Consider the following 57,671-nt stretch of genomic DNA (forward strand, 5'->3'; position numbering starts at 1 on the left):
GCTCGCGCCTGTGCCTGCTGGAGGGCTTCGTCGGCCATGCCGAACAGTGCAACCTGCGCGTCCGCCGCTATGGCGGCCTCAACGTCCCCTACGGCGAACCCGCGCCCTACAGGGACGCGGCCGAGTAGCCCGCCGACCCGAAACCGTCGTGGCGGACCCCGGCCCGCCCGACTCCCGATTGTTCCCACGCACCAGTTGACAAGGATACCCCGATGACCCTGCCCCAGACCCCTTCCTTCCGCCTTGACGGCAAATCCGCGCTTGTCGCCGGGGCGTCCTCCGGCATCGGGCTGGGCTGCGCGGTGGCCCTTGGCCAGGCCGGGGCGGCCGTGACACTGGCCGCGCGGTCGGCGGACAAGCTGGCCGATGCGGTCGCACAGATGCAGGCCGCCGGCATGACCGCACAGGCACTGGCGCTGGATGTGGCGGATGTGGAGGCCACCACGCGTGCTGTGGCCGAAGCCGGCCCGTTCGACGTGCTGGTGAACTCGGCCGGTCTGGCGCGGCACGGCCCGGCGCTGGACACCACCGAAGCGGATTTCGATGCCGTTGCCGGTCTGAATATCAAGGGCGCCTATTTCCTGACCCGCGCCGTTGCCAAGGGGTTGATCGAGGCAGGGCGCCCCGGCAGCCTGATCAACATCTCCAGCCAGATGGCCTTCGTGGGCGGCATCGACCGGGCGGTCTATTGCGCCAGCAAACACGCGGTCGAGGGCTTCACCAAGGCCATGGCGCTGGAATGGGGCAAGCAGGGCATCCGGGTGAACACCATCTGCCCCACCTTCGTGCGCACAGCCTTGTCGCAAGCCACCTTCGACGATCCCGACCGTCTGGCCTGGGTCATGGAGAAGATTAAGCTGGACAGGGTCGGCGAGGTTTCCGACATGATGGGCGCGGTGGTCTACCTGGCCTCGGACGCCTCGGGTCTGATGACCGGCACGCATCTGTTGCTCGACGGCGGATGGACGGCAGATTGATGCACAATCCGCGGATCACATCGCTTGAAGTCGCGGAAAAGGCCGGGGTCAGCCAATCGGCTGTCAGCCGCGTCTTCACGCCGGGCGCCAGCGCCTCGAAAGAGATGCGGGACAAGGTGATGCGCGCGGCGGAGGAACTGGGGTATCGCCCCAACCGCGTGGCCCGCGCGATGATCACCGGGCGCAGCCGGATCATTGGCCTTGTGGTGGCCTATCTGGACAACCAGTTCTACCCCGAGGCGATCCAGAAACTGTCGGTCGCCCTGCAACAGCAGAACTATCACGCGCTGGTCTTCATGGCCGCCCCGACGGTTGGCGATGTGCAGCATGTGATGAAGGAAATCCTCGACTACCAGGTCGACGGGATCATCCTGGCCTCGGTATCCATGTCGTCGGACCTGGCGCAGCGCTGCACCGATCACGGCATCCCGGTGGTGCTGTTCAACCGCGATCAGGAAGACCCGCGCCTGTGTTCCGTGACCACCGACAACCACCTGGGCGGCAAGGTGCTGGCACATCATATGGTCGAGTGCGGCTATCGCCGGATCGGCTATCTGGCGGGCTTCGAGGGCGCCTCGACCCAGCAGCACCGCGAGACGGGCTTTCGCGAGGGGCTGGCCGAGGCCGGGCTGAAGATCTGCGCCCGCGAGGATGGCGGTTTCGTCTACGCCAAGGCCCGCGCCGCAGCACTTGAGATGTTTGCCGGCAGCGACCGTCCCGAGGCAGCTTTTGTCGCCAATGACCACATGGCCTTCGCGGTCATGGATGCGCTGCGGTTCAAGCTGGACCTGAAGATCCCCCAGGACGTGGGGATCGTGGGTTTCGACGATGTGCCCATGGCCGCCTGGCCCGCCTATGACCTCACCAGTTATCGCCAGCCCATCAACAAGATGGTCGCCCGCACCGTCGAGGCGATGATGACCCGCATCGAGGACGCCGAGATCGCGCCCGAGCGGATCACCATCGAAGGCGAACTCGTGGTGCGTTGCAGCACCCGAAAGACGACAGGATCCTAGCCCCCATGCATGGCTTCAACCCAAAGTGGCGCGACGTGCCGCATTTCATCAACGGTATCACCTACGAGATCTGGGAAGCCCGTCAGATCGGCAGCCTGCACAGCCGCTATGCGCCGGGGCTGATCGTGCGCTCGCCCGCCTCGGTGCTGACCGACAACACCAATGTCATTGCCGCGACCATGGCCACGCTGGCCGAATTTCCCGACCGGGAACTGCTGGGCGAGGATGTGATCTGGTGCGAGGATCCCGAGGGCCGAACCGAGACGTCGGAGGCCTTCCTGTCTTCGCACCGGCTGATCTGCACGGCCACCCACAGCCGCCCCGGCGCCTATGGGGCGCCGACAGGCAAGCGGCTGGCCTATCGCATTCTGGCCGATTGCGCGATCCGCGACGACGCGGTCTATGACGAATGGCTGGTGCGTGACCAGTCGGCCATTGTCCAGCAAATGGGCTTTGACCTGGTGGACTGGACCCGCGATCTGATCGCGCGCGAGGGCGGGCCCGAGAACTGCGTGGAACCCATGACCCCGGCCATTGACGTGCCCGGCCCCTACGACCGGCACGGCAATGACAACCCCTGGGGCCAGAAGCACGCCGATCTGCTGTCCGCGATCATGGCGGGCCACATGGACCGGATCCCTGCGGTTTATGACCGGGGCGCCGCGCTGCACTATCCCGGCCATGTCACCACGCAGGGCCGCAGCGAGGCCGACCAGTTCTGGATGGGTCTGCGCGCCGCCTTCCCGGATGCCGCCTTTTCCATCGACCATGTCATCGGGCGCGACGACCCGCTGATGCCGCCGCGCTCGGCGGTGCGCTGGTCGCTGCACGGCAAGCACTCCGGCTGGGGCCGTTTCGGGCGGCCAACCGGGGCCGAGGTCTATGTGATGGGCATCAGCCACGCCGAATGGGGGCCCTTCGGCGACGGCACCCCCAGCCTGCGCCGCGAATGGACCCTGATTGATGAAACCGCGATCTGGAAACAGATCCTGCTCAAGACCGGACAACACGCATGAAAGACTTTTCGAACCAGTTCAAGGACCTGCCCGACTACATCCTGAAGATCACCAAGGAGATCTGGGAAGATCGTGGCCTGTCGACCCTGCATCACTACTATGGCAAGGACATCCCGATGCGGTTTCCCTCGGGGCTGGTGCGCGGCAACGCGGGGGTGATCGACGGCACACTGGCCACCTTATGTGAATTCCCCGACCGGCAATTGTTGGGCGAGGACGTGATCTGGTCGCAGGACACGCAGGACACGGGCCGCTACCTGTCCTCGCACCGGCTGGTGACCATGGGCACGCACACCGGACACGGCGCCTTCGGGCCGCCCACCGGCAAGCGCTTCGAGATCCGCGTGATTGCCGATTGCGCCGCCAAGGCCGATGTCATCGACGACGAATGGCTGATCCGCGACGTGGGCGGGATTGCCCGGCAACTGGGCTGGGATCCGGTCGAATACGCCCGCTACCAGATCCAGACCGAGGGTGGCCCTGACAAATGCCAGCGCCCGTTCCATCCCGATCACGACGTGGACGGTCCCTACATGGGCCGGGGCAATGACAATGAATGGGGCCAGCGGCTGGCCAGCATCCTGACGCAGATGATGGACAAGGATTTCACCGTGATCCGCCGCGAATACGACCGTGCTGCGCGCACCGAACACTGGGGCGCGCGGGGCGGCTGGTCCTTTGACTTCGCCGAAACCGACTGGATGCGGCTGCGGTCGTCCTTCCCGACAGCCGCGTTCAAGATCCACCATGTCATCGGCCGCGAGGATCCCGGCACCCCCTATCGCGCCGCGGTGCGCTGGTCGCTGACCGGCAAGCACAGCGGTCACGGCTTCTTCGGCGCCCCCACCGGGGCCGAGGTGCATGTCATGGGCGCAACCCATGCGGAATGGGGCGAATGGGGCCTGCGCCGCGAGTTCACGATCCTCGACGAGGTCGCGATCTGGAAACAGATCCACCTGCACACCGGGAACGTGGAATGAGCCGTTTCGCCACGCTTCCGGACTATATTCAGGGCGTGACCTTCGAGATCTGGGAGGGGCGCCAGATCGCCTCTCTGCGCGAAAGCTACGGCACCGACATGGTGATGCGCTCGACCCAGGCGCTGATCCTCGGAACCGAGGGCGTCATCAAGGACACGCTGGCCGCGCAAGCGGCCTTTCCCGACCGGGAAATCCTTGGGGACGATGTGATCTGGTGCGGGAGCGAGGCAGAGGGCTATCTGTCCTCGCACCGCTCGGTCATCACCGGCACCCACACCGGCCACGGCGTTTTCGGCGCCCCCACGGGCAAGCGCGTCACCACCCGCTGCATCGCCGATTGCTTCGTTCAGGATGACGTCATCACCGACGAATGGCTGTGCTATGATGTCTCGTCGATGGTGCAACAGCTGGGCCACAGTCCCCGCGACTGGGCGGCGGAGCAAATCGCGCGTGAAGGTGGCCCCGACCAAGCCACGCGGCCCTTCACCCCGGATCAGGATCGCCCCGGCCCCTATGCGGGCACCGGCAACGGTCACGAACTGGGCGACCGTCTGGCCGACATCCTGAGCCGCATCATGGACTATGACGTCGCCACCGTCGGGCGGGACTACGACCGGGCGGTCAGCTTCTACCACGCCGGCGGCGTCACCGGCTGGGGCCGCCCCGCTGTTGAAGCCGAATGGATGCAACTGCGCGCGGCCTTTCCTGACGCCCGTTTCACCATCCATCACAAGACCGGCCGCAACGATCCCGGCGAACCCGACCGCGCCGCCATCCGTTGGAGCCTGGACGGCGCACACAGCGGTCATGGCCGCTTTGGCGCCCCGACCGGGGCGCAGGTGCACACCATGGGCTTTACCCATGCCGAATTCGGCCCCTGGGGACTGCGCCGGGAATGGAGCCTTTGGGATGAAACCGCGATCTGGAAACAGATCCTGCTGGCCGGAGCCTGACGCCATGCCCCGCCCCGCCCGCACGCTTTGTGCCCTGCACGGCTATCTGGCCAGCCGCCGTGCGCGACGGCTGAACAATCATCCGCCCGGCGCGGTGAACGTGTTCGCGGAATATTGTTCGACACGCCGGCGCTCGGACGATCCGGCACCCCAAGGAAACCCGACATGACATCTCAAGACATGACCTCGCGCATTGTTCGCTATGGCGAACTGCAACCCTGCAAGACCGCCTTCATCGATGCCCATACACCGGGCAGCGACCAGAAGGAGAACTTCACCATCATCGGCGGCGGCGTCTCGGAAAGCCCCGACCAGCATGTGCACATCAGCCTGCCGCACGGGTTCAATATCGGAGCGGCGGGTCAGCCGCCGCGCTGCCGCAACTCACTGCACGACCACCACACCGCCGAGGCGTTCTTCGTGCTGAAAGGCCGCTGGCGCTTTTTCTGGGGCCGCTGGGGCACTGCCGGTGAGGTGGTGCTGGAAGAAGGCGACATCTTCAACATTCCCACCGGCATCTTTCGCGGCTTCGAAAACATCGGCACCGACTATGGAATGATCATGGCGATCCTTGGCGGCGACGATGCCGGGGGCGGTGTCATGTGGGCGCCGCAGGTGATCGAGGATGCCGCCGACCACGGCCTTGTGCTGGGCGAGAACGGCAAGCTCTATGACACCAAGAAGGGCCAGCAACTGCCCGACGGCGTGAACCCGATGCCGCTGATGAGCGACGCGGAACTGACCAAGCGGCCCGAGCCCACCACCGCCGAGGTGCTGCCCAACCATGTCGCCCGCTACTGGGACCTGATGGCGCTGGCCGACAAGACCCCGGCGGTGGTGATCGGCGAAAACGGCGTTCTGCGCGACAAGCCCGGCTTCGAAGTGGGATTCATGACCCGCGACAGCGCCAGTGACGAGATGCACGCCCATGACAAGCCTTCGGTCCTGATGCCGATGCGCGGCCACTGGCGTGTGCGCTGGGACGGCAATGGCGATCACGCGGCGGGCGAAGCGGTTCTGGCACCCGGCGACACCATGTCGGTGCCCGAGAACCTGCGTCACAACGCGGTGCCCTCGATGACCGGCGAGGCCAGCCTGTACCATGTGGTCGCCACCGATGATCCGGCGGGCCACACCTGGCAAGGCTGACGTTTTGACAGACCTCGGGCGCGGATCATTCGCCGCGCCCGTTTCTTCTTCCAATCCTTTCGAAAGAGGCTCCCGATGGGCAAAATCCTCACCACTCATGTCGGCTCTTTGCCGCGCACGCAAACCGTCGTGGACTTCATCTTTGCCCGCGAACGCGGCACCCCCTACGACGCCGCCGAATTCGACGCGGCCATGACCCAGGCCGTGGATGACACGGTTGCCAAACAGGTCGCCGCCGGGATCGACATTGTCAGTGACGGCGAAACCTCGAAGATCAGCTATGCCACCTATGTCAAGGATCGCTACACCGGTTTTGACGGCGACAGCCCTCGCAATGCGCCCGCCGATCTGAAGAAATTTCCCAGCTTTCTGAAGCGTCTGGCCGACGACGGCGGAACTCCGCAATACGCCCGCCCGATGTGCGTGGGCGAGGTGAAGTCGAAGGGCCAGGGCGAGCTGGAAAAGGACATCGCCAACCTGAAGGCCGCGATGAACACGCACGGGGTGGATCGCGGTTTCATGAATGCCGCCTCTCCCGGCGTGATCTCGCTGTTCCTGCAGAACGATTTCTACAAGACGCGCGAGGCCTATCTGGCCGCACTCGCCGACGCGATGAAAGCGGAATACGAAACCATCGTCGCCAGCGGTCTGGACCTGCAACTGGATTGCCCCGACCTGGCGCTGTCGCGGCACATGCTGTTCAACGATCTGTCCGACGAGGAGTTCATCCGGATCGCCGCCAGCCATGTGGAGGCCCTGAACCACGCGCTGTCAGACATTCCCGCCGACAAGATCCGCATCCACATCTGCTGGGGCAACTACGAAGGCCCGCATGTCTGCGATATTCCGATGGCCAAGATGTTCGACACGCTGATGTCGGCCAAGGCGGATTACGTGCTGTTCGAAACCTCGAACCCGCGCCACGGACATGAATGGACTACCTTCCGCGATCGCAAGGCCGATATCCCCGACAGGAAGATCCTGGTGCCGGGCGTGGTGGATACGACCACCAATTTCGTCGAGCACCCCGAGCTTGTGGCCCAGCGGATCGCGCGGTTCACCGATATCGTCGGCGCGGACCGGGTGATTGCCGGATCTGATTGCGGCTTTGGCACTTTCGCGGGCTTCGGCGCGGTCGATCCCGAGATCGCCTATGCCAAGCTGGGCGCGCTGGCCGAAGGCGCGAGGCTGGCGAAATGATCGGCACGTTGACCCCTGACGGCGAAGGGGAAGCCCCGTGACCCCGCTTGTGCTGCTGCCCGGCATGATGTGCGACGCCCGCCTGTTCGGCCCGCAGATCGCGGCCTTTCAGGACGCGCGCCCGGTACATGTCCTGTCGATCACCGAAGCCGACACAATGCAGGAACTGGCCCGGCTGGTGCTGGACAACGCGCCAGACCGCTTTGCTCTGGGCGGGCTGTCCATGGGCGGCATCGTGGCGATGGAGGTGATCCGGCAGGCCCCCGAGCGGATTGCCGGGGCGGCGTTTCTGGACACCAATCCCAAGGCCGAGGTGCCCGAGGTGGCCGCGATGCGCGCACCGCAAATCGCCAAGGCACGGGCCGGGGAACTGCGCAGCGTCATGCGCGACGAGATGAAGCCGCGCTATCTGGCCGACGGGCCGGACAAGCAGGACATCCTGAACCTGTGCATGAAGATGGCAGAGGACCTGGGCCCCGAGGTGTTCATCCGCCAGTCCCGCGCCCTGGCCAGCCGCCCCGACCAGCAAGACACCCTGCGCGCCCTGAAGGTGCCGACCCTTGCCCTGTGCGGCACAGAGGACGCGCTCTGCCCGATCCACCGGCACGAGTTGATCCGCGACCTCGTCCCCGGCGCACGGCTGGAAATCATCCCGAACGCCGGGCATCTGCCCACCCTGGAACAACCCGACGCAACCAACGCGGCCCTGCGCCGCTGGCTGGAGGCCGTATGACACCTTCCCTTCTGACCCTTCTGAACTCTGTGGACACGCCCACGGTCTGCAACGCCATCGAGGTGGCGCAAGGCCAGCGCGGCTTCAACGCCTTCACACGGGGCACTGTTCTGGCCAGCGACCCGAACCGGGTCATGGTCGGATATGCGGTCACGGCGAAAATACGCGGGCTGACCCCTCCCACCGAAGCCCCGGAGGCAACCCGCGCCCGGCGGATGCAATACTACAGGAACATGGCCGAAGCGCCCAAACCCTCGGTCTGTGTGGTCGAGGACGAGGACGTCCCCAACGCCATCGGGGCCTTCTGGGGCGAAGTGAACACGGTGGTTCACAAGGGGTTCGGGATGGCCGGGGCACTGACCAACGGGGTAATGCGCGATCTGGGCGATATGGCCCCGGATTTCCCGGTGGTCGCAGGCTCGATCGGGCCAAGCCATGGATTCGTGCATGTGACCGCGCTGGATGTGCCGGTCACGGTCTTCGAGATGGTGGTGCGGCCGGGCGATCTGATCCACGCCGACCGCCACGGCGCCGTGGTGATCCCGCCCGAGGTGGTGGATCAACTGGAAGCAGCCATTGCCAGGATGCAGTCGAACGAACGGCTGGTTCTGGACCCGGCGCGCAGCGAGAACTTCGATTTCGCCGCTTTCGAGGCCGCCTGGACCGCCTTCGAAAAGGCCCGCACCTGATCGCGGTCAACTGCCCGCCGGCATATTTCCGAAACGGGATACCGGGAGCCTTATGCAGGGGCGCCCTTTCCGTTTAACCGGCCTGAAGCCGATCCAAGCGCAGTTGCGCGGCGCGGCGATGGCCGTCCAGACCTTCGCTGCGGCTTTGGCGCACGGCGGGCGGGGCCACGGCGCGCACGCCTTCCGGCTCCATCCACTGATGGGTGGCCACCTTCACATAGGCACCGACCCAAAGCCCGCCGGTATAGCGCCCGGCCGCCATGGTCGGCAGGGTGTGGTTGGTGCCGCAGCATTTGTCGGAATAGACCACGCTGGCCAGTTCGCCGATGAACAGCGAGCCGTAGTGGCGCAGCTTGCGTGCTGTGGCCTGCGGGTCGGCGGTGTGCACCTGCAGATGTTCTGCCGCGATGTGGTCGGAATAGGCCAGCATCGCCGCCTCATCCGCAGCCACGGCAATCTCGCCATAGTCCTGCCACGCGACGCTGGCAGTCGCCGCCGTTGCCAATTCGCCCAACTGACGGGTGACCTCGGCAATGACCCGGTCGGCCAAAGCGCCATCGGTGGTGATCAGCCCGACCCGCGTGCGCACGTCATGCTCGGCCTGCGCCAGCAGATCGGTGGCGATGGTCTCGGCATCGCCGGTGCTGTCGGCAAGGGTGTAGATCTCGGAAGGGCCGGCCAGCTGATCGATCCCGACGGGGCCGAAGACCTGCCGCTTGGCCTCATTCACGAAGGCGTTGCCGGGGCCAACGATCTTGTCGACGCGCGGCACGGTTTGGGTGCCATAGGCCATGGCCGCAATCGCCTGCGCCCCGCCGATGCGGAAGATCCGGTCGGCACCTGACAGGTGACACCCCGCCACCATAGCCTCATGCGCATTGGGCGGCAGGCAGGCGATGATTTCCTCCACTCCCGCAACGCGAGCCGGCACGATGGTCATGATCGGCGCGGACAGCAGCGGATAGCGCCCGCCGGGTACATAGCAGCCCACCCGTTCCAGCGGAATTATCCGGTGACCCAGATGCACTCCGGGCCGGATTTCAACCTCCAGCGGCAACATCGTGTCCCGTTGCGCCTCGGCAAAGGCGCGCACATTGGCGATGGCAAACTCGGTGTCCGCGCGGGTCTGGGGGTCGAGCGTCGCAACAGCCGCCTCGCGCTGCGCCATGCTGACTTCGAAGGAGTCCAGGTCGGAGTTGTCGAACTTCCTGGCATAGGCGCGCACGGCCGCGTCGCCATCTGATCGGACCGCAGTCAATACCCCGGCCACGGTCGCCACGATATCCTGTGCATCGGTCGCGGCATTACGCACTGGGGCCTTTCGATGCTGGATTCCGGGAAAGGAGATGTCGGTATCGGCCACGATCAGGAGTCCTTCTTTTGGGTTCTGGAAAATCTAGACGGGGCGCGATGACTTTGCAAACGTATTTGTTAACGGCGGAATTGCAGCGCCATTGTCCTTATATACACTAATATTTAAATCACGATAAGCGTTTTGCATTCGCTTTCAATTTAGTCGAACTTGATCCTGCAGAACAACACACTTCCGTGCCCGACTCACCACGACCTGCACAAGAAGAGACGCCGAGATTCCGGTAGTGCATCATCGGGTCCAGCCGCGTGCCAGCCATCAAGACTGGGGATAGAAGGCGCGAACAACCGGTCTCCGCCCGGGCGTTTCTCCCTGCCAGACATGCTGACACTTTGGTTCCGAACACCGCCTTGCCCGTTTTGGTAGAACAAAAAACCCGCATCTCCGGGTTCCAACTCTTTCCCCCAGAGGCTAAGAACACCGAAGGCAGGCCGATCCATGGCCGCCGCAGGCCGGATGGACGGAACAACGATTTTCACGGGAGGGTGCCTGCCGCACGGCAAAACAGTGTCGCGTTCGGTATTGGCAGCAGGTGGTACTTGCGGATCTGTGCGGCAGACGCACCGGCCCACTTCCCCCAGCTTTGAGGAACGTGACACATGAACACCCTTGATCTGAACGGACGCCGGGCCGTCATTACCGGAGGCGCGCGCGGCATGGGCTTTGGCATCGCCGAGAAGATCCTTGCCAGCGGCGGCGCAGTGGATCTGTGGGACATCAATCCTGCGCTTCTGGAAACCGCCCGGCAATCGCTGTCCTCGTTCGGGCCGGTGTCTGCCCGCACGGTCGATGTCTCGGATTACGCCAGTGTCGAGGCCGGCGCAAAAGCCGCCAGCACGGCAATGGGTGGCATCGACATTCTTGTGAATGCCGCCGGGATCGCCGGGGTCAACACGCCGCTGGCGGACTATCCTTTGGACACATGGAACGCGGTCCTGAACGTGAACCTGAACGGCACCTTCCATACTTGCCGCGCCGTGGTGCCCTACATGGCGCAGAACGATTATGGCCGGATCGTCAACATCGCGTCGATGGCGGGCAAGGACGGCAACCCGAATGCCAGCGCCTATTCGGTGTCAAAGGCCGGTGTCATCGGCCTGACCAAGTCGCTGGGCAAAGAACTGGCCAGGACCGGGATCCGCGTCAATGTGGTCTGCCCCGCAGTGATCGAGACCGAGATGCTGGCCGATGTGACCGAGGAACAGATCGGCTATATGCTGGCCAAGATCCCGATGGGGCGCATGGGCAGCGTGGCCGAGATCGCGGCCATGGTCAGCTGGATGTGCAGCGCGGAATGCTCCTATTCGACCGGGGCCGTCTTCGACCTGTCCGGCGGGCGCGCCACCTATTGAGAAACATCTACTGTCCCGAGGCCCGGTGGCGCCTTGGGACAGTCCCCCCAATTTTTTGCGATGCGCCAATCTGACAGGTGCAGACGAATGGCCGTTGCATCGACTCGACGCCTTCCAGATGCTGCGCGCACATGTTCAGATTTATTCATTCCGCCGACCTCCACATCGATTCCCCGCTCAAGAGCCTTGCCCTGAAGGACGAGGAACTTGCCCTGCGTGTCGGATCGGCCACCCGTCAGGCCCTGCAAGTCATCGTGGACACGTGCATCACGCAGAAAGCCCACGCCCTGCTGATCAGCGGCGACCTGTTCGATGGCGATATCAAGAGCATGAAGACCGCAGCCTTCGTCACCGGCCAGTTCGAACGTCTGAACAGCGCCGGCATTCGCGTCTTCCTGATCCGCGGCAACCATGACGCCGAAAGCACGCCGTCGCGCGAGATCCAGATGCCGCCCAACGTGACCCTGTTCTCGGGCCACGGCGGCGTCGTCGAGATCCCCGAACACGGTGTGGCCATCCACGGCGTCAGCTTCAGCCAGCCCTCGGCCCCGGACAGCCTTCTGCCCCGGTTGAGGGCGCCGGTGGCGGGGCTGTTCAACATCGGGCTGCTGCACACCAGCCTCGCCGGGGCGGCGGGGCATGACACCTACGCGCCCTGCAGCCTGCGCGAGTTGACCGGGCATGGCTTCGACTACTGGGCCTTGGGTCATATTCATCGCCGCAAGATCTACGCAGAACACCCGTTCATCGTCATGCCCGGCATGCCGCAGGGCCGCGATATCGGCGAAGCCGGGCCCAAAAGCGCAACGCTGGTCACGGTCGAGGATGGCCATGCCACGCTGGAAGAGATCCCCACCTCGGTCGTGATCTTCGAGGCGGTGGCCTGTGATCTGGGCCAGATCGACGATTGGCGCGACGCACAGGGCGCGGTTCTGGACCGATTGCGCGACAGGGCCGGGCAGTGCGGCGCGGCTTTTCTGGTGGCGCGCGTGACCCTGACCGGCACCACCGACCTGGCATGGAAGATTCGCCGGGATCAGGATCAGTTTCAGTTTCAATTGTCCGAGGCCCTTGTCGGGATCGGAGGGATTGCCATCGAGAAGCTGGAAGTTGCGCTGTCCGCGCACCCCCGCTCCGCGCCGGATGGCATTGCCGGGGCCGAGCTGGCAGGCCTCATGCAGGAGTTGATCGCAACCCCGGCCTTCGAGGAACGCGCCGTGGAACTTGTGCGCGCCCTGGCCAGCGAATTGCCCCCCGACATCCGCGACGCCCTTGGTGCAATCGAGGATGAACTGACCGCCCTGGCCAAGACCCTGACCGCCGAGGGGGTCGAGGATATTGCCGCCCGCCTCGCAGCCCCGCAGGGCGGAGACACAACGTGATGCGGCTTCGGCGCCTCGATCTGACCCGCTTTGGCCGCTTCACGGATTTTTCCATCGACTTTGGCGTGCACAGCCCGGACCGGTCCGACCTGCATGTGATCTATGGCCCCAACGAGGCCGGCAAGACGACCGCCTTCGAAGGCTACCTGGATCTGCTCTACGGGATGCCGACGCGCAGCCCCTATAATTTCCACCACGATTATGACCGGATGCGGGTCGGGGGCGTGCTGGAGATCGACGGAAGCCCGGTCGGTCTGACCCGGATCAAGCGACAGAAAAACAGCCTTCTGGATGCAAACGACCAACCCGTGGGGGAAACCGTCCTCGCGGGCGCGCTGGCGGGCATCACCCGCGAACAATACCGCGCCATGTTCTCGCTGGACGACGACACCATCGAGGCAGGCGGCAATGACATCCTTGCCAGCGGCGGCAACCTTGGCGAGCTTCTGTTCTCGGCGGCGGCGGGTCTGTCGGACATGACCCGAACTCTGGAACGCCTGCGAACCGGGGCCGAGGCGTTTCACAAACCGAAAGGCCGCAAGACACAGCTGGCCCTCGGCAAGCACGTCCTTGCCGATCTGCAAAAGCAAATCCGGGACAACGACCTGACGGCCAGCCGCTATCACCGCCTGAAGAAAGACCTTGAGACCGCCCGGCAGAACGACGCCGACGCCCGCGCCGCCCGGAAGGCGATCCAGTCCGACCTGTCGCACGCCCGCGCCATCGCGGACGGCCTGCCGCTTCTGGTGCGCCTCCGGCAGGCCGAGGACGACCTGGCGCCTTTCGCCGCCTATCCGACCGTGCCGGACCAATGGGTGAAAGAGGCCAACAGCCTGAAGGAGGCCGAGGCCACGGCGCGCACCCGGCAATCCGAGGCGCGGCAGTCCATCGACCAGATGACACGGGATGCAGAGGCGGCAGAGCTTGATCCGCAGGTTCTGGCCCAACGCGACCGGATCGATCAGGTGATGGACAGACCCTGGGCGCGGGCCGTGGACGCCGAGGACGATCTGCCCAAACGGCGTGAAACACGCCTTGAGCTTGAGGCCGACATCCGCGCCCTGCACCGCGATCTGGATTGGCCGTCGGACACCGCCCCGCCGGGCGAGGCCGCGCTGGCTGCCAAGGAAGCCCTCGCCCGCGCCGTCGAGGCCGCACACCGCACGCTGGACGATCGCCGGCGGGAATGCGACGCGGCCGCCGAAACGCTCGCCCGCGTGGTGGAAGAGACACCGGCAGAGGACGACGCAGACCCGACCGATCTGCGGGCGACCCTGACCGCCTTGACCCCAGACCTTCTTGCCGAGCGCAAGGACCGGGCTGATGACGCGCTTGCCACCATCGAGACGGAGCTCGCGCACGACTGTGCCGGCCTTCTGCCCTGGCGCGGGACGCCCGAAACCCTGCCGGACCTTCTGGTGTCTGACGCGCAGCTTGCGCGGCGTCTGGAGACCTGGCGCCTGTGCCTGCAAACCCTTGAAAGGGCGCAGGACAAGCGCGCCAGCGCAAAGCTGGATCTGGAAAAATTGACGGCCCGGTTTGACGAACTTTCGCGGGCTTGCGGCGGCGTAACCGATGCCGAGGCAGATGCCGCGCGGCAGCAGCGTGATACCCTGTGGCAAACACATGAGACCACCCTGTCGCACGCCACGGCGCAGGCCTTCCATCGCCAGATGCTGGTACACGACACCCTGCAGGACGCACGTCTTGGCATGGCGCAGGACCGCGCCCGGATTCGTGACGCGAAGGTGGCCGTGTCCGAGGCAAGGGCGGTCTGGTCCGAGGCAGACACCACCTGTCAGACGGCCATCGCGGCCCGCGACGCCTTGTTGGCGGAGTTTCGGGCCCTGCTCGCAGGTTTCGGCTTGCCGGAAGACTTCAATCCGCTGGACCTGCAGGACTGGCACGCCCGGTTGCGCCGTGCGCACGACACATCCGAAAAGCGCGCGCGGGCGCAAGACGCGCTTGCGGCTAGCAAGGCGGTGGCCGCTGAAGCTGCGGGATGCTTGCGGGAGGTGCTCGGCCTGCCGCACAGAGACAGGACACCGCTGGCGCGGCTTGCGGACCTGGCCACGGACGAGGGGGATCGGCGGGCCAAAATTGCCGCGCAAAATGCCGCGTCGCGCAAGTCCCTGCAGGCCGCGCAACACGCCCATCAGAAGCGCGTCGCCGCGCTGAAAGAGGCCGAAGTCGCCTTTGATGCGGCGACCCTGGATTGGGAAGCTGCCGGCAAGGACTTGCCCGTCCCGCTGCGCAGGCCATCGGGTTTTCTCGACGCACTGCCCCGCTTGCGAAAGCTCCTGCAGACCGTTGCCAGTCGCGACGGGCTGCAGGAGCGTATTCTGGCCATGGAGCAGGACTTTGACGACTTTCGCCTTTCGGTCGACCGTCTGGCCCGCGATCTGGGCGAAACGGTACAGGACAATCCGCTCGCCACCGCATCGGCCCTGAAACGGCGTCTTGATACGGCCAAGGCTGCCGCGTCCGCGCAAGACGCTCGGTTGGAGCAGATCGCCCGGCACCAGCGGACGGAAGCTACAACCTCCGCGAAACTGCGCGACGTGGACGCTGCATTGCGAAAGATGGCGCAGGGCTTCCCCGACGCCGAAGCCCTCCAGACCGCCGCTGACCTTGTCGATGCCGTGTCGAAGGCGCGCGAGGCCGAGACCCTGCGCGGCAGGATCACGGCCCAGAAGAACGACATTGCCGCACGGCTGGGCTGCAAGGATTTCCCGGCCGCCGCCGCCCTGCTGGAGGCCCATGACCTGCCCGGGATCAGCACCCAATGCGCCACCCTTGAACGGGATCTGGCAGCGGCTGACCGGGAGGTGGATCTGGCCATCGGAAACCTGCGTATTGCGGAAAAAGAGTTGCAGGCCCTCGGCGGCGACGATGCGGTGGCCCGCCTGTCGGAACAGGCGACGACCCTGGCGCTCGACCTTGCCGAAAAGGCCCGCCGCTACCTTCGGGTGCAGATCGGCCTTGCAGCCGCGGAACTGGCGCTTGGCCAGTATCGCGACGCCCATCGCAGCGGCATGCTGGCGGCAACGGCCGAGGCTTTCAGAACCCTCACCTCGGGAAGTTACGAGGACCTGAAGACCCAGACCGATGGCGACAAGGAAATCCTGTTGGCCCTGCGCGCCGAGGACAAGCGGTCGGTGGCCGCCGCCGAGATGTCGAAGGGTACGCGGTTTCAACTTTACCTTGCGCTGCGACTGGCCGGGTATCGCGAATATGCCGCCAAGGGGATCGCGCTGCCGTTTCTGGCCGATGACATCATGGAAACCTTCGACAACACCCGCACCTCGGCAGCGATCAGCCTGCTGCGGGAAATGGGGCGTCACGGTCAGGCGCTTTATTTCACCCATCACGAACACGTGGTGGATCTGGCTCGTGACATCTGCGGCGACGATCTGAGGATCCATGACATCTCGCGCCAATGACGCGTCCGGTGCCACCCTGTGCCGAACCGCAGGGCTTCCGACGTAAACTCTTGCGGGGCCTGAAGAAACCATACCACCATCATTGCCTTGCCGACGTGCCCGGTGCTAGCCTCTGGCCAACGCAAACTGGCGGGGAGGCCAAACAGCACATGCCCGGACTTACAAAGTCACTGTGGGTGTCGATTGCTCTTCTGGGACTGGCAAGCGCCGTTGCGGCCGAAGGCGACAAGACGCGTCGCGCCGAACGGCTTGACCCGCTGGTTCTGGATGCCGCCACCGGGTTTTCCATCACCAGCTACGAGATCGAAACCGGGGTGTATTACCGCTGGCGCATTCAGGCTGACGGGCTGGAGGAATACAAACTGCTGGCCCCGGGCCTGTTCCGCGAAAGCTGGATCGACCAGGTGGTGATCGAGGACAAGGAGGTCAAACCCTTCGGACTTCACGCCGTTGAATTCGACGACGAGGGCGAGATCGACATCTGGTTCATCCCCCAGCGGCCGGGCGAATACCCGTTCTACGTCGAGGGTCTGGATACCCAGGGGTTCCGCGGAGTTTTCGTCGTCAGATGATCCGGCCTGTTTCGCTGTCGCTTGTCATTCTGGCCACCGCTGCGGCGGTTCAGGCGCAACCTGCCAAGCCGGTCTGCGCGGCGCTGGATGTTCGCATCGCGCAATCGCCCGCCCATCTGGAAGGCCGGATCCTGAACGAGGCGCTGTTCGAAGCCGCCGCCCTGAACTGCCCCGAGATTGCCTCGCGGCTGCTGGAGATGGGCGCCTCGGTCGAAGCCCGCAACCGCTTTGGCGGGACGCCCCTGAACGTGGCGGCGGCACGCGGCGCGCGCGAGATCGTGGCCAGCCTGCTGGATCATGGCGCGGTTCTGGACCATGCCAACCTTGGCGGCACTACCCCGCTGCTGGCCGCTGTGCAGGCCAGCCGCCGCCGCATGGTGACCGACCTGATCGCCGCCGGGGCAAATGTGAACGTGGCCAACCGCGAGGGCATCACCCCGGTCATGGCCGCCGCTTTCGAGGGCGACAGCCGGATGCTGGGCGCCCTGCTGGAGGCGGGCGGAGATCCCGATGTGCAGGATCGCCACGGCAAGGGCGCGCTGGTCTATGCTGCCGGGCGGGCCTTTCCCGCCATCGTCGGGCAGCTTCTGGCTGCAGGCGCTGATGCGGATCAGGTCTGGGGGTTCGATCTGACCGCGCTGATGTGGGCGGCGGGCCATGCCAATGACGCCCCGGCGGCGGACGGGATCGAGGTGGCGCGGCAGTTGCTGGACGCCGGCGCCCTGCTGTACCGTCAGGATGACCGGGGCCGCACGGCGCTGATGATCGCAGCCGAACGCGGGCATCTGATGATGGTGGACTACCTGTTGCAGGCGGGCGCCAATCCCGGCCTTCAGGACAAGACGGGCGCCCGCGCCGCGGATCTGGCCGCAAATGACCAGATCCGCGCGCTTCTACAACCCTGAGGCTACTGCACCGCGATGGTCGTGAAATAGCGGGCCAACGCATCGATCGTGGGATCGTCGAGCTGCTTCATGGTGCTGTTCAGATCGGGCGCGTTCATACGCACGTCGTTCTTGAAGTCATGCATGGTCTGCACAAGATAGGCCGGCTGCTGGCCCGCGATGCGGGGAATGCGGCTGTCACCCTGCCACTTGCCGTGACACGCGCTGCACTGACCGCCAGTGATGCCCTTTTCGGCCAGTTGATAGTCGCCGTCCTCGATCTGAGCGGGGATGGCGGGCCAGGGTTTCTCGGCGAAATAGGCCGCCAGTTCCTTGGCCTGATCCCGCGTGTATTCGGCGGCGATGCCGGTCATCAGGTCATGCTCGCGGCGTCCGGCGGCATAGTCGCGCAACTGGGTGTAGATGTAGAAATACTCCTGCCCCCAGATGATGGGGTACTCCGGTTCAATCGGAATGCCATCCTCGCCGTGACAACTGCTGCACAGCGCGACCTCGTCTTCCAGGACGAAGTCTTCCATCGCCACTGCGGCGGGGGGGGATGCCAGGACGGCAAGGGATATTGCCAACGTGGCAAAGGGCAATCTCATGTTTTGGTCTCCATGCAAACAAGGGGCGGACTGGTCAGCCCGCCCCTTTCGTCAGTTTTCTGCAGCCTCAGTCGGCCAGCGTGAAGGCGATGATGTTGTTGCCCCGCTTGAAGTTGAGCTGTGCGTTGCCGCCGGCGGCGACGACGATGTACTGCTGGCCTTCCACCGTATAGCTGGACGGAGGCGCGTTGACCCCGGCCCCGGCCTGGAAGCGCCACAGCTCGCCGCCGTTGGAACTGTCATAGGCCTTGAACAGACCGTTGCCCTCGCCGGTAAAGACCAGGCCGCCCGCGGTGGCAAGAATGCCGCCGATCATCGGTTCGGCGGTTCTGACCTGCCACGCGATGCCGCCGGTGTCATAGTCCACGGCGGTGACATTGCCCCACTGCTCTTCATCCGGGATCACGTCGAACGAACCGCCCAGCCACAGCTTGCCCTCGGGATAGGGGGTCGAGCGCACGGTGTAGGTCATCGGCTGATGCAGGTTGATCGCATAGCTCAGGCGCAGGTTCGGATCGATCGCCATCGGCGACCATTCCACGCCGCCATTGGCACCCGGCAGCATCCGCGCGCCTTCGGCCGTGGGCAGAGTCCACATGTCTTCCTGCGGAACCATCGCTTCCGAGAACCGGATCAACGAGCAGTCCTCGGCGTCGTGGACATAGACATGCCCGGTCTTGCCGGCGTGCAGGATCCCCTTCACGTCGTTGCCTTCGGCATCCGCGACGGTGGTGATGATCGGCGGGGACACCGCGTCCAGATCCCAGACGTCATGGGCGATGTACTGCAGGTGGCAGATGTATTCGCCGGTATCCAGATCCACCGCGACAAGGCTGTCGGTGTACAAGTTGTCGCCCGGACGCAGGCTGCCGTCGAGGTCGGGCGACGGGTTGCCGACCACGAAATAGATCCGACGTGTCTCAAGATCGACCGCCGGATTCTGCCAGACGCCACCACCAAGGGTTTCGTAGGGGTCGCCCATTTTCGCAAGCGCGGCCTTCTCGGCATCGATGTCGCGATGCATGTCGCGGCCGGTGGCGTCATGGGTGGCCCAGACGCCCACCGAGTCCTCGGGGATGGTGTGGAAGGTCCAGATCAACTCGCCGGTTTCGGTATCGAAGGCCTTGACGAAGCCACGGATGCCGTATTCGCCGCCGTTGGTGCCGATCAGCACCATGTTGTCGACAACGCTGGGTGCCATGGTTTCGGAATAGCCCAGTTCCGCCTCGGCGATCTGGGTTTCCCAAAGCTGTTTGCCGGTCTTGGCGTCAAGCGCCACCAGCTTGGCATCCAGTGTGCCCATGAACAGTTTGTCACCCGACACCGCCACGCCGCGGTTGTTGGGGCCGCAGCAATAGGTGGTGACCGGACCCATGGCATGCTTGTGATGCCAGATCTGTTTGCCGGTCCGCGCGTCCAGTGCATAGACATGGTTGAACGCCGTGGTGACATACATGATGCCGTTCACCACGATCGGCGAGGTTTCCATCGTGTCGACAATCTCGGTCTGGAAGATCCAGGCCGGGCGCAGGTTCTTGACATTGCCGGTGTTGATCTGGCTGGCCGGATAATATCGGGTCTGTGCATAGTTGCCGTTGGTGTGCAGGAAGTTGTTCCCGTCCCCCGCAGCGCGCGTCAGCATGTTTTGCGTGACCGACTGCAAGTCGCCATAAAGCGTACTTGACGAGGTCTCCTCCTGGGCGCTGGCCGCCCCTGTCAAACATGATGCCGCGACACAAAATGCGGCAGTTGTCATCCCTCTGATCATACTGTTTCCTCCCAGGTTATCATTGTGGATTTTTATTATTGTTTGCCCTAACGTACTCCAACCCCGGTAAAAAAAACAGTCCAGTGTCATGTGTCGAAGTTTCCCCTTATCTGTCATGTTAGTTAGCGCAATCATGGCCCTTTCGGTGACCCGAAACGCCACCGCCGAAACCGGGAATGCCATTGTGCCCAACGAACGGGGCGATTCGCTGTCCATCCTGTCCCCGGATCTCGAGGTCATTCAGACCATCGAAACCTGCGCCCGGCCGCGCGGCATCCATTTCAATGCGGATCGGAGTTCGTTTTTTGTGGGCTGCGCCGATGACGACATGATCGCCATCTACGACACCGCCACGCTGGAACTCGTCGGTCGCATTCGCGGCGTGTCGGCGCCCGAGACCTTCGATCTGCATCCCGACGGACGGCGGCTGATCGTGTCGAACGAGGAAGACGCCGCGGCTTCTGTCTATGACGTGGAAACCGGCGAGTTTCTGACCGATTATCTGACCGGCGAAGAGCCCGAAGGCGTGCAGGTGACCTCGGACGGGCGGCTTGTGTTCGTCGCCTCGGAAGCCGCCAACCTGGTGCATGTGATCGACCTTGAGGCCGACGCGGTGATCGCCGACATCCTGGTCGACACCCGCCCGCGCCGCTTTGCCCTGACCCCGGACGAGGCCGAGCTTTGGGTTTCGGCGGAACTGGCGGGCATCGTCAACATCATCGATGTCGGAACCCTGAAACTGGTCGGAGACATCCCCTTCCTGCCCACCGGGTTCCGGCCCGAGCAGGTGACCCCGGTCGATCTGGTCATCACCGCCGACGGGCAGCGCGCCTATGTGGCGCTTGGCCGGGCCAATCATGTGGCGGTTGTCGACGTCCCGACGCGCAAGGTCATCGACTATGTTCTGGTCGGCAGCCGTGCCTGGGGGCTGGCGCTGACCGTCGACGAAAAGCGGCTGTTCGTGGCCAACGGCCTGTCCGACGATGTCACCGTGATCGACACCGAAAGCCTGAAACCCATCGCCTCGATCCCGGTGGGCCGCGTGCCCTATGACATCCTGATCGATGATCGCTAGGGTTTTCGCCTGCCTGATGCTGCTGACCTGCCCCGCCGTGGCGCAGGATGTGGCGGCCATCGCCTATCTTGGGCTTGAGGACGATCCGTATTACGAACCGCAACCGGTCTATACCGGGCTGTCCCTGCGCGACCGCGAACGCCCGCTGGATGGCGCGCGGCTGGGCGTGCGGGACTCGCGGGTTCTGGGCCGGGCGCTTGGCGTGAAATTCGAGTTGATCGAGGTTCTGGCCACGCCGGAGGGCTTTACGGACGTACTGTCGGATCTCAAGGCAACCCAGCCGCTGGCCATCCTTATCGATCTGCCCGCCAAACTGATGGCACAGGCCGTGGCCGAAACCGGGTCCGATGACCTGCTGATCAACATCCGCGATGGATCTGACCGCTGGCGCGGGCCGGATTGCGCGCCGCATCTGCTGCACACCGCACCGTCGGATGCCATGCGCAGCGACGCGCTGGCCCAATACTTGCGGTCGCGCGGCTGGGACGACGTGCTGCTGGTTCATGGCCCGACCGAGGCCGACATCGCACAAGCCGCCACCGCCCGGACATCTGCTGCAAAGTTCGGCCTGAAGATCGTGGACCAGCGCGCCTTCGAACTGACCAACGATCCCCGCCGCCGCAACAAGAGCAACATCGCCCTGCTCACCGGCGGCGCCCGCTACGACACGGTCTGGCTGATCGACGACCAGGGCGATTTCGGCCGCTACCTGCCCTATGCCACCTACGCCCCGCGCCCGGTGATCGGGTCCGAGGGACTGGGCCCGCACGCCTGGCACTGGACCTTCGAACGCTACGGAGCCCCGCAGCTCAACCAGCGGTTCCGGCGGGTGGCGGATCGCGACATGAGCTCCGACGACTGGGCCGCCTGGGTGGCCACCAAGGTCATCGCGGAAGCGGTGGTCGGGGCCGGTACAGCCGATCGCGGCGCCGTCCATCGGGCGCTGCGGGCTCCGGAACTGTCGGTGGACCTTTACAAGGGCGTGCGCGGCAACTTCCGCGACTGGGACGGCCAATTGCGTCAGCCGATCCTGCTGGCAACCCAGAACGCGGTGATCGCGGTCGCCCCCATCGACGGCTTCGAACACCAGTTCGACACGCTGGACACGCTGGGGCCGGACAGGGATGACAGCACATGCAAGCGGTGACCGCCCTGCCGTCCCCTGACGGCACCGGCCCCAACTCCGCCACGGGCCTGGTCCGCATACGGCCATGGGCCGAGCAAACCGGCTGTCGCGCCTCAGACCGGGGGCGCTGTCGGTGAAATGGGCCGGGGATCGTTCCGGCGCCCTGCCGGTCACGGCCATCTCCATCGCGGCCATGGTGGCTGGCTGGTGGGTCCTGGCGCTGCTCAATGGCGATCCCTCCGTGCTGCCCGGACCCGGCGTCGTGCTGCCCCTGGCCTGGCACGAGCTGACCCAGGGCGACCTGATCTATCATCTGGCGGTCACCCTGCGCCGGGTGGCATTGGCGTTCCTGATCGCCATGTCGGTCGGCGGCGCCATCGGCCTGCTGATGGGCAGCAGCCGGGGCATCGACCGCTGGCTCGACCCCTGGCTGATTGCCTTTCTGAACCTGCCTGCTCTGGTCACCATCGTGCTGTGCTATCTCTGGATCGGGCTGAACGAGGCCGCGGCGGTCACCGCGGTGGCCATCAACAAGATCCCCACCGTGGTCATCACCATCCGCGAGGGCACCCGCGCGCTGGACCGCCAGTTGACCGATGTCGCCACCGTCTTCCGGATGAGCCGCCGGGCAAGGTTGCGCCATGTCATCGCGCCGCAACTGGGCCCCTATATCGCCTCGGCCGGGCGGTCTGGGATCTCGCTGATCTGGAAGATCGTGCTGGTGGTCGAGTTTCTGGGACGCAGCGACGGCATCGGCTTCAAGCTGCACCTCTATTTCCAACTTTTCCGGGTTGATATGGTACTGGCCTATGCGCTCAGCTTCGTCATCGTCATGCTTCTGATCGAGGCGCTGATCCTGCGGCCGTGGGAGGCGCGCGCGACGCGCTGGCGGCGTCCATGATTTCCGTTGCCATCGAAAACAAGCGCATAGGCGAAACACAGGTGCTGGGCCCCATCGCCCTTGAGATCGCCGCCGGCGAGACCCTGGCCGTCGTCGGGCCCTCGGGCGTCGGCAAGACAACCCTGCTGCGGATCCTGGCCGGGCTGGACCGCGATTTTACCGGGCGGGTGGACGCGCCAGCGCGCCGCGCGATGGTGTTTCAGGAACCTGCGCTGCTGCCCTGGCGCAGCGCACTTGACAACCTGACACTGGTGGCCGGGGTGAACACGGCCACTGCCCGCGCGGCCCTGGGCGAGGTCGGACTGGGCGGACTTGCGGACCGCTTCCCGGGCCAGATGTCGCTGGGCCAGCAGCGGCGCCTGTCGCTGGCGCGGGCGTTCGCGGCGGCCCCGGAGGTCTTGCTTATGGATGAGCCCTTCGTCTCGTTGGATGCCGCGTTGGTGGACGAGATGCTGGCGCTGACCGAACGCCTGCTGGCTGCCCGCACAATCGCCACAGTCTTTGTCACTCATTCCATGGCCGAGGCCACGCGGTTGGCCACCCGGATCGTTCGCCTCAAGGGACACCCTGCCATGCTGGACCCGTCGCCGGCCTGACAGTCCCGCGCAGTCTCGGCCCGGTGGCGTCCCGGCAAAGCCGACAGGCCGGCACCGAAGGCACATCGAAGAGTTGAACGATTGCCAAAGACCTGCTTTTCATTTCCGCGCTGCACCATACCCTGTGCAAAAGTGCCCTTTGGAGATGTTCCACAAATGCCCCCTGTTGATCCTGTCCCCGTGCAACGGCGTCTTGCGCGCCTTCGACCTGCGGCGGCCATCGCTATTGTCACCCTGCTTGCCGCTGTTGGCCTTGCGGGTCCCACCTGGGCGCAGATCGATCCCTCGGGCATGCTGGCCGAGAACCTGAATGTGACCGGCCGGGGCTGGGCGCAATTGACCGAATGGCGCGAGATGGGCCAGTTTCTGCTTGCGCTGCTGGAAGTCACCGTGATGACCGCCGCCGTCGCCTACCATCCCGCCAACCGTGCTGAAGGCCGCAAGGGCGCCGCATTTCAACTTACCGGAACGCTGTTCGTCTATGCCCTGATCGGCATGGTTGTCGGATTCCTTGTCATGCACCACGGCGCCATCATCGGCTTCGTGATCTTCGGCATCGGCGGACTGCTGCGGTTCCGCACCGATGTGGACACCATGTCGGACACCATGCGCCTGATCCTTGTGACGCTGATCGGGCTCTGTGTCGGGCTGGATCTGCCGGTCATGGCCGTCATCACCACCGCCAGTGCCTGGGCGATCATGTATCTTTTCGGCGGCGTACCCCGACATGTGATCGAGATCAAGTTCGCCGACAAGCACAACATCCCGCAGGCCCGCGCCGATCTGGCAACGGGGCTCGAAGCTTCGGGCTACCGGATCTCGGACATACGCAAATCCAAGGCCAAGCACACGTTCGCCTTCGTCGTGGTGGGGGCCAAAGGCGCGTCCCAGGACAGGCTGGTTCACGCAATGATGGATCTGGAATCCGCGAAACCCGGTCTGATATCTGACTGGCACCTCGCGTGACGCGGCCCGCATCATGAGGGGCCATCGCCGATGGGCCGTTCTGGGTGCCCTGTGCGCGGCAGGGATCGCGGGCCATGCCGGGGCCGATTGCGGCACGCCCTCGGTGCGGTTTCTGGACAGCGAAAAGATCGCCAGGACCGGCAAGGGCTATGCCGAACCCTCGGGCCTGTCGTTGGCTGGCGACGGGGAGGGGCTTCTGAGCGTCAGCGACGATACGGCGGCGATCTTCCGTCTGCGGCCGGATGGCGGTTTCGGGACACGCCATGACATCGCGCTGGCCAAGCCCGACCTTGAGGGCGTCGCCTGGGACATGGTCCGCAATCGCATCCTGACCGTGAACGAGGGTGCGGCCGAAATCCTCGTGACCGACCCGCACTCCTGGGTCAGCAAAGCGTTTCCGCTGTCAAAGATGCAGGGCTATCCGGCGGTCGAACAAGTTTTTGCCACCTCTGACCCCAATGACCTTCTGGAAGGCATCGCCGTCGATCCGGCCCGCGACCTGATCTTCGTGCTGAAGGAGAAGCGGCCCAGACTGCTTCTTGAGATATCCCCCGACCTGACAGAGATTTTGCGCGCCACGGAACTGACCCCGGCGCTTGGCTTTGTCGATGACGATCAGGGCGACTGGCCGCTGGATGTCTCGGGTGTTAGCGTGGACGGGCCGACGGGTTGCCTGTGGATCGTCAGCGACCGGGGCCAGCGGCTGTTTCTGTTCGATCCCGCCGGCGACAGCCCGGCCCGCAGTTTTGCGCTTGGCTGGCTGAAAGACAAGAAACCGCAGCCCCTGCCCCATGCCGAGGGCATTGCACATGACCCGGCCACCGATCGCCTGATGATCGTGAACGACGACGGCAAGGCCTCGCGTCTGTTTACCTTCGAGGTACTCAGGGGCGGTGCCCCCGACTAGGTCGGACAAGCACAGCCAGAAAACCGGTGGACGGATGCGCCCCGGTGGTTAGTCTGGACACCAGCGAAAACAGCATTGCGCGCCCATGGCGCGAGAGGATCGAGATGAGTTCAGACACCCGACGCAAACCCGTATTCGGCCTTGCGCTGGTCGCAAGCCTGTTGCTTGGGGCCCCCGCCATGGCCTCGGATTACACCGCGCGCAACGGCGGGCCGAGCAGCAAGCAGATGCTGGAACGCTCTAGCGGCCCGGCCGACGGGCTGGCCTTCTTCCGCCCGGTCATGTCCGGTGTGCTTTACCGGGCCGGGTTCCACGGCGGCGACAAGGCCCGCACCGGCCTGAATTCCGCGCAACGCGATGCGCTGTGCGAGGCCGGGTTCTCGGGCGCGCGCTATATCGATTTCGGCAAGAACACCACCTATGGCACCACCCAGTGCGGCGGCCAGAGCATGGTCTATGAAGGGGGCCGATCGACCCGAACCGCCGACCTCATGCAGCAGATCCACGCCTCGATCAAAAACCCGGCGTCCGGCCCGGTCCTGGTGCACTGCATGTGGGGGGTGCATTCCTCGGGCGCGGTGTCGGCCATGGCGCTGGTGCAGTTCTGCGGCTGGAGCGAGGAGCGTGCCAAGAAATACTGGGACGAAGCGCGCAACGGCGCCGGCTGCTCGGGCGGGTGTTCGCAATGGATCGACGCGCATTTCGCAAAGTTCAAGGTGGATCCGTCGCTGAAGATCTCCAGCGCCGAACAGGCCGCCATTTGCCCCAAATAGGACGTCACCTGATGCATAGAAACCTGATCCCCGGCCTTGCCGGCCTGGTTCTGATGGCCGGGGCGGCGCAGGCCTCGGACGCGGTGGTGGGCGAAGCTACGACCTTTACCAGCCCCAACGGTGTGAGCGAACATTGCGTGCGGATCGCGCCGATCCCCGGCGGCACTTACAGCAAGCATGATGCCAAGGAAGAAGCCGACTATTGCGCCATCGACTTCTATGCCGCCGACGTCGCCCTTTGCCCCAAGACCTGGAGCACCAGCCCCGGCATGATGGTCTATGACGTCAGCGAAGGCGCCTATGCCGGAAATCGTGCGGAATTCGAGCGTAATGCCTGCAAGGAAGGAAAATCGGCCAAGGATCTGGCCGCCGACGATCTGGCCAAGTTCAAATCGACCATGAACGCCAAGGGCACCAGTGGCACCTTCGCGCCGTCCTCGCTGCTGTATTACCATTTCTCCCGCTACTTCGACGCGACGGTGATCGTGCCGGTGGCGGTCTGGCGCAGCATGGACGCGAAGATGCACCAGACCGAGGTCGCCGATCCGGGCCTCGCGCTGTCGGGCAGCCGGTCCAGCGGGCGGATGAACCACGCTGGCTGGCAGGTCTTCGCCGCCGCCGATCGCAACCCGTCCAGCTACAGCCCGACAGACGAGTTGTTCACCGCCGACCGCAGTCAGATCTACGGTGTGCTGCTGTCCAGCCCCGGCCATCGCTATGGATCCGAGATCAACGGCACCCGCAAGTCCGGCTGGGGCAAGGGCCAGAACGAGGATTTCCAGCAGACCCCCGCATTCCTCGCCCTGCGTTCGGATCTGCCCCTGGACGAGGCCATCGCGCACGGTCTGCACGAAGGCCGCAAAGATCGCCAGATCGCCCGTGATCTGGGCGATGACGGGACCCCGCAGCAGATGGTTTACTGGATGACCGAGTTGAGCGAGATCGTTCTGCTGGACTTTGTCTTCAGCCAGCAGGATCGCGTCGGCAACATCGACTTCACACCGTATTACTACTGGACCGAGGCGGGAGAGGTTCAAACCGAGAAGGCCAAGCATCACGAAGCCGGCGACGGCGACGTGCCCGCCGACGCCCTGCTGCTGCGCCGTACCAACCTGAACGACAACGACGCGGGCGGGCGGGTGCAATACGCCAATTTCGCCAAATCCACACAGATGCTGGAAAAGCTGCGCCATTTCGGGCCGGACACCTATCGCAAGCTGATCGCGCTGGACGCCGATCTTCAGGCACAGGGGCCGCTGTATCAATGGGTGGCCACCTCGGTCGGGCTGGACGCCGGACAGGTATCGCAGATCGTGAAGAACACCACGCTGGCGGCGGGCATCCTGCGGAAAAGCTGTACCGAGGGGAAGCTCACCTTCGATCTGGATCCGGAAACCTATTTCCTGACCGGCACCGCAGAAGCAGTCCCGGTGCCCTGCGATGGGGGGTAAACTTCTTGGCGCGGCCCTGCTGTTTCTGACCCTGCTGGCCAGTCCGGCGGCGGCGTTGCGGGTGGTGGTGATCTCCGATCTCAACGGCTCCTATGGCTCGACCACCTATTCCAGCCGGGTGCCCGCTGCTGTTCAACAGATCATTGCCCTGAACCCCGATCTGGTCATTGCCACCGGCGACATGGTCGCCGGTCAACGCTCGCCAGCCCTGAGCACCGATCAGGTGCGCGCCATGTGGGCAGGGTTCCACCGTGTGGTCAGCGATCCGCTGGCACAGGCGGGCATCCCTCTGGCGGTCACTCCCGGCAATCACGACGCCTCGGCCTACGGCGGGTTCGAGGCTGAACGGCGGATTTATGGCGAGCAATGGCGCGCCCGCAAACCCAAGCTGCGCTATCTCGACGATGCGGATTACCCGTTCTTCTACGCCTTCGAGATGGAGGGCGTGCGCTTCGTCTCGCTGGATGCCACCACCCTCGGCCCCTTGCGCGGCGATCAGATGGCGCGACTGTCCAAGGTCGTGGACGGGAAGGAACCTGCCGTCACCTTCAGCCACCTGCCCCTGTGGCCCTTCGCCCAGAAGCGCGAGCGCGAGATCATCGGCGATCCAATGCTGGAGGCGCTATATAACAAGCTGGGCGTCGATCTGCACCTGTCGGGCCACCATCACGCCTATTATCCGGGCTGGAAGGACGGCGTGGCCTATATCTCGCAGGCTTGTCTGGGTGGTGGCGCGCGGGTGTTGATCGGCGACAGCGCTCGCAGCACGCCCAGCTTCACGGTGCTGGAGATCGGCCGAAAGGAGTTGCGCTCGGTTACGGCCTACACCGGCGCGGGGTTTCAGACACCGCTGAACCCGGCCAGCCTGCCTGCGCAGATCGTCTCGCCTCAGGCCACCCTCAAGCGTCTTGACCTTGTGAAGTGACGGGGACCGCGCATTGGTCCGAATGGCCCGGCGTCTTGAACGGACGCCGCATGACCCTGGACATGAAAAGGACGCCTACGTGACAAACCACCGTGCAACATCGACCCAACCCGACACAGCCTTTGACGCGATCCAGGTCGGCAACGGCGCGCTGACGGCCCGCATTCTGCCCTATGGCGCGACACTTCAGGATCTGAGGCTTGAGGGCACGCCCCATGCGCTTGTGCTGGGCCACCCGACGGCCCGGGACTATGTGGACAGCACCGCCTATTTCGGCGCTGTCGTGGGGCGCTGTGCGAACCGGATTGCCAACGGTCGCTACGACCTGGAAGGCAAGACCTGTCACACACCGCGCAATTTCCTGGATCGTCACACGCTGCACGGCGGCGGCAACAGCATCGAACGCATGGTGTGGCAGGTGGTATCCCGCACCGAGACCGAAGTGTCGCTGCACCTGCACCTGCCCGATGGTCACGAAGGCTTTGGCGGCAATCTCGATCTGCGCCTGACCTACCGCATCCTGCCGCCCGCCGTGCTGAGTTTCGAGCTGACCGCCACCACCGACAGCGCGTCCCTGTGCAACATCGCGCCGCATTGGTATTTCAACCTCGACGGTACGGGCCCAATTTGCGATCACAGGCTGTCCGTCGTGGCCCGGCACTACCTGCCCGTCGATCAGGAGTTGATCCCGACCGGAGAGATCGCCCCGGTCGCAGGTACACCGTTCGATTTCCAGACCGCGCGCGCCGTCGGCGATGTCCTGTACGATCACAACTTCTGCCTGTCGGACGGCCCCCAGCCCTGTCGTGAGGTGGCCCGTCTGACCGGGCCGATGTCGGGCATCACCCTTACCCTGTCGACGACCGAGCCGGGACTGCAGGTGTATTCCGGCGCCTATCTGGATGAAACGGAACGGTCGACCCTCAATGGCCAGCCCTATACGCCTTTCACCGGCATCGCGCTGGAACCGCAGGGGTGGCCGGATGCCCCCAACCAACCTGGATTTCCCTCGGTCGTGCTGAGGCAGGGAGAGACCTATCGGCACGTGTCCACCTTTGCCTTCAGCCGCGCGGACGGCTGATCCGACCCGCCCAGCACCTGCTTGCCGCTAGTTCCCGGACCCCGGTTCCCGCAGGACCCGAATGCCGATCACGTCGTTGCGCAGCACGATCCTGTCGCCGAAATATTCGTCAGGCCGAAAGTACTTGCGTACCGGTGTGTCCCATCCGCCGCCACGAAAGATCGCGTTCGAGCAATCGCCGCGCAGGCAGGAATTGGTCCAGTTCCAGACATTGCCCACCGCATCGTGCAGCCCCCAGCCATTGGCCGGAAACGCGGTCACGGGCGCGGTGTTGACATAGCCGTCATCGCAGTCGTGAAGTCGACGCTCGTCCTCTGGAAAGCCCGTCTTGAAAGTCGTATCCGCAGTGTTGGCATAGTCGCAAATCGCGCCATAGTCATCGCCCCACCAGAACTCTGTCGTGGTCCCGGCTGCCGCGGCCCGCGCGGATTCCTCTAGCGTCGGCAGGCGGTAAAAATGACCCGTGCGCTCGGTCAGCCAGTCGGTATAGGCCACCGCATCATTCCAGCTGACACACACCACCGGATGATCGTCCTCTTGAGGATAGCCGGGGTTGGTCCAGTCGGATGTCTCGCTCCAGCCCCGCCGGGCACCGCGCCGCAGCGAACACCCGTTTCCGGAATGGCCGGTCTCCGTCGCGAAAACCGCGTATTCGCCGCGTGTCACGGGATATTTCCCGATCAGGGTGCCGTCCGGCAGTTCCACCAGTTCGGGACATTCGGCACAATCCCTGACCTCCTGCGCGGCCAGTCCCGCCGGTAGTGTCGCCAGTGCCACCACCGCCAGCCTGATCACCGGATGCCTCATGTCAGAACTCCCCCTCTCGGACGACGCGCATTCCATAGTGGTTGTAAGGCGCATCCGCCCGGTTCCAGATTTCCGCATCCATGCGCAGCGCAGCCGGTGAGCTCGACCAGCCGCCGCCGATCAGGTAGCGCTCCTCGCAATCGTCCGTGGCGCAGTCGCTGGTCCAGATCCAGACGTTGCCCACCGCATCGGCAACATTGTAGCGGTTCTTGTCATAGGTTCCGACAGGCACCGTCCCGGTTCCGGCATCCGCCCCGCCGCAGCCGTCGCAATTGGCACGGCCAACGCCCACCGACTGCCCCCACCAGTAATTCCCCGTACTGCCGCCAAGGGCCGCATAGCGAACCTCGGCGCGCGTGGGCAGGCGATAGCTTTGCCCGGTCAGATCGCTCAGCCACACCGCATAGCCCGCGGCATCCAGATACGAGACGCAGACAACTGGGTGCATGTCGGTCTGTTCGATATGGGCAAAGGACCAGTTGCATCCCCATCCCGTGCGCTTGTACGCCGTCGCCTCTGCATAGGCGCGGAATTGGCCGCGCGTGACCGGCGTCTGGCTGATCATCAGTCCGTCGGGCAGCACCACCATCACCGGGCAGTGGTCACAGTCCTGCACAAGCCGTTCCTTTGGTGCGGGCAGCAGCAGCCCCTGCGCATGGGCCGAAACCGCAAGCGCAGCCCCCGCCAACCAGACGATGAGACAGACCCGGTTCATAGCGTTTCCAGAAGGTCCCCGGCGCCGGGGATGTCCTGGTCCACGGCCTGTTGCAGCAAGGTCCGGGCGCGCTCGGAATCCGCGTCGCCGCCACGACCGTCGCGATAGAGGATCGCCAGATTGGCTTGGGCGTAGCCGTTGCCCTTGCGGGCCGCGCGTTCCAGCCACTTGCGCGCCAGCGTCTCGTTCTTCGGCAGCCCCATGCCTTCGGCCATCATGATGCCGGCGGCGGTTTCGGCATGGTCATCGCCGATCTGCGCGGCTTTCAGCACCACATCCACGCGCTGCCACGGGGTCAGCACCCCGGTCTGTTCGGCCCCGACGGATGCCTGATAGGCGCGCGCGGCACGGCGCGTCTGCGACGTCATCACCCCGGCGGGATCGTCGATGGGATAGCCGAGTGCGATCAGCCCGTACTGGACAAATTCCAGCGGCAGTTCATCCGCCTTGTTCAAGGCGTCCAGCCGCAGACGCGCATGGGTGGCCATCGGCTGCCCGCCAAGCAGGAATTCCTGGACCTCTTCGGCACGCTCCAGCGCGCTCAGCCGGGCCTTTGCCAGATCGCGGTAGGCACCGCCCGGAAACAGGTCGAGGTAGAGCTGGAATTCCGCCGGCAGCACGCTGGCCCGGATCGATTCCCAGAACAATGTGTCGGTGTCGGCGTCATCGCGCGGACGCCCCCCCACAAAATCGAGGGTCCGGTACGCGTTCCGGGCCAGGTCGGAATAGTCGCTGTCGGGAAAGTTGGCCAGATAGCGCTCCAGCCCGACCGAACTCGACGTCAGGACCGCTTGCAAGAACAGGCTCTGTTCGTCGAACGCCCACTCGTCACCGGTCTCCGGATCCTGGCCCATATGAACGGGCCGGATGGCTCGCCCGTCAGACGACTTGGGAATGCCGTATTCCATGCCGACGAACTGACCGCCCTGCATTGCCAGGGTTTCCTGCTTGCGGTTGGTGGACACGAAGAAGAACTCGCCATCATTGGCGCCCATGTCCCAGACCTGCGGAGTGATCGGGCGGCGCCAACCGGCGGCATCGGCCAGTTGCTTCACTCGTTTCTTGACGTAGTCCTCGATCTCGTTGACCGTCACCAACCCATCCCTGTCGAATCGGCCGCTCTCGGTATCGGCGCTTCCGCGAATGGCTTCCAGAACGGCATAGGTGAATACGCTGCCCGCAATCCGTTCGGTGGCAATGGTTTCCTGTTCGTAGGTTCCGGCGGTGATGATGTGCCGGCTGGGCCGCGCCATCTGCGCGAGGGTGATGTCACGCGTGCTGCTTTTACTGACAGTTCCGGCAAAGCCACTGAAACAACTGTCCAGCAGGTACAGCACCTGCTTGGCCTTGATGTGAGAATCCCAATCCGTCAGGTTTTTCATGCTGATCATCTGGCTCAGCTGGCTGGGCTTCGCTGCGGCCACGGGAAGATAACCCAATCGCCCCCCCAGCCTGTCCAATTGGGTGTGGCCATGACCGGACCAGTAGAACACCATCCGGTCCTCTGGACCGACACGTTGGCGAAAATCATCCACCATCAACTGGTTCACACGTTGCGGGGTGACGTCCTCTTCGGTCAGCAGATGCACATAGTCGAAGCCCGCCTCATCCAGCAGGAAATCCTTCATGCGGATCGGATCGGATGCGGTCGGTAGCGTCGAGAAATGCTCGAACCGGCTGATCCCGATCACAAGGGCATAGCTGCGGCGGAACCCCAACTCGTTGCCTTGCACGAAATACTGAAGCTGCCGGCCCCAGTCGTCAAATCCGCCGGGTTTCTCGAAGGACTGGTCAAGGGCCAGGGCGCCTGACCCCACGCACAGTGCAGCCCCTGTGAGGAAAGCCCGCATCTGCGCCCGGGGACAGGTCATGACTTGCGTGCGTCCAGCACCTTTCCGATCAGCCCCACGACAGATGTCAGCAATCCGACGACGGAGGTTGCAAGCCCGACCAGCGCCAGGGTTTCGCCCGAGCCGCTTTGCGGCGTCACACCGGCGGGTACGCGGTAGGCGAAATAGAGATACGCGCCCACGAGCGTCACAAGAATTGCAAGGATGATGACCGTCGTTCGCTTCAGCATTGCATAGCCTCGAGGTCGAAAACACGTTAACACTATAGGCATAAATCGGCATTTTCGTCAATTTCCGCACGAGCTGCGCCGACGGTTCGCAGGGTCGGAAATGGTTTCAAGGCAGAACGCGGGGTGGATCGACGATGGGTCCGGGCGATACGGCATTGGTCACGGGCGCGCACGGTCTGGTGGGCAGCGCCGTGGTCCGCCGTCTGGCCCGGGCCGGGCTTCAGGTCACGGGCATCGACAATGACGCGCGCGCGCAGTTCTTCGGGACAGCCGCCAGCACGCGGGCCGAGGGCGAGGCGCTGTGCCGGGACCTGCCCGGCTACACGGCCCTCGACATCGACCTGAGGGACAGGCAGGCCCTTTCCCGGCTCTTTCAGGATCGCGGCCGGAATTTCGCGCTCGTCGTGCATACCGCCGCGCAGCCCTCGCACGACTGGTCCGCCCTCGATCCGGTGCAGGATTTTGCCATCAACGCCGTGGCAACACTGGATCTGCTGGAGCAGGTCCGCCGCCACGCCCCGGCAGCACATTTCGTGCTGCTGAGTTCCAACAAGGTCTACGGCGACCGTCCCAACCGGCTGCCGCTGGAACAACGGGGGCAGCGGCTGGTGCTGCCGGAAGACCATCCCTATGCCGCCACCGGTATCGACGAGAGCATGTCGATCGATCAAAGCCGCCATTCCGTGTTCGGCGTATCCAAGACCGCCGCCGACCTGCTGACCCAGGAATACGCGCTGCGCTTCGGGCTGGATGCGACCGTGTTCCGCGCCGGGTGCCTGACCGGGGTCGCGCATCGGGGGACCGCCTTGCACGGGTTTCTCAACCATCTGGTACGGACGGTGCTGGCCGGGGACACCTATACGGTCTGCGGCTATGGCGGCTGTCAGGTCCGCGACAACCTGCTGGCCGGGGATGTGGCGGACGCCATTTGGCTGGCCGCAGCGCGGCCGGGACTGGGCGTCTATAATCTTGGCGGGGGGCCGTCGGCTTCGGTGTCCGTTCTGGAGGCGCTTGAGATGGCCAGCGAATTATCCGGCCGACCGGCGCGACTGGAGATCGACCCCGCGGCCCGCTACGGCGACCACAAATGGTGGATTTCGGACACCGGGCGCTTCCGCGCGGCCTTTCCCCAATGGGCCCCGTCGCGGGATGCGCGCGCCCTGATTGCGGAACTGGTGGACGGCCTAGGCCCCCGCTGACCCGGTCCTAAGCCCCGGCGGCCCCGCGGGGCGCGCCACGAATTCCCGCGGATCCATGGCCAGCGCGGCCTCCATCCGTTCACGCGCGGCGCCGTAGATATCGTAGTCCAGCGCCGCCTGCTCGCGGAACCGGCGCACCGCCTCGGGAGAGGGCTGAAGGGTGCGCGGTGTCCGGTTGAGCCAGGGCAAATCCCTGGGCGCGGGCTTACCGAAGGCCGCCGCGAGCCATTTCAGGCAGGGCCCCATATGTTCCAGCGTGCCGATGAACCAATAGCGTTCCAACGCCCGCCGCCAGTCGGCGTCTATCGACAACAGGTGATACGCTAGCGGGTGCAACGGCGCGCGGCTCAGGTGCTCGTCAATGGGCAGCGGTGTGAAGCCGGGATCGTGTTCCGCCCGGTGACGGCACTCGAAGAAATAGGACGACAGCGCCGTTTCCAGCGGATCCCGGACGAAGGTGATGATCCGGACATTCGGGTCTGACAGCAGCGCAGGATAGCGTGACCGCAAGCGCTGGCCGGCGGGGTTGAAATGGCTCCAAAGCAGGTGTCGCGGCCCGAGGTGCGCCAGATCGACGGGCGGGCCAGGCGGCTCTTCTGCCCAAGGGTCCCGCTCGTCGATGACCACCTCGAACCAGTCCGAGAAGACCTTGCGGCAGGTTGTGCCGCCGGCCTTGGCCATGTGGTGGAACACATACCGGGGGGGCGTGCGGGGGGGCGGCACGCCGGGCAGACCGGCAATGGTGGCGGCAAGGGCTGCGCCGTAGCTCTCGGACGCCATCGCGCAGGGCGGCTCGATGGCCGCACGCGTGTCTTGCAGGGCCTGCGCCGACCCGGCAAGCTCTACCGCCCGCGTGCAATATTCGGCCGGCGTGTCCGCAACGTGGCACCCCAATCCCCAGGCCCGGACCCAGGCAGCGCCCTGCCGTCCGGCCTGGGTGTCCTTCCGGTCCAGGCTGATGACCGGGGTGCCCGCTTGCAGGGCTTCGACCACCGTGGTCGCGCCGGAATAGGGAAAACTGTCCAGAAACAGATCGGCGCCTGCCAGCAGGTCGGGGATTTGCGCGGCGGCAACCGGTGGTTCGATCCGCACACGCTCCACCGGGATCAATTGATCCGCACAGGCTGCCCGAACACGGGCCACGAAACCCGCCCGCGATCTGCCAAGCCGCCAGTTCGCGGCGAAAGGATACAGAACCAGAACCGCATCCGGCACGGCGGCCAGGATTTTCAGCCAGTGCCCCAGCAGATCGCGTGAGATCTTGTCGGTATGCGCCGTGCTCATGAGGATCACGGCGGCCTCGGGCAGGCCCAGCCGCGCCCGCAGCAGGGCACTGGCCCGGGTGGGGTCGGGCGCATCCCCTGCCCCGGCGAACCGCTGCACCGGATGATCGGCCAGAACCAGCCGTTCGGTATACTGCCCGGCAAGGTCGGAATGGGCGGTTTCCCTGTCGCCGAGCATCACGTCGAAGCTGTGCAATCCGGTGGTGGCCGGCGACACGGCCGTCGTGGCGACCTGCAGCGGCGCGAGGCGATGGGCGCAGATCGCGGCAAGATTGTCGGGTCCGCTGAAATGCGAGGCCAGCCAGAAGACATGCGGCTGCGCGGACCGTATCGTCGCCACGGCGGCCATGGTCTCGGGCCAGTCCAGCGGGACGATCCGAAACCGGGGCGGCAAGGGATGCGGATCTTCCTCGCGTTCCAGCGTATAGACGGTGATCTCGAAATCCTCGGGCGGCAGGGTGCCGAGCATTCCGGCCAGAATGCGGGTTTCCGGCACATCGGCCTGCTGTCGCAGCAGCGCAGCGATGCGGATGCTCGGGCCTGCCGCCGGGGTTTCCGGTAAGGTGATCCGGCGATCGCGGCTCAGGTGCAAGGCTTCCAGCGCCCGGCCCAAGGCATGGTTGACAGGCCGCATGTCACGACCCGCGAACAGAAGCGGCAGCGGGCGCAGACACCGCAGCAGGCATTCGGCCAACTGGTCGCGGGGACTGCCGGGCGGCTGGGTGGAAAAGCACGCGGCCATCCAGCTCGCCATGGCCAGCACATGGCGCTCATAGGCGCGCAGATCTGCCTCCGTTTCCACCCTGTGCCAATCGGCGGTCAGGTATCGGGCGACCGCATCGGGCCGCGACAGAAGCGGGTTGGTGAGGCTTTCGAGGAAGGAACTGGCCTCCAGCGCCTGCCACGGCGGTGTTTGCAGGATGGCCCGCGCAAACTGGCGCGGCAGTTCCTCTGCGCCGCCCTCGACAAGGACCGGGGTCGCGCCGGAGATGGCGGTCGCGTCACGCGCCGCGCCAATGGTCAGCAGGTCCGCAAGCACCTGCGGGCGCGACACCACCGCGCCGCAGCCCACGCTGGAATGCAGGGCCCGGTCGATCCGGTCCACAACCCCGGGATCACAGACGGGGTCCGGCGACCGTCGCAACGCCGATGCCGTATCCGCGATCAGGGTGAACGGGGTTTCATGCCTGTGCGCCGTCTGCGCATCCGGCAAACTGGTCTGCACGGCGTTCAGGGTCAGCGACAGGATGCGCAGCCGGGTGCGTTCCGGCCGCTCCAACGGGCCGGTGGCGGCATGGATAGCCATATCAAGGCGGCGCCAACCCCAGGACACCGCGTCGCCCAGCGGCACCCGCAGCACACCGGTTTCAGAGATCGTCACGCCCGCAACCACGGCCTCGCCCAGGGTCACCGCAAGACGCGGCTGAAGCCTTTCGCCGGCCTGCGGCATCAGCAGCAGAATCTCCAACTCCGGCGCCGGACCAATGTCCGGCGGCAGCGATACCGCGATCATTCCGGTGAAATCCGCAAGCTCCACCGCGCGCGCGGTGTCCCAGCCATCCATGAAAACGCCCCCGTCACCGGCCAGATCGGCGGCATCGTAGATCACGCCGGGCGCAAGCAGGCGCGGCCACGGCGGTGCTTCGAAGGGGCGCCGTATGGCATTCAGGTGAACCTCCGGCGGATCTCCCGGTGCATGCGGCGCCAGCCGCAGGGTGAGGTTGAGGGGATCCTGCCGGTCCGTTTCGGCCGGAGGCACCTGCACCAGCACCCGGGCCGACGGGGTGACCTTGGCCTTTGTGACAAGCCCGCCTTCCGTCGTGGCCGTCAGCAGCCCTGCCGGTTGATCCGGCCCAAGACACAGCTCAAGCGCTGTGCCACGCCGCGGATCGGGGCGGGCCACTCGCAGGATCAGCGCGCCATCTGGGGCCTTGCCCATGCCCTGCAAACACCCTGTGACGTCAAGCGCCGCCCCGCTGGACAGCAGTGGCAGGCAGATATCCGAGGCCAGCGGCGCGCAGGTCACGGCATGAACGGACAGCAGGGCGCCGGGTTTCAGGGGGGCGGCCAGCCGGGACCACCCTCTGGTTGCCGCAGACCATGCGGAGACCCGCAGGCTGGCAATGTTGTCAATCCCGAACTGCGCGGACCCCAGAACCGCCGTCAGCGTCCCGCTGTCGTCGATGCGCCCGCGCACGAGGCGCTTGTCACCCGCCGAAACCTCGACATCCACCGGCACGCCGCCAAGCGCCCGCATGTCAAACCAGATGCGCAGACCATCGACGGGCGCTTCGGCTGGCAGGACCGAGATGTCACCGGCGCGACGCTGCAAGACCATGCCGTCGTCGCTGCGGGTCCAGTCGAACCGGTTGAACCCGCTCCGCGCGTGCAGATGATCCGCGGGACGGGTCTGCGGATCGACCGGCACCAGCCAGCGGCTTTGATACAGGGCCTTGCGGGCCGCCAGAAAGCGGTCTCCCTGGATCCATTCCCCAAGATCGCGGACAAGGGCCACCTGCCCGGACAGCCCCCCGGCACGCCCGCCGGTCAGGCGGAGCGCGACCTGTGACAGGGTCGCGGCCACGACAACACGCAGCGGCAGCCCGCGCCCGTGCAAGCGCCGCGCAATCCGTGCGATCCGATTGAGCGGCATCCGCGGATCGCCGCCTTGCCTCGCGTCGAGCGCAAGGCCAAGCGCGGCCCGGCGCAATTCAAATGGCTCTGCCGGAGAGGCCCCGACACCCTCCTCCGCAGCCTCCAGACTATCGGCCACGGCGAGGCAGGCATCGACCGCATCATGCGCGGCGCGGTCCAGAACCGCCTGCTGGGGCTCGGCGGAACGGTAGTAACCATTGCCGCCGTGCACCCTGTAGCGGGCAAGCGGTATGTCCAGTTGACGGATCGGTCCCAGGACCGCCGCAAGACGCAGCAGAACCGCATCGGCACTGATGCGCCAGCGGTCTTCGGGAAGCGGGAAAAAGGGCCTGAGGCGCGCGCCGTTGAACGCATTTCCGGATGTCGGAACGAAGGGAAACTGCCCGCAAGACAGCAATTCGGGACGCATGTCCCCCGACGGCGGCCGCAACGGATAGGCGCCGATCACCGCGCCGGTCTCGTCGATCATGTTCATGCGGTACCCGAGGGCGGCCAGGTCCGGGCTCCAGCTTGCCCGGATCAGCGCGCAGGCGTCTGGCTCAAGCTCGTCGTCGGCATCCAGAAACACGACGATCTTGCCGCTGGATCTGGCCAGCCCGGCGTTGAAGGCCGACGCCTGACCGCCGTTGGCTTGCCGGATGGCGATCAGCCGGTCGCCATACCTGTCAAGGACATCGCCGCTGGCATCGCGCGAGCCGTCATCCACAACGATCAGCTCGTCAACCGGCTGGCTTTGGGCCAGGACGGACTCGATCGCCGCGCCCAGATAGGCTCCGTAGTTGAAATTGGTGATGACCACGCTCAGGCTTGGGTCGTCGGCCATCGGTCGGCAGGTCATGCGCCGGGTCTACGACCCGCTGCGCCCGTTGGATCCGTCACTGGACTCGCCGACCTTCGTCAGCCCGAACATGTTCTGCACCCAGTAATCAAGTCGCCGCTGCACGCTGCTTGACAGCCCGAGAACACTGCTGCGCGGGACGTTGGCAAGGGTTGCGGCGGGCATGGCGTTCAGCAGATCCGCGGATTGCGAACTTCCCTTGTAGGCTTCGATGAAGCCGGTCACGTCTGCGGCAGATTTCGACTGAAGTGCCTTTTGATAGGCCGCGTCCTGGGCACTGGAAGTTGCCTCCCCGGACCCGGTCGGGACCATGTCGCATCCGACAGGAATGATCACCACGCTGGCGCCGAGAAGCGCTGCGGCCCCGATTTTCCGAATGTTGTGATTGTCCGCCATGTCAACGGCCTCCCAGTTGATCCTACGTCAACTTGGGCCTGAGGTCAATCTGAGGGCGCCCTGATGTCGGCAAACCCGCACGGAAAACGACCACCCGACGTGCGCCGTTTTCAGACGAGGAATCAGGGTCATTCACATCTTTTCAGTGCATTATACGCCGCTCTTCATCCACGGACTGGCGTGTCGGGAGGACTGCGCGAAATGCGGGCTGATCCCTGTCATTCCCAGTCGTATTCCTCGACCAGAACAGGCTGCATCGAATAGCTGACCACAACCGGCGCCTGACCATCGACATAGCCCACGTCCTGAACCGAGCTTTGGGCAATCATGGTCCCGGTGATCCACACCGGCGTGTACAGGCCGTCGACCGCGATGCCCTCGGGATACATCACATGCACGATCTGGTTGCCTGGAGGCGGAGGCGTGTGGATGCAGGCGCCCACGGTCGGCACCAGAAGAAACTCCACCGCCTTGCGATCCTTGTATTCCAGCGGCAGGACATAACCCGGAAGGCGGACGGTGGTGCCGATCAGGTCGTCGTTCACGGCCGTGGCGGCGGCCTCGCGGTAATCCATGATCTTGATGCGCGCCGCGAACAGGGCGTCCACGTCCAGCCCCTCGGCGGTGAGTTGTTCGCGCAATTCGGCTGCCCCGGCGCGCGCCTCGGCGTTCTCGCTGTCGGCTTCCAGGTCCGCCTCAAACCACAGGATCTGGCGCAGCGTATCCATCTGGTCGTAGGACAGGTTTTCGAACGGGTTGTCGATCTCCGGCGCGGGTGGCGCCAGCACCTCCCACGTAATTTCGCGAGGGTCAGATGCCTGCGCCAGCGCCGGAAGCGCACAGAACATCAGCAACATGGCAAAGCGTCGGATCATGGTCATTGAAGTTTCCTTTTGCAGTGTCATAACCGCACCGACAGCCCGTCGGCCAGCGTCATTCGGTAAACCCGAACCGCCGGGACGAGCGAGGCGAACAGTCCGGCGCAGAAGATGATCGCAAGCGTGGCCAGCTCGCGCGCACCGAAGACATTCCATCCCAAGTGCAACCCAAAGCGGGCGGTCAGGATCGGGTCGGTCACGAATGTTCCAATGGTGAGCAGGACGAGACCGAGGATCAGCCCCGAAGCGGACAGCACGGCGGCTTCGGTGACGATCAGCCCGAAGATGCGGGCGGGCGTGGCCCCGACCGAGCGCAGGATGGCAAATTCGCGGCGCCGGGTGTCAAGGGTCGCTGACAGCATGACCACCATGCCGATCATTCCCGATATGGCCACCGCCCAGGCCATCAGCCGCATGGCGCGTTCCGCCGTTCCGGTAATCCCCCAAAGCTCGGCCAGTGCGACCGCCGGGATGACCGCGCTCAGGGCCTCGGAGGGACGATCATTGATCGCGCGCTGCAGGCCAAGCACATTCATCCGGTTCGCCAGCCCGATATAGATGGCGTTCAGACGGTCGGGTTCATGGTGATGCGCGGCCTCTGTGTCGTCGTGGCCCGAATGGTCATCCGCGTGACCCTCGGCGTCATGGTCGGCATGATTGTCGCCGTCGGCATGGTCATCGTGTGCGTCATGTTCGTTGTGGTCTTCGTGGGCCTCATGCTCGTCATGCGCGTCGTGGTCGTCGTGGCCATCTTGCGCCTCGTGGTCATCATCGGCCTTTTCAGCGACCGCCATCCGGTCGAAAGGGTCCGCCGGAACCTCGGTGTCCGCGTGCAGCGTGTCGAACCCTTCAAGCGTGACGAACACCATCCGGTCGACAGCAGTGCCCGTTGGTGCCAGCACACCCGAGATTGTAAAGGGTGCTTCGTCGTGCAGGTCGAACGAGACCTCGCCCGCCCCGTGCGCATTGATGATCACCGTACCGGGCGCGTAGCCGAACCGACCAGCCACCTCGGCCCCGACCACTGCGGCATCGGGCTTGTCCCCGGTAAAGAACGCGCCCGCCGACAGGGTCAGCGGCTGTCCTCCGGAATGACGGAAATGGTCGAAATAGGTCGCCTGGGTGCCGATCACAGGATAGCCGCGATGGTTGTCGCCCATCTGGATCGGCACCGCCCAGGTCACTTCGGGCCGGTCTTCCAGCCATTCGAAGGTTTCCCAGCCCATGCCGGTCCCGGTGCTGCCCACACCAAACACCGTGGCCATCAGGATCTGGACCGAATTGCCGCGCGGGGCCACGATCAGGTCGATCCCCGAGGCGGAGTTGGAAAAACTGTCGCGTGCGCCTTCCCTCAGACGCTCGACCCCCAGGATCAGGGCGACGCTGAGGCCGATGGCGAACACGGTCAGCGCCGCGACGAAGCGACGGTTCCACAGACTGCGCAGACTGAACCGCAACATCACACCCCCAACCTGTTCAGATCGCGGAAATCCACGCTGCGATCAAAATGCTGTTCAAGGCCGCGATCATGGCTGACGAAGACCAGCGCGGTCCCGGACCGGGCACATTCGCGCACCAGAAGATCCACGAAAATCACCTTGGCGGCCTCGTCCAGAGAGGACGTCGGCTCATCCGCAAGGATCAGGTCCGGCGCACCGATCAGCGCACGTGCGGCGGCGACCCGTTGCTGCTGGCCCACGCTCAGGCTGCTGGCGGGCTTTGAGGCCACCACCGGGCCATCAAGACCCAGTTCGTCCAGCAAGGTTTGCGCCGCCGTTGCGGGCGCGCCGCCCGCGCGGTCGTGGCGCCGTTGCGAAAAGGTGCAGGGCAGAAGGACGTTTTCAAGCGCGCTGAGCCAGGGAACCAGGTTGAACACCTGGAAGATCATTCCCAGGTGATCGACCCGAAACCGGTCCCGCGCGCCACCGCGCAGACGGCCCATGTCCTGGCTGCCCACACGCACCGCGTCTTCGGGCAGGTCCACCACCCCGGCAATCGCCGAGATCAGCGTGGACTTGCCGCAACCGCTGGGCCCGTGCAGGAAAAGCGTCTCGCCCGCCTTCAGGTGCAGCGACCCGATTGCCAGTGTGTTCGACGGCGCGCCCGGCCACCGGTATTCAAGATTGTCGATCTGCAAGGCTGTCATGGCGGGGGTCTGTCCCATGCTTAAAATCGTTACCGTCCCAAAATTCAGGGCTGGCCTAGGTGAAGCATCAATCCCGCCGGTCTTCCAGCAGGTTTCCATCACAATCGCGTCGGAGGCGAGGGCCGGGCCGGGTTTGCGAAGGCGCGGGCCGCAGGTGCTGTGCCGTCCTGCCCACTATTTGCGCATCGCGCTTTCGTCTTGCCCCGGCGGAGCCATGCGCCCGCCTCAGGCCCCCAGTTTCTGCTCACCTGCCAACCAGGTTTCGCTGACCTTGATCTTCTCGATGGACAGGGGGCTGACCTGTGTCGGATCGTCCTCAAGGATCGCAAGGTCGGCGTATTTGCCAACCTCCAGGCTGCCGCAGATGTCGTCGATCCGGCTTTGGTAGGCGGCATCGATGGTCACGCCGCGCAAGGCCAGATCCGGCGAAACGCGCTCGTCTGCGAAGAACACGTCGCCGCCATCGGCCATGATCCGAGTCACCGCATCCTGCACCATGCGCAGCGGACCGAGCGGCGTGACGTTGTAATCGGAGTGGAATGATACCGGCAGCCCCGCGGCAATGGCCGAGGCGACCGGATCGTAGAACTTGGCGCGCTCCGGCCCGAGGATCTCGTCGCGGAACGCCTTGCCCCACCAGCGCACATGGCCGATCAGGAATGACGGCGAGACCCCGAGCGCAACCATCCGGTCGATATGCTCGGGTCGCAGAACGCTGGCATGCTGGATCGTGTGGCGACGGTCCGGATCCGGGGATTGCGCCCGGACGTCTTCATAGACGTCCAGCGTCACGTCGATGGCCGCATCGCCATTGGCATGGATCGCCACATCCCAGCCGGCGTTATGGGCGTCGCGAACCACGGCAAAAAGTTCTTCTTGCGTGTAGTTCAGCGCGCCGCGCGTGTCCTTGCCCAGGTAGTTGTCGCGCTGGAACCCGGAATAGCCCTGGTTCGAGCCATCCGACCAGGCCTTGATCTTGTTGAACCGCAGCATGTCGTCGCCCTGGTTCGGGGTGATGCCCATTTCATCCCAAATACCCATCTGGGTCGATTGCAGGGCACCGCGATAGCGCAGCGGCGGGGCGTCCGCCATGATGGCGTTCAGGATGTCGATGTCGCCCCTGCCCCCGGTCAGCAAGCCGATGCTCATGTCCTGCATCGCCGTCACGCCGTTGGCGGACGCCTTGTCGAACAGCGCCCGGACACGGGCCGCGTTTTCCTCTGCCGTCGGCTGGGGGATTGCGGCCAGAAGCGGCACGAAGGCCGGCGGCTCTTCCAGACGTCCGGTCAGGTTGCCATCCGCGTCGCGCACGATGCGTGACGTGGGCGGGTTCGGCGTGTCGCGGGTCATGCCGACAGCCTGAAAGCCCAGGGTGTTGGTATAGGCCACATGGCCGTTGCTTTCGAGCAGCAGGAAAGGGTTGTCCGGCGACAGCGCATCCAATTCGGCCAGGGTCGGGACCCGTGCCCCCTTGATCAGGACCGGATCGAAATTGGCGCCATAGACCCATTCACCGGGCGGTGTCTCGGCCACAGAGGCGCGCAGCTTGTCCAATACGTCGTCAAATGTGTCATTAGTGAAGATGCCGCAATCGACGAAGCTGTCGACCTGCACCGAGGCGCTGTGCATATGCGGGTCGATGAAGCCTGGCGTCATCGTGCGCCCGTCGAGGTCCACCAGTCGGGTATTCGACCCGCGCAGCCCCTCAAGCTCCGCCGCATCACCCACCGCAACGATCCGCCCGCCCCGCACCGCCAAGGCCGTCGCCTGCGGGCCGGCCTGGTTCATTGTGATGATGGTGCCGCCGGAAAAAAGCACATCCGCGCTCTCCTGCGCCCAGGCCGGTCGGGTGAAGACCGCGGGCGCGAAGCACGTGGCCCCGGCAGCGGCTGTTTTGGACAGGAAGGCACGGCGGTTGAGCGATGTCTGAAATTTCAACTCAGAGGCTCCTTTTTCGGGTCGGTGTCGGTCGCGGCGCATGGGTCAGGTCACGCCAGATAGCCGACAAGTTCATGACAGGTCGTCATGCCACCATTGAACATTTGCGAAGGTCGGTCCACAGGGACCAACCTCGTTCTCTGCAAGACCGGCGCGTACCCCGGCCACAGTTGCATGGTTGGTCAAAAGGTCGTCCGCAATGTCGATCGGTACCAGGGCACGCACGCGGCTTGAGGATTCGAAGGGGCAATGTTCGGTGAATAACTTGAAGGCCGAGAAGCCCGGTCGCCTGCCCCTCGGTGTTATCCGTCGATCGTCACAGGCAAGTTGCCCGCATCAAGCCCGACGTCTCCGTAGCGCGCGGTCCATCCGCATCCGGCTTCACCCTCCGGCATGGTCGACGAAAACTTTTTCCCGTCGGAATGATGATCACGCGCGACTGAAGATTGGGATGGCTCTGGATCTGTAAACGCCTTGCCCCCTGACTTTGGGGCGAGGAGGCCAACATTGGACCAAGTAACGACAGCGACGCTTTCAAGCGTGATGCCCTGCCCCACATTTCGGCGCACGTGTCGCCAACACGTACGGCTTCATTCGGGCGCATCGCGAGGAATTCGGCGTCCGGGTCATATGCCGTTTGATGCGGGTCCAATTCTCTGGCTTGCACCCGTCGCTCAAGAAGCCGTCAAGCCACCGAGCACAGGAGGATGCGTGCCAGACCGAACTGATCCGGCAGGCCTGGTCGAACAATGGCATGGTCCATGACGACCGCAAGCTGACAGACGATCTGCGCGCTCTGGGCGCGGAAATTACGGAGACCCCGCAGCCAACCCGCCGTCATGGCCGAGAACAGACTGGAGCCGCGCTTCCTTGCCTCGCAGCCCGATCAGCTTCGGGGGCTGACATCGCCTACATCAAGACCATGAGGGTCGGCTGTACCTGGGTGTCGTCAACGACCTGTTTTCACGCCGCGTGGTTGGCTGGTCGCACAATCCCGCATCACCAGGGACCGCGCCCTGCAGGTCCTGCTGATGGCTGTCTGGCGACGCAAGCCCAAGTGACGGGTCAGGGTGCACGCCGCTCAGGGATCTCGATTTGCCCGCCGGGATTGGCAGATGTTTCTCCCTCAGCACGACCTGAGACCCCGCATGGGCAGGCGTGGGACGTGTGACGACGGAACCGTCGCCGCGAGCTTCTTCCAGCTCCTGAAACGGGTACGCATCCGAGGTCGAACCGACCGGCGAAACGCCCGGCCGGAGGTGTTCGCCGACATCGAAAGCTTCCACACTCCGATGCGCAAGGACGTGAACAACGGTATGCCCTCGCCCGTTAAGTTCGAAATCAGAAAGCAGAAACTGATCCCGGTGGGTGTCTGGGAAACGAGGGGCGCCTCAGACAATCATCCTGTAGAAACCAGAGCCGGTCATGCACCGACAATAAAACCGGACCAGTCACATCAGCCTTCCATTGGCCACAAGCCCCGAGCGTCCATCACGCATTCGATGGACACCCGGCAGACTGCATTGGTTCCCTTGGGAATGATTGCTCAAAAGGCGGGTCCCTGAAGGGATGTGGGTCGATGCGACCCCAATTCTTCGGCGATGGATCCTGTGGTTACAGGGTACAGCATGACATGACGCATCAGGTCCCACGACAGGCCGGCAGAACGGTTGCCCGGAAGCAGCGCCATGACGCGCGCCAGCGGGCAATAACCGGTCAGCACGAGAACGAAGGTTCCAATCATCTGGATCCAGACCAGCAATCCCATTGCCGGAATGAAGCTGAGCGCCATCACGCAGAGATAGACGATCCGCACCTGCGACCGAAACCGCTTTGGCGTCCTGTCATCCAGGAGGGCCGTCAACGCAAGGCAGGCGGCGATTGCGATGGCGGTTTCGTGCGCGCCTTGCAACCCGGCAAGATCGGCCGCAAGAAGCGCGGCGATCGCCGCCAGGCACCACCACACAGGGTCCTGCAACTGAATGGCCGCGAGCACACGTCGGCGGTGCGATGGCCTGGCCATTTGGGTGTCCGTCTTCATATCAGTGTCCTCCATTTGGGGATTAAGTCGCATCGACCGCTTCTGCGGTCGCGCGAACAGTCAACCGCGAGTCCACGGCATGGGCATCGCGAAGCGCAAGGAACCATGGATCGCGTTCCAGCGCGCGGTTCACCACGTCGGCGATACGCTCCGGGTCATCCTTGCTTTGAATGTTGACGATCACTCTCGTGTGCCGGGGGCCGGCGGGGTTCGATCCAAGGCCCATCAGAGCGGTGTCATCGAAGTCCGTCTCGACGGTGACGGTCACGGTTTCGAAAACAAGGCGCTCCCGGACGGCCAGCATCTTTATACCGATGCCGACGCAGCCGACGATGGCGCTTCGGGCATAGAACCCCGGAGAGGGCCCCGAGGCATCGCCGCCCATCGCGGGGCCGAGATCGGTGGTGGCGGAAAACCGACCCTGCTGAATGTTGCAGGCAAGCCCCGCGCGGATCGTGCCAATGGTGGCGTAGGTGCGCTGGCAGGCGGCCGGGTCTGCCTTCATCCGGGCAATGACTCCGGACTGGGAGGCTCGGATACGGTCGTCGTGCGCGTGGTGATCAAGAGACATGTCCCTGGTTCCTTTCAGGCGGCGTTGGTGTGGCGGGTGCGGTCGATCCTGTCGGCAATGTGGCCGGCGTCTTCGCTTACGCCGCCGATGAGCGCGGAGTTCCGGCGGCGCAGAAACGGCAGGCCGAGCACGTGAAGCCCCGGTGCGACGGCGCCGTTGTCGTGAAGGAGACGCCCCTTTCGGTCGAAGACCGGCATCTCGATCCACCGGTAATCCGGGCGGTAGCCGGTCGCCCAGAGCACGGTGGCGATCCTGCCCGCGCGCAGGTCGAGCGACAGGCACGGCATGGCCGGAACCCTCGTCGGGTCGAACCGTACGGGCGCGGGCAGCCCCGCCGGGCCGGTGGTCTCGGCCCAGGCGTCGACGGCGTCAAGCAGACGGTTCATCTTGAGATCAGACAGCGCGCAATGATTGGCGAGGGCGCCGGAAAACCTAGCCACGCCGTCCTGCACTGTGGCCAGACGGCCCGTAATCTCGATCCCCAGCGCCTGAAGCGCATTGAGATCGGCGAATTGCGGATCTGCCCTGCCGGCGAGTTGAAGCGAGGGCAGTCGTCGTACACGGTCCATGTCGTCGACCTCGGAGATCCGGGTCGCGTTGAGGCCGATCACCTCCATCCACCACTGGATATCGCGGCCACGATAATGACGCGGCATGCGGATGTGTTCGCCGGTCGACAGGATGACATCGTGGCCTGCCCTGCGCAGTTCGGCTGCCAGTTGCACGCCTGTCGCCGATCCTCCCACCACGAGCACGCCACCGGGGGGCAATTGGGCGGGGGTCTTGTAGTCGATGGGCGTGAACTGCGTGATGTGCGCCGGCAGGGCATGGGCGAAACCGGGGACCGAGGCGATGTTGCAGGCCCCCGTGGCCACCACGACGTGCTCTGCCTGCCAACTGCCCTTGTCCGTCACGACGCGGTAACCGCCGCCCTCTGCGGTCAGGGCGGTGACGCGCACGCCGGTTTCGACGGGTGCATGTGACAGGCTTGCGTAGTTTTCGAGGAAGCCGATGACATCGGGCATGGCCATGAAGCCATCGGGATCCGGGCCGTCATAGCCATGGCCCGGCAGGCGGTTCTGCCAGTTCGGGGTCAACAGGCGCAGGCTGTCCCAACGTTCGCTTTTCCAGGAATTGGCAACCTCTCCGCGCTCCAGCACGACATGGGGGATCGCGCGTTGGGCCAGGCAATGGCTCATGGCCAAGCCTGCCTGGCCGGCGCCGATGACAAGGGTGTGGATGCGCAGCATGGGGCGGGTCCTTTCAGGAAGACCGGAGCGCCCGCCCGCCGGCTGGGAGGAAACCGGCGGGCATGGCGGAGCCGTCACGCGACGGAAACAGCAACACTGGTGGGGTTCGTCAGGATGTCGAACACGGCCGAGCGCCGTTGCGACTGCGCCACCAGGGCGGCGATCTCGTCCCGCGATGCCGCGGCGTCGATCTCGAAAGACACGCGGATGGCGGAGAAGCCGTTGCGCAGGTCCGGATCCATGCCGAGAATGCCGCGCACGTCGACGTCGCCTTCGACACTTGCACGCACGGAGCGCAGCTGGAGGCCGCGATGCTGCGCGACCGAGGCAACGCCGCCGGTCAGGCAGCTTGCCAGGGCGGCCAGCACGATCTCGGGCGGGGTCGGAGCACGGTCGCCGGCATTGAAGACCTCGGGGTGATCGGATTCGATCTTGAAGGTCTGCTTGCGCGTATGCTCCTGTCCCAGCCCGAAATAGCCGTTCAGGCTGTTCGTGCTGTAGGTACCCTCGATCCACGAGCAATCGCTGCGGAAAGTGAATTGTGCGGCTTGAGGTGCCTCGGCAAAGGCGACGCGGGCGCCAATCAGGGCTTCGGTGTCGACGCCGTTGTTGACGGCAGTTTCGGTGAACATGGTGGGTTCCTTTCAAAGTCTGTGTTGGGGTGGGTCGGGCCTTTGCCCGGTTGGGCGGTCTCCGGCCACGCGCGGCGGCGGCCGGAGGCTTGCGTCACTGACCGACGGGGTTGTCGGCCGGGTTCATGTAGGTGATGTCGAAGGGGCCAGGGCCATGGATCTGGACGATGGTCTCGGAACCGGTCCAGGCAAAATGCGGATGGCCCGCCGGCATCTCGACAAACCCGCCCGCCGTCAGCAGCGTGCCTGCATCGCGGTCGTGTTTATCGCCATGGCCGACGTTGAATTCGCCCGAGATCACGGTGATGAGCTCGTCGCCCGAGTGGATATGCGCCGGCACCTCATAGCCCGCAGGCAGCTTCAGGCGCAGGACGAACTGGCCCTCGGCGAAGGGGTTGCCCGACAGGACGGCGATATCCGCGCCAGCCGGCAGGACCGGCGGCGCCGGCGCCCATTTGGCGTCCTGTGCAAGATAAGGTGCGGGAGAATGGGTGTCCTGCGCCTGCACGGCGCCTGCGACGGCCAGGGCAGCCAACAGGGATGCGAGAGTGGTCTTGTAAGTCATGATCGTGGTCCTTTCGGGGTGGGTTCGGCAAAGCCGGATTGGTTGGCGCAGACGGGCAAGGACGCCCGCGCCGGGGATTGGCCGCGGAAGCGGGCCGTGATGAAAACCCGCGATCAGGTCGGGTTGCGGGCCGTAATCAGCCAGGAGGAACTGTCCATCCACAGCCCGCCTTCGCGGGCGATGACGGCTTCGAACATCCCGGCCAGCGCGGCCTCGATCTCCGGCCGCTGTTCCTCGGCAAGCCGACCCGCCTCGCGGAAGGTTTCGCCTGCCGGTCCGATGGCCAGCTGGAAGGCGATCGCGTCGGCGACATCGCGCCCGACCATCACCTTTGCGTCGACGCGCCGGAACGCGATGTCCTCAAACCCGGCGGCTGCCATCTGGGCGCGTGTCACGGTCTCGTCGGCCATGGAAAACGGGCCCGGACCGCAGGTGGCTGCATCTTCTCCGGGGGGTGGCAGGTAGCGGCGGACGATATCGCGCGCCTCGATCAGCCAGGGATTGTCCGCGCGTTGGCGCCAGACGATGTGGGCCAACCGCCCGCCGGGTTTGAGACAGATCCGCATCGCCCGCAGTCCTGCGACCGGATTGGCAAAGAACATCGTGCCGAAGCGCGCGAAGACCATGTCGAAGGGCGGTTCTTCCAGACCGCGTTCGACGTCACGGCACAGGAAGCGCACGTTGGGAACACCCTCTCCGTCCGCGACGTTGCGGGCATGGTCGAGGAACGCCGCGCAGCAATCGACGCCAAGAACGTCGCCCTGCGGGCCGGTGGCATTGGCCAGCTCGATCGCCGTGTCGCCAAATCCGCAGCCGACATCCAGGATGCGCTGCCCTTTCTCGACGGCGAGCATCGGAAACACGACCTCGGAATGGCGCGACAAGCCGCCCACGAGGATGTGCCGATACTGGATGAATTTCGGCGCCAGCACATCGTTCCAGAAATCGACCAGCGGTGATGCGGACGTGGTGTCCTCAATGTTGATTTGTTGGTTCATTTCAGCCTCCGTTTAGAGATCAATCTGCCGGAGGATCGCGGGCCATGCTTGAGACAAGCCTGAGAATTTCATGGCGAACTCATGAGGAAATCGTAAGCTTCCCGCATGAGATACGACTTCGAAGACTTCACGCTGGATGCCGCTCTTGGACAGCTCTCGCAGGCAGGAGAGGATGTCCCGGTCGAGCCGCGTGCCTTCGCGCTCTTGTGCCACTTGGTGGCCAATGCCGACCGGCTCGTGACCAAGGACGAATTGGTCGAGGCGATCTGGGACGGCAGGATCGTGACCGACGCGGCGATTTCGACGTTGGTGAAAACCGTGCGGCGTTCGATCGGCGACGATGGCAAATCACAACGGCTGATCCGCACGGTGCACGGCCGGGGCTTTCGCTTCGTGGGCCCGCTGCACCAGGCCGTTGCCGCGACGGCCCGGACCGAAAGCCAACCTCTGGCCGAGGCGCCGGTGGTCGAAGCGGCGCGCCCGTCGATTGCGGTTCTGCCGTTCCGCCGACTGGGAGAAATGGACGGCTGGACGGCCATTGCCGACGCCGTTCCCGCGGAACTGATCTCGTCCCTGTCCCGCCTCAGGTGGATTCGAGTGGTAGCACGCGGCTCGACCTTCCGGTTTCGCGACCCGATGCCGGATCTGTCCGTCATCCGGTCCACACTCGGCGCCGCCTATTGCCTCGCGGGGGATGTCGAGATCATCGGGCGCCGCGTGTCGATATCGGTTGAATTGTCCGACACGCGCGACGGGCGCGTCATCTGGTGCGAGACACTGTCGGGCAGCATAGACGACGTGCACCTGATCCGGACGGACATCGTCCGGCTGGTCTGCTCGGGTCTCGAATTGCACATCAACATGCACGAGACCGAGCGTGCCCGGCTGCGGTCGCCCGAAAGCCTCGACGCCTGGGGCCTGTACCACCTGGGACTTCACCACATGTACCGCTTTACCGGGAGGCACAACGACGTCGCCGCCGACTACTTCGCGAAGGCGACCGATCTCGATCCCGGCTTTGCCCGCGCCTTCGCAGCCCGGTCCTTCACGTCCTTTCAGTCTGCCTTCGTCGGCTATTCGGCGGACAGGGCGGTCGCGGTCGAGAACGCGCGTCGGTTTGCCGAAAAATGTCTCGAGTTAGACCCGGTGGACCCGTTCGGGAATTTCAACTTCGGGCGGTCCTTCTGGTTGCATGGCGACCACGACTCTGGCCAGACCTACCTGGAGCGCTCGATCGGGATGAGCCCGAGTTTCGCACACGGGCTTTACGCCCGCTCCCACGCTGACATGATCGCTGGCCGAGGGGCAATCGCACTCGCCTCGGCGGATGAAGCCATCGCCCTCAGTCCGCTGGACCCGTTTCTATACGCAATGCACCAGGCCAAGGCCCTTGCGCTCTTGCATCTCGGCGACCACGATCAGGCCTGCCGCCATACCGACACCGGAGCGCGTGAGCCCGGCGCGCACTACATCGTCATGATGATTGCGTCGGCGATCAACAAGGTGGCCGGACGAGACACGCAGGCGCGGTATTGGCATGACCGGACCATCGCCCGCCGCCCCGATGCGTCGATTGCTCAGTTCTTCTCGTCAATTCCAATGCGCGATCCGGTTGTCAGGGACAACATTTCCCGGGCGCTCAAGGATCTCGGCTTTCCGGAATCCTGAAATCGGCATGGGTCTGATGGCTCACATCGAGATGCCAGAACGACGTCCGGTTTCGTCTCGGGTCAAAGCGGTCCGTGGGGTGATCTTGAAGAGCAATCGGAAGGTCATTTCGTGACCGACGGTATTCAGAAGCGGTCTGTCCGCCTGCCCAACGACGGGGGCAAGGCCACGGATGCCCTCCGCAAGGGTGTCGCCTTAGAAGAACGAACTTAGATCGAGGGTGACACGATCACGCTGAACACCATTGGTGGCAATGCGAGGTTGGTGGTGACGATGACCGAGGTACGCTCGTAGAGCTTGTTGATCAGGTGTGGACCTATCGCGGTTTGATGGCGCTCCTTTGACAGCATTTACTGCAACAAGGGAGACTGACTGTGGGACTGAAACGGACCGAAGAATTCCGCGCCGAAGTAGTGCGTGTTGCGTTGACGCGCGGCTTGCCGCGTAAGCAGGTGGCGTCCGATTTCGGTATCGGCTTCTCGACGCTGAACCGTTGGATCCAGCAGGATCGGCAAAATCCTGAGAAGTCGACGTTCCAATCTGTTCTCCAACGCGAGATCGCGGAGTTGCGGAAAGCGATCCGCATCCTCAAGCAGGAGCGCGATATCTTGGAAAACCGTTCCGGGCCCTCGCCCGCCTGTGCGCGGTAAAAACAGCTTGTGCTATGCTGCGCCTGAAGGGCAGTTGCCGATCGCTTGTTGGTGGGCTGGACCCCGTTAAAAACGTGGCACATGGGCTGATGCGCTCTTGAGAGTGGTGACGCTGCTTATGCAGCGATCCCGGTTAGGAAGATGACGAACTTGGCAAGCCTACGCCCTTCGCCCTGAACGGAGGAGATGCCATGACAAAGCCTAAGACCGGCGACCACCCGGACCTGAAGATGGTCAACCCCAATGCGGCTGCGATCGATATCGGTCAACCATGCGCATGGCGGCTGTGAACCCTGACACCGTCGCCATGCCAGTGCGGGCTTTCGGGACATTTACCCGGGACTTGCACGGTCTCGCGGTCTCGCGGTCTGGCTCCGGTCCTGCGGCGTCACCAGCGTGGCCATGGAGTCGACCGGCGTCCACGGGATCCCGGCCCTTGAGATCCTGGCGGCGCATGGCTTCGAGGTCCTCCTCGTGAATGCCCGCTATGCCAAGAATGTGCGGGCCGCAAAACCGATGTCAGCGATGCAGGTTGGTTGCGGCCATTACATTCCCATCGGTTGCTCCGCGGCAGCTTTCGTCCGGAGGCCGGGATCGCCACCCCGGGCACCTACATGCGCCAGCGCGAACGTCTGACAGAGTACGCTGCGGCGCACACCCAGCACATGCAGAAGGCGCTGATGAAGATGAACCTGCAACTGCATCATGTGGTCTCCGATGTCACCGGCGCAACCGGCATGCGGATCATCCGCGCAATCGTTGCTGGCGCGCGTGATCCAAAGGTTCTTGCCGCGTTCCGGGATGTCCGCTGCAAGTCATCGATGGACACGATCAAAGCCGCATTGGTCGGCAATGACCGCGAGGAACATCCCTTTGATCTGACACAGACGCTGGAGCCATACGATTTCTACAAAGCGCAGATCGAGGCGTGCGACCGCAGGCTGGAGGCGGCGTTGGGGGCGCTGACCATCAAAGCAGACGATGATCTGGCCCCGCTGCCCAAGGCACGGATCAAGGGCAAGCAGCACAATGCTCCGTCCCTTGATGCGCGCGCTGCGCTTTACGGAGTATTGGGCACGGACCTGACGCAGATCCACAGCCTCGGACCCCCTCTGGCACTCAAGGTGGTAGCGGAATGCGGCACAGACCTACGCGCCTGGAAAAGTGCCAAACACTTCAGGTATCGATAGCGCGCCGGGTCCGATCCGCGATCACGTCGTCGAGGCAGTTCCACATCGACTTCCCCGTGGCATCAGACCCGGCGCGCTATCGATACCTGGGTCTTGCCGGTTCCGGTGCCACCGATCAGGATCAGGTTGCGTTGATGGTCGAGGAAGTCACCGGTCGCCAGGTCGCGGCGCGGCGTCTCATGGATGTCAGTGGCTTCGAAGTCGAACTCTTCGAGGTCCTTGGCCAGGGGCATCGTGGCGATGGTCATCTGGTAATTGACCGACCGCGCCGTTCGGCATGGCCTCGAACCGGTGGCGGCTCACGCGTCACTCTCGCTGATCTCGGCGGTCAGCAAATCCCAATGATCTGTTGGGGTTTGTGCTGGCGCTTGACGGCGGTGGTCAGTGTCTCATCATTGGCCGCGCTCAGTCCTCCGCCGATAGAGCCGCCGTTGATCTCGATGCTTTCGAAGAAAAATGGGCCGGGAAATAAACCTTCTTTGCCCCGCACTGTCATGCCACGCTCCGTCGCGAGTTGTCGCAAAGATTCCTGAGATTTCACCGGAAGATCATCTACGCCACCAATGCCATCGAGAGCCTGAACCGTGAGATCCGCAAATCCATAAAGACCCGCGGGTCTTTCCCGACCGAGGAGGCGGCAACCAAGTTGATCTACCTGGCGATCCGACACTTCGAGAAGGTCGGTAGAAAAGTTCGCGAACGGTTGCCGCCCGAAACCACTTCGCTATCAAGTTCGATGAACGCTTCAATGCGTGACCGTATCTGAAACCCGCATGGGACAGGCCAGTTACACAGAGTTCAGGACACTCCCAACGGGTTTAGAACATTTTCCTCCTCCGCATAAAACAATTGGGGGAGCAGTCGTGACCTATCTGTCCCATAGCCGACCTTCCATTCCAATGAACCGATCGCCCCATCAAATCCTGGGATCAAATGCCTTGGCACATTAGCCCTCATCCAATTGTCCATACGGCGTGGATCGAGAGATCTCCACTTCCGCCTCGGTCATGTCTTCCGGCACCCCTTCGAAGAGAGGGGTGGACAGATACCGTTCGCCGGTATCGGGAAGCATAACCAACAGCACAGACCCTTCTGGCGCATTCTCGGCAACTTTCATGGCTGCAGCGAAACTTGCGCCCGCCGATATGCCGACAAAGATGCCTTCTTCTGCCGCCAGCCGTTGCGACCATGCGATCCCTTCGGGGCCAGGAATGGCGATCAGCTCGTCGTAGAATCCGTCGTCGATACTCTCTTGCAGGACATAAGGGATGAAATCCGGCGTCCAGCCTTGAATTGGGTGCGGTTCGAAATTGGGATGACTTTCGACCGGCTGGTTACTCACATTGCGCTTGTTCACGTAGCCTGACCCGACAATGGCCGCATTCGCAGGCTCGCACAGGACGATCCGGGTGTCTGGCCGCTCCTTCCGCAGTACACGGCCAACACCCGTTACGGTACCGCCCGTTCCATACCCCGTGACGAGATAATCCAGCCTGTCGCCGTCAAAATCGGCGAGGATTTCACGTGCGGTCGTGCTTTCATGGATATCTGCATTGGCCGGTGTCTCGAATTGGCTGGCAAGAAACCAACCGTTTGCCTCGGCCAGTTCCTTGGCCTTGTTGTACATGCCAAGCCCCTTGAGTGCGCGTGGGGTAAGGACAACCTTGGCCCCGAAAAACCGCATCAGTTTTCGGCGCTCGACGGAAAAGCTGTCGGCCATGGTCACGACCAACGGATACCCCTTGGCGGCGCAGACCATGGCAAGCCCGATCCCGGTATTGCCCGAGGTTGCCTCCACGACAGTCTGGCCGGGCTTCAACGCACCGCTTTGCTCCGCCGCTTCGATGATGTTGAGAGCCAGCCTGTCCTTGACAGAGCCCGCAGGGTTGAAGGCTTCGGATTTGACGTAGACGGTCACATGCTTGGGCGCGATCCGATTGATGCGGATGACCGGTGTATCCCCGACCGTATCGAGAATGTCGCCGTAACGTTGGCCACGTCCGTTTGTTGTGCGAATAGCCATGTCTCTTCCCTTTCTTGCGGTTGGATCTACATCTCTCTTGCCAGTAATTTCATCCGTCGGTTTCTTGTCTGTCTTGCCGCAGCCCGTGTCCCCTTCAGGCAGCGCGTCGCGCGGACGCTGTCGGAAACAAAAGCTCCAGATACTCGCGGAACTGTTCTGACTGACGGGCGGTCATTCCCCTGTTCTGATAGGCCCTTTCCAGGATCAGGCCGCCCTCGATGACCGAAACGATCATTTCGGCCAGGCGTTTGGCGGTCACAGGCCGAGCAGGTGGGTAAAGATCGATCACTTCCTGGAACTTCCTGATATACATCGCGGTCCAGATTTGCAGCGTCTCGGCAACGAAGTCTTTCACGCTGTTTTCAAAATGATCGTCTTCATAGGTGTAGAGCGCGTACATGCACCCTCTGGGAGGGTGGTCCGGATCACAAAGATAGGTTTCGAAGTCGGTCAGGAACTGCATCAACTGATCCATGGGATCGTCATGAGCCGCCTCTGCACGCGCGAGGAAGGTTCGGAACATGTTCATGTCTCCCTCCGCGTACCATTTCATCAATTGCTTGGCCATGTCGGCCTTGGATTTGAAGTAATGGAAGAAGGCCCCCTTGGTCAGGCCGGTCTCCCTTAGGACGTCGTCGATCGACGTTCCCGCAAAACCTTTGGACATCACGAGCTTCTTTGCAGCTGCCAGCAAGCGTTCCCGGGTCGATTCTGCCTTGGTTGCCATCTGATTCTCCATACGAACCGGTTTGTATATACGGGGGATTCTCTTCGATATCAACCTCAACGCCAGCATATGAAGGACCTCCGAACGCAAATCCTTTCGCTTTATTACAGTGCCTTACGAGGATTCCGCTGGACTCTTCAAAACTTTTTATTGACGACATACCATACGGTCTGCGTAACATACCAACTAGTTTGTATGTGGAGGAGCAATCCCATGACAATCGGTATAGATCACATGATGGCCCCTGGATTTTCTCCGGTTTTCGGCTTCGCTGGTTTGGCTGCTCAATTTGCCTGGCCGTTCTTTCGCAAACGCGATGCAATCCTGACCGTGCAGCTTGGCGCCGCGTGTTCCTATGCCACCAGCTACGCGCTGATGGGCCAGAAAACGGCAACGGCTGTCTGCCTGCTGGGCGCAATTCAGACGACCGTGGCACTGCTTGCCGGCGACCGCGCCTGGCTCTCGCGCCTCGGCTATGCCTTCCTGCCCGTTGTCCTGACCGTCGGTGCGGTAACGTATTCGGGCC

General features: G+C 64.3%; 52 protein-coding genes and 2 pseudogenes (1 of these 54 running past the window's edge). 32 read left to right on the forward strand and 22 right to left on the reverse strand.

The window, feature by feature from the left end; translation table 11 throughout:
• Positions 1-212: 212 nt before the first annotated feature.
• The 10 genes from AB0T83_RS15040 to AB0T83_RS15085 all read left to right on the forward strand — a co-directional run bounded on the left by AB0T83_RS15040 (position 213) and on the right by AB0T83_RS15085 (position 8,713).
• Complete coding sequence (locus AB0T83_RS15040; protein ID WP_366194040.1) at positions 213-977, forward strand: SDR family NAD(P)-dependent oxidoreductase; 765 nt, start codon at positions 213-215, stop codon at positions 975-977.
• Positions 977-1,993, forward strand: a complete 1,017-nt coding sequence (locus AB0T83_RS15045) for a LacI family DNA-binding transcriptional regulator (protein ID WP_366194041.1) — start codon at positions 977-979, stop codon at positions 1,991-1,993. Before AB0T83_RS15040 ends, AB0T83_RS15045 begins: the two co-directional genes overlap by 1 nt.
• A 5-nt stretch (positions 1,994-1,998) precedes the next feature.
• Complete coding sequence (locus tag AB0T83_RS15050; RefSeq protein WP_366194042.1) at positions 1,999-3,009, forward strand: nuclear transport factor 2 family protein; 1,011 nt, start codon at positions 1,999-2,001, stop codon at positions 3,007-3,009.
• Complete coding sequence (locus AB0T83_RS15055) at positions 3,006-3,989, forward strand: nuclear transport factor 2 family protein (protein ID WP_366194043.1); 984 nt, start codon at positions 3,006-3,008, stop codon at positions 3,987-3,989. Before AB0T83_RS15050 ends, AB0T83_RS15055 begins: the two co-directional genes overlap by 4 nt.
• Positions 3,986-4,942: a nuclear transport factor 2 family protein gene (locus AB0T83_RS15060; protein WP_366194044.1), complete on the forward strand. Its 957-nt coding sequence runs from the start codon at positions 3,986-3,988 to the stop codon at positions 4,940-4,942. Before AB0T83_RS15055 ends, AB0T83_RS15060 begins: the two co-directional genes overlap by 4 nt.
• 4 nt (positions 4,943-4,946) lie before the next feature.
• On the forward strand, positions 4,947-5,111 hold the full coding sequence (locus tag AB0T83_RS15065; RefSeq protein ID WP_366194045.1) for a hypothetical protein: 165 nt from the start codon (positions 4,947-4,949) through the stop codon (positions 5,109-5,111).
• Complete coding sequence (locus tag AB0T83_RS15070; RefSeq protein ID WP_366194046.1) at positions 5,108-6,091, forward strand: cupin domain-containing protein; 984 nt, start codon at positions 5,108-5,110, stop codon at positions 6,089-6,091. The genes AB0T83_RS15065 and AB0T83_RS15070 overlap by 4 nt, the downstream gene beginning before the upstream one ends.
• Before the next feature lie 75 nt (positions 6,092-6,166).
• Positions 6,167-7,291: a cobalamin-independent methionine synthase II family protein gene (locus tag AB0T83_RS15075; protein WP_366194047.1), complete on the forward strand. Its 1,125-nt coding sequence runs from the start codon at positions 6,167-6,169 to the stop codon at positions 7,289-7,291.
• Between the two features lie 37 nt (positions 7,292-7,328).
• Positions 7,329-8,024 (forward strand): alpha/beta fold hydrolase, encoded by a 696-nt coding sequence (locus tag AB0T83_RS15080; protein ID WP_366194048.1) that lies wholly within the window; start codon positions 7,329-7,331, stop codon positions 8,022-8,024.
• Positions 8,021-8,713, forward strand: a complete 693-nt coding sequence (locus AB0T83_RS15085) for an RraA family protein (RefSeq protein ID WP_366194049.1) — start codon at positions 8,021-8,023, stop codon at positions 8,711-8,713. Before AB0T83_RS15080 ends, AB0T83_RS15085 begins: the two co-directional genes overlap by 4 nt.
• Positions 8,714-8,786: 73 nt before the next feature.
• Here the strand turns inward: AB0T83_RS15085 and hisD are convergent, their stop codons facing one another.
• The gene (gene hisD / locus AB0T83_RS15090) at positions 8,787-10,076 is read right to left on the reverse strand and encodes a histidinol dehydrogenase (RefSeq protein ID WP_366194050.1); all 1,290 of its coding nucleotides are present in this window, start codon (positions 10,074-10,076) and stop codon (positions 8,787-8,789) included.
• 608 nt (positions 10,077-10,684) lie between these two features.
• On the opposite strand from hisD, the gene AB0T83_RS15095 reads away from it, so the two are divergent.
• The 5 genes from AB0T83_RS15095 to AB0T83_RS15115 all read left to right on the forward strand — a co-directional run bounded on the left by AB0T83_RS15095 (position 10,685) and on the right by AB0T83_RS15115 (position 17,739).
• Positions 10,685-11,437, forward strand: a complete 753-nt coding sequence (locus tag AB0T83_RS15095) for an SDR family NAD(P)-dependent oxidoreductase (RefSeq protein WP_366194051.1) — start codon at positions 10,685-10,687, stop codon at positions 11,435-11,437.
• 131 nt (positions 11,438-11,568) lie between these two features.
• Positions 11,569-12,819, forward strand: a complete 1,251-nt coding sequence (locus tag AB0T83_RS15100) for a metallophosphoesterase family protein (RefSeq protein ID WP_366194052.1) — start codon at positions 11,569-11,571, stop codon at positions 12,817-12,819.
• Positions 12,819-16,262 (forward strand): AAA family ATPase, encoded by a 3,444-nt coding sequence (locus tag AB0T83_RS15105; RefSeq protein ID WP_366194098.1) that lies wholly within the window; start codon positions 12,819-12,821, stop codon positions 16,260-16,262. Before AB0T83_RS15100 ends, AB0T83_RS15105 begins: the two co-directional genes overlap by 1 nt.
• Positions 16,263-16,411: 149 nt before the next feature.
• Entirely contained in the window at positions 16,412-16,834 is a 423-nt protein-coding gene (locus AB0T83_RS15110) for a hypothetical protein (RefSeq protein WP_366194053.1), read from the forward strand.
• Positions 16,831-17,739, forward strand: coding sequence for an ankyrin repeat domain-containing protein (locus AB0T83_RS15115; RefSeq protein ID WP_366194054.1), 909 nt, complete (start codon positions 16,831-16,833; stop codon positions 17,737-17,739). Before AB0T83_RS15110 ends, AB0T83_RS15115 begins: the two co-directional genes overlap by 4 nt.
• A 2-nt stretch (positions 17,740-17,741) precedes the next feature.
• On the opposite strand, the gene AB0T83_RS15120 is transcribed toward AB0T83_RS15115, so the two are convergent.
• A complete protein-coding gene (locus tag AB0T83_RS15120) occupies positions 17,742-18,257 on the reverse strand; it encodes a c-type cytochrome (RefSeq protein ID WP_366194055.1) in 516 nt (171 codons plus the stop codon).
• Positions 18,258-18,393: 136 nt separating this feature from the next.
• Positions 18,394-19,968 (reverse strand): pyrroloquinoline quinone-dependent dehydrogenase, encoded by a 1,575-nt coding sequence (locus AB0T83_RS15125; RefSeq protein ID WP_366194056.1) that lies wholly within the window; start codon positions 19,966-19,968, stop codon positions 18,394-18,396.
• Between the two features lie 259 nt (positions 19,969-20,227).
• Between AB0T83_RS15125 and AB0T83_RS15130 the strand changes: the two genes are divergently transcribed.
• The 10 genes from AB0T83_RS15130 (at position 20,228) to AB0T83_RS15175 (ending at position 29,895) form a co-directional block, all read left to right on the forward strand.
• Positions 20,228-21,169, forward strand: coding sequence for a PQQ-dependent catabolism-associated beta-propeller protein (locus AB0T83_RS15130; protein WP_366194057.1), 942 nt, complete (start codon positions 20,228-20,230; stop codon positions 21,167-21,169).
• Positions 21,159-22,316 (forward strand): type 1 periplasmic-binding domain-containing protein, encoded by a 1,158-nt coding sequence (locus tag AB0T83_RS15135; protein WP_366194058.1) that lies wholly within the window; start codon positions 21,159-21,161, stop codon positions 22,314-22,316. The genes AB0T83_RS15130 and AB0T83_RS15135 overlap by 11 nt, the downstream gene beginning before the upstream one ends.
• A gap of 64 nt (positions 22,317-22,380) precedes the next feature.
• On the forward strand, positions 22,381-23,196 hold the full coding sequence (locus AB0T83_RS15140) for an ABC transporter permease (protein ID WP_366194059.1): 816 nt from the start codon (positions 22,381-22,383) through the stop codon (positions 23,194-23,196).
• On the forward strand, positions 23,193-23,792 hold the full coding sequence (locus tag AB0T83_RS15145; protein ID WP_366194060.1) for an ABC transporter ATP-binding protein: 600 nt from the start codon (positions 23,193-23,195) through the stop codon (positions 23,790-23,792). Before AB0T83_RS15140 ends, AB0T83_RS15145 begins: the two co-directional genes overlap by 4 nt.
• A gap of 180 nt (positions 23,793-23,972) precedes the next feature.
• The gene (locus AB0T83_RS15150; protein WP_366194061.1) at positions 23,973-24,758 is read left to right on the forward strand and encodes a hypothetical protein; all 786 of its coding nucleotides are present in this window, start codon (positions 23,973-23,975) and stop codon (positions 24,756-24,758) included.
• 13 nt (positions 24,759-24,771) lie between these two features.
• Positions 24,772-25,665 carry an SdiA-regulated domain-containing protein gene (locus tag AB0T83_RS15155; protein ID WP_366194062.1) on the forward strand — a complete coding sequence of 298 codons (894 nt, stop codon included), beginning with the start codon at positions 24,772-24,774 and terminating at the stop codon, positions 25,663-25,665.
• A 104-nt stretch (positions 25,666-25,769) separates the two neighbouring features.
• Positions 25,770-26,438 (forward strand): protein-tyrosine phosphatase family protein, encoded by a 669-nt coding sequence (locus AB0T83_RS15160; RefSeq protein ID WP_366194063.1) that lies wholly within the window; start codon positions 25,770-25,772, stop codon positions 26,436-26,438.
• An 11-nt stretch (positions 26,439-26,449) separates the two neighbouring features.
• Complete coding sequence (locus tag AB0T83_RS15165; protein WP_366194064.1) at positions 26,450-27,889, forward strand: hypothetical protein; 1,440 nt, start codon at positions 26,450-26,452, stop codon at positions 27,887-27,889.
• The gene (locus AB0T83_RS15170; protein WP_366194065.1) at positions 27,879-28,814 is read left to right on the forward strand and encodes a metallophosphoesterase family protein; all 936 of its coding nucleotides are present in this window, start codon (positions 27,879-27,881) and stop codon (positions 28,812-28,814) included. The genes AB0T83_RS15165 and AB0T83_RS15170 overlap by 11 nt, the downstream gene beginning before the upstream one ends.
• A 79-nt stretch (positions 28,815-28,893) precedes the next feature.
• Positions 28,894-29,895: an aldose epimerase family protein gene (locus tag AB0T83_RS15175; RefSeq protein WP_366194066.1), complete on the forward strand. Its 1,002-nt coding sequence runs from the start codon at positions 28,894-28,896 to the stop codon at positions 29,893-29,895.
• A 27-nt stretch (positions 29,896-29,922) separates the two neighbouring features.
• On the opposite strand, the gene AB0T83_RS15180 is transcribed toward AB0T83_RS15175, so the two are convergent.
• The 4 genes from AB0T83_RS15180 to AB0T83_RS15195 are packed head-to-tail and all read right to left on the reverse strand — an operon-like array spanning position 29,923 to position 33,497.
• On the reverse strand, positions 29,923-30,702 hold the full coding sequence (locus tag AB0T83_RS15180; protein ID WP_366194067.1) for a formylglycine-generating enzyme family protein: 780 nt from the start codon (positions 30,700-30,702) through the stop codon (positions 29,923-29,925).
• Between the two features lies 1 nt (position 30,703).
• Entirely contained in the window at positions 30,704-31,417 is a 714-nt protein-coding gene (locus AB0T83_RS15185; protein ID WP_366194068.1) for a formylglycine-generating enzyme family protein, read from the reverse strand.
• Positions 31,414-33,234: a caspase family protein gene (locus tag AB0T83_RS15190; RefSeq protein ID WP_366194069.1), complete on the reverse strand. Its 1,821-nt coding sequence runs from the start codon at positions 33,232-33,234 to the stop codon at positions 31,414-31,416. Before AB0T83_RS15190 ends, AB0T83_RS15185 begins: the two co-directional genes overlap by 4 nt.
• Before the next feature lie 50 nt (positions 33,235-33,284).
• On the reverse strand, positions 33,285-33,497 hold the full coding sequence (locus AB0T83_RS15195; RefSeq protein WP_193142743.1) for a hypothetical protein: 213 nt from the start codon (positions 33,495-33,497) through the stop codon (positions 33,285-33,287).
• A 134-nt stretch (positions 33,498-33,631) separates the two neighbouring features.
• On the opposite strand from AB0T83_RS15195, the gene AB0T83_RS15200 reads away from it, so the two are divergent.
• Positions 33,632-34,696: an NAD-dependent epimerase/dehydratase family protein gene (locus tag AB0T83_RS15200; RefSeq protein ID WP_366194070.1), complete on the forward strand. Its 1,065-nt coding sequence runs from the start codon at positions 33,632-33,634 to the stop codon at positions 34,694-34,696.
• Here the strand turns inward: AB0T83_RS15200 and AB0T83_RS15205 are convergent.
• The 6 genes from AB0T83_RS15205 to AB0T83_RS15230 form a co-directional block, all read right to left on the reverse strand.
• Positions 34,682-39,457 carry a glycosyltransferase gene (locus AB0T83_RS15205; RefSeq protein ID WP_366194071.1) on the reverse strand — a complete coding sequence of 1,592 codons (4,776 nt, stop codon included), beginning with the start codon at positions 39,455-39,457 and terminating at the stop codon, positions 34,682-34,684. The two genes, AB0T83_RS15200 and AB0T83_RS15205, sit on opposite strands and share 15 nt — an antisense overlap.
• Positions 39,458-39,481: 24 nt before the next feature.
• Entirely contained in the window at positions 39,482-39,868 is a 387-nt protein-coding gene (locus AB0T83_RS15210; RefSeq protein WP_366194072.1) for a hypothetical protein, read from the reverse strand.
• Positions 39,869-40,086: 218 nt separating this feature from the next.
• Positions 40,087-40,749, reverse strand: a complete 663-nt coding sequence (locus AB0T83_RS15215) for a DUF3299 domain-containing protein (protein ID WP_366194073.1) — start codon at positions 40,747-40,749, stop codon at positions 40,087-40,089.
• A 20-nt stretch (positions 40,750-40,769) separates the two neighbouring features.
• Positions 40,770-42,206, reverse strand: a complete 1,437-nt coding sequence (locus AB0T83_RS15220; protein WP_366194074.1) for an ABC transporter permease — start codon at positions 42,204-42,206, stop codon at positions 40,770-40,772.
• Complete coding sequence (locus AB0T83_RS15225; RefSeq protein ID WP_366194075.1) at positions 42,206-42,910, reverse strand: ATP-binding cassette domain-containing protein; 705 nt, start codon at positions 42,908-42,910, stop codon at positions 42,206-42,208. Before AB0T83_RS15225 ends, AB0T83_RS15220 begins: the two co-directional genes overlap by 1 nt.
• A 207-nt stretch (positions 42,911-43,117) precedes the next feature.
• Positions 43,118-44,830 (reverse strand): amidohydrolase, encoded by a 1,713-nt coding sequence (locus tag AB0T83_RS15230; protein ID WP_366194076.1) that lies wholly within the window; start codon positions 44,828-44,830, stop codon positions 43,118-43,120.
• 1,259 nt (positions 44,831-46,089) lie between these two features.
• Between AB0T83_RS15230 and AB0T83_RS15235 the strand changes: the two genes are divergently transcribed.
• Positions 46,090-46,395: a hypothetical protein gene (locus AB0T83_RS15235; protein ID WP_366194077.1), complete on the forward strand. Its 306-nt coding sequence runs from the start codon at positions 46,090-46,092 to the stop codon at positions 46,393-46,395.
• Here AB0T83_RS15235 and AB0T83_RS15240 read toward each other — a convergent pair.
• The 6 genes from AB0T83_RS15240 to AB0T83_RS15265 all read right to left on the reverse strand — a co-directional run bounded on the left by AB0T83_RS15240 (position 46,377) and on the right by AB0T83_RS15265 (position 50,887).
• Entirely contained in the window at positions 46,377-46,871 is a 495-nt protein-coding gene (locus AB0T83_RS15240; RefSeq protein ID WP_366194078.1) for a hypothetical protein, read from the reverse strand. The genes AB0T83_RS15235 and AB0T83_RS15240 overlap by 19 nt on opposite strands.
• Positions 46,872-46,893: 22 nt before the next feature.
• Entirely contained in the window at positions 46,894-47,442 is a 549-nt protein-coding gene (locus AB0T83_RS15245) for an OsmC family protein (protein WP_366194079.1), read from the reverse strand.
• Positions 47,443-47,456: 14 nt separating this feature from the next.
• Positions 47,457-48,692: an NAD(P)-binding domain-containing protein gene (locus AB0T83_RS15250; RefSeq protein WP_366194080.1), complete on the reverse strand. Its 1,236-nt coding sequence runs from the start codon at positions 48,690-48,692 to the stop codon at positions 47,457-47,459.
• A 74-nt stretch (positions 48,693-48,766) separates the two neighbouring features.
• Positions 48,767-49,324 carry an OsmC family protein gene (locus AB0T83_RS15255; RefSeq protein WP_366194081.1) on the reverse strand — a complete coding sequence of 186 codons (558 nt, stop codon included), beginning with the start codon at positions 49,322-49,324 and terminating at the stop codon, positions 48,767-48,769.
• Between the two features lie 94 nt (positions 49,325-49,418).
• Entirely contained in the window at positions 49,419-49,889 is a 471-nt protein-coding gene (locus AB0T83_RS15260; RefSeq protein ID WP_366194082.1) for a cupin domain-containing protein, read from the reverse strand.
• 113 nt (positions 49,890-50,002) lie between these two features.
• Positions 50,003-50,887 (reverse strand): class I SAM-dependent methyltransferase, encoded by an 885-nt coding sequence (locus AB0T83_RS15265; RefSeq protein WP_366194083.1) that lies wholly within the window; start codon positions 50,885-50,887, stop codon positions 50,003-50,005.
• Between the two features lie 105 nt (positions 50,888-50,992).
• Here AB0T83_RS15265 and AB0T83_RS15270 point away from each other — a divergent pair, with 105 nt between their 5' ends.
• The 3 genes from AB0T83_RS15270 to AB0T83_RS15280 all read left to right on the forward strand — a co-directional run bounded on the left by AB0T83_RS15270 (position 50,993) and on the right by AB0T83_RS15280 (position 54,395).
• The gene (locus AB0T83_RS15270) at positions 50,993-52,555 is read left to right on the forward strand and encodes a winged helix-turn-helix domain-containing tetratricopeptide repeat protein (protein ID WP_366194084.1); all 1,563 of its coding nucleotides are present in this window, start codon (positions 50,993-50,995) and stop codon (positions 52,553-52,555) included.
• A 374-nt stretch (positions 52,556-52,929) separates the two neighbouring features.
• A complete protein-coding gene (locus AB0T83_RS15275) occupies positions 52,930-53,205 on the forward strand; it encodes a transposase (protein ID WP_366194085.1) in 276 nt (91 codons plus the stop codon).
• Positions 53,206-53,819: 614 nt separating this feature from the next.
• On the forward strand, positions 53,820-54,395 hold the full coding sequence (locus AB0T83_RS15280) for a hypothetical protein (RefSeq protein WP_366194086.1): 576 nt from the start codon (positions 53,820-53,822) through the stop codon (positions 54,393-54,395).
• A 74-nt stretch (positions 54,396-54,469) separates the two neighbouring features.
• Here the strand turns inward: AB0T83_RS15280 and AB0T83_RS15285 are convergent.
• A pseudogene (locus AB0T83_RS15285) lies at positions 54,470-54,837 on the reverse strand (ATP-binding protein); the annotation flags it as partial.
• A gap of 99 nt (positions 54,838-54,936) precedes the next feature.
• Between AB0T83_RS15285 and AB0T83_RS20590 the strand changes: the two are divergent.
• A pseudogene (locus AB0T83_RS20590) lies at positions 54,937-55,151 on the forward strand (transposase); the annotation flags it as partial.
• 190 nt (positions 55,152-55,341) lie between these two features.
• Here the strand turns inward: AB0T83_RS20590 and cysK are convergent.
• Positions 55,342-56,418: a cysteine synthase A gene (gene cysK, locus AB0T83_RS15295; RefSeq protein ID WP_366194087.1), complete on the reverse strand. Its 1,077-nt coding sequence runs from the start codon at positions 56,416-56,418 to the stop codon at positions 55,342-55,344.
• 94 nt (positions 56,419-56,512) lie between these two features.
• A complete protein-coding gene (locus tag AB0T83_RS15300) occupies positions 56,513-57,145 on the reverse strand; it encodes a TetR/AcrR family transcriptional regulator (protein WP_366194088.1) in 633 nt (210 codons plus the stop codon).
• 213 nt (positions 57,146-57,358) lie between these two features.
• Here AB0T83_RS15300 and AB0T83_RS15305 point away from each other — a divergent pair, with 213 nt between their 5' ends.
• Positions 57,359-57,671: the 5' portion of a YgjV family protein gene (locus tag AB0T83_RS15305; RefSeq protein ID WP_366194089.1), read on the forward strand. It continues 233 nt past the right edge of the window; the window shows 313 of its 546 coding nt (coding positions 1-313); its start codon is at positions 57,359-57,361; the stop codon falls past the right edge of the window.

Origin of the sequence: Meridianimarinicoccus marinus, assembly GCF_040689105.1 — a bacterium.
GTDB lineage: Bacteria > Pseudomonadota > Alphaproteobacteria > Rhodobacterales > Rhodobacteraceae > Meridianimarinicoccus > Meridianimarinicoccus marinus.

Coding starts and splice junctions, on each gene's coding strand:
- AB0T83_RS15040 (WP_366194040.1), top strand. CDS start 213: ATGACCCTGCCCCAGACCCCTTCCTTCCGCCTTGACGGCAAATCCGCG.
- AB0T83_RS15045 (WP_366194041.1), top strand. CDS start 977: ATGCACAATCCGCGGATCACATCGCTTGAAGTCGCGGAAAAGGCCGGG.
- AB0T83_RS15050 (WP_366194042.1), top strand. CDS start 1,999: ATGCATGGCTTCAACCCAAAGTGGCGCGACGTGCCGCATTTCATCAAC.
- AB0T83_RS15055 (WP_366194043.1), top strand. CDS start 3,006: ATGAAAGACTTTTCGAACCAGTTCAAGGACCTGCCCGACTACATCCTG.
- AB0T83_RS15060 (WP_366194044.1), top strand. CDS start 3,986: ATGAGCCGTTTCGCCACGCTTCCGGACTATATTCAGGGCGTGACCTTC.
- AB0T83_RS15065 (WP_366194045.1), top strand. CDS start 4,947: ATGCCCCGCCCCGCCCGCACGCTTTGTGCCCTGCACGGCTATCTGGCC.
- AB0T83_RS15070 (WP_366194046.1), top strand. CDS start 5,108: ATGACATCTCAAGACATGACCTCGCGCATTGTTCGCTATGGCGAACTG.
- AB0T83_RS15075 (WP_366194047.1), top strand. CDS start 6,167: ATGGGCAAAATCCTCACCACTCATGTCGGCTCTTTGCCGCGCACGCAA.
- AB0T83_RS15085 (WP_366194049.1), top strand. CDS start 8,021: ATGACACCTTCCCTTCTGACCCTTCTGAACTCTGTGGACACGCCCACG.
- AB0T83_RS15095 (WP_366194051.1), top strand. CDS start 10,685: ATGAACACCCTTGATCTGAACGGACGCCGGGCCGTCATTACCGGAGGC.
- AB0T83_RS15100 (WP_366194052.1), top strand. CDS start 11,569: ATGTTCAGATTTATTCATTCCGCCGACCTCCACATCGATTCCCCGCTC.
- AB0T83_RS15105 (WP_366194098.1), top strand. CDS start 12,819: ATGCGGCTTCGGCGCCTCGATCTGACCCGCTTTGGCCGCTTCACGGAT.
- AB0T83_RS15110 (WP_366194053.1), top strand. CDS start 16,412: ATGCCCGGACTTACAAAGTCACTGTGGGTGTCGATTGCTCTTCTGGGA.
- AB0T83_RS15115 (WP_366194054.1), top strand. CDS start 16,831: ATGATCCGGCCTGTTTCGCTGTCGCTTGTCATTCTGGCCACCGCTGCG.
- AB0T83_RS15120 (WP_366194055.1), bottom strand. CDS start 18,257: ATGGAAGACTTCGTCCTGGAAGACGAGGTCGCGCTGTGCAGCAGTTGT.
- AB0T83_RS15125 (WP_366194056.1), bottom strand. CDS start 19,968: ATGCTGACGCGCGCTGCGGGGGACGGGAACAACTTCCTGCACACCAAC.
- AB0T83_RS15130 (WP_366194057.1), top strand. CDS start 20,228: ATGGCCCTTTCGGTGACCCGAAACGCCACCGCCGAAACCGGGAATGCC.
- AB0T83_RS15135 (WP_366194058.1), top strand. CDS start 21,159: ATGATCGCTAGGGTTTTCGCCTGCCTGATGCTGCTGACCTGCCCCGCC.
- AB0T83_RS15140 (WP_366194059.1), top strand. CDS start 22,381: ATGGGCCGAGCAAACCGGCTGTCGCGCCTCAGACCGGGGGCGCTGTCG.
- AB0T83_RS15145 (WP_366194060.1), top strand. CDS start 23,193: ATGATTTCCGTTGCCATCGAAAACAAGCGCATAGGCGAAACACAGGTG.
- AB0T83_RS15155 (WP_366194062.1), top strand. CDS start 24,772: ATGAGGGGCCATCGCCGATGGGCCGTTCTGGGTGCCCTGTGCGCGGCA.
- AB0T83_RS15160 (WP_366194063.1), top strand. CDS start 25,770: ATGAGTTCAGACACCCGACGCAAACCCGTATTCGGCCTTGCGCTGGTC.
- AB0T83_RS15165 (WP_366194064.1), top strand. CDS start 26,450: ATGCATAGAAACCTGATCCCCGGCCTTGCCGGCCTGGTTCTGATGGCC.
- AB0T83_RS15170 (WP_366194065.1), top strand. CDS start 27,879: ATGGGGGGTAAACTTCTTGGCGCGGCCCTGCTGTTTCTGACCCTGCTG.
- AB0T83_RS15180 (WP_366194067.1), bottom strand. CDS start 30,702: ATGAGGCATCCGGTGATCAGGCTGGCGGTGGTGGCACTGGCGACACTA.
- AB0T83_RS15185 (WP_366194068.1), bottom strand. CDS start 31,417: ATGAACCGGGTCTGTCTCATCGTCTGGTTGGCGGGGGCTGCGCTTGCG.
- AB0T83_RS15195 (WP_193142743.1), bottom strand. CDS start 33,497: ATGCTGAAGCGAACGACGGTCATCATCCTTGCAATTCTTGTGACGCTC.
- AB0T83_RS15200 (WP_366194070.1), top strand. CDS start 33,632: ATGGGTCCGGGCGATACGGCATTGGTCACGGGCGCGCACGGTCTGGTG.
- AB0T83_RS15205 (WP_366194071.1), bottom strand. CDS start 39,457: ATGGCCGACGACCCAAGCCTGAGCGTGGTCATCACCAATTTCAACTAC.
- AB0T83_RS15210 (WP_366194072.1), bottom strand. CDS start 39,868: ATGGCGGACAATCACAACATTCGGAAAATCGGGGCCGCAGCGCTTCTC.
- AB0T83_RS15215 (WP_366194073.1), bottom strand. CDS start 40,749: ATGACCATGATCCGACGCTTTGCCATGTTGCTGATGTTCTGTGCGCTT.
- AB0T83_RS15220 (WP_366194074.1), bottom strand. CDS start 42,206: ATGTTGCGGTTCAGTCTGCGCAGTCTGTGGAACCGTCGCTTCGTCGCG.
- AB0T83_RS15225 (WP_366194075.1), bottom strand. CDS start 42,910: ATGGGACAGACCCCCGCCATGACAGCCTTGCAGATCGACAATCTTGAA.
- AB0T83_RS15240 (WP_366194078.1), bottom strand. CDS start 46,871: ATGAAGACGGACACCCAAATGGCCAGGCCATCGCACCGCCGACGTGTG.
- AB0T83_RS15245 (WP_366194079.1), bottom strand. CDS start 47,442: ATGTCTCTTGATCACCACGCGCACGACGACCGTATCCGAGCCTCCCAG.
- AB0T83_RS15250 (WP_366194080.1), bottom strand. CDS start 48,692: ATGCTGCGCATCCACACCCTTGTCATCGGCGCCGGCCAGGCAGGCTTG.
- AB0T83_RS15255 (WP_366194081.1), bottom strand. CDS start 49,324: ATGTTCACCGAAACTGCCGTCAACAACGGCGTCGACACCGAAGCCCTG.
- AB0T83_RS15260 (WP_366194082.1), bottom strand. CDS start 49,889: ATGACTTACAAGACCACTCTCGCATCCCTGTTGGCTGCCCTGGCCGTC.
- AB0T83_RS15265 (WP_366194083.1), bottom strand. CDS start 50,887: ATGAACCAACAAATCAACATTGAGGACACCACGTCCGCATCACCGCTG.
- AB0T83_RS15270 (WP_366194084.1), top strand. CDS start 50,993: ATGAGATACGACTTCGAAGACTTCACGCTGGATGCCGCTCTTGGACAG.
- AB0T83_RS15280 (WP_366194086.1), top strand. CDS start 53,820: ATGCGCCAGCGCGAACGTCTGACAGAGTACGCTGCGGCGCACACCCAG.
- cysK (WP_366194087.1), bottom strand. CDS start 56,418: ATGGCTATTCGCACAACAAACGGACGTGGCCAACGTTACGGCGACATT.
- AB0T83_RS15300 (WP_366194088.1), bottom strand. CDS start 57,145: ATGGCAACCAAGGCAGAATCGACCCGGGAACGCTTGCTGGCAGCTGCA.